Genomic DNA, 57671 nt, shown 5'->3' with positions numbered 1-57671 from the left:
CACTGTTTGCAGCCGGAATAAGTCCTGCGGCTTTATTTACAGCCATTATATGCATGTTCATCTTCAGCCGTGTTAAAACCAATATTACTACCGGCAGGGATATTGCGATACAACTTGCATCGGCTACCATGATTTCAAATATACTGCTTGCTTTGATCTTTTTTTATACAAATTCGGCAAGTATGGCCTTTTTTGGTTATACCGCCATATGTATCTCAACTGTTACTTCAATTATAATTTTGATAGTCAAACAGGTGGACGAATCCAGGAGATTCGGAAAAAACAGTATGAATATCGGCAGCACTCAGCGTAAAAACAATCGGATATTTGCCGGTATTATACTGGCAGTACTGCTTCTGGCGGGTTCCTTTGGACAGGTAACAACCCTATATAAATCCGTACTTGGCCTCATAGGGAGATTTTTTGCCCTGCTTGCCGGTTTGCTGTCGGGGGGCAGCAAGGATATGACGGTGCCCGAACAGCAGGTGCAGGACTTTATGTTCAACCAGGAGGCAAAGGACCCCTCCCTGTTCGATAAGATAATCTATATGCTCGTTAATATTATCGGAACCCTGCTGGTTATAGGTTTTATTGTATTTTGCATTTATCATGTACTGAAGCTTTTAATCAGATTGTTTATTAAACTTGTCAAGTGGTTTGGAAGCGGTGAACACACAATTGAAATGGTTACCGAGAACGGCCACACCGATGAAAAGGAGAGTTTGCTGGACAGGAACCTGAAAAATTTGGTTTCCAGGTTTCAAAACCTGGCATCGGGTATCCTTAAAAGGGAAGTCCCCTATGATAAGTTGACCGACGATACCGCTAAAGTCAGAAGGCTTATGAAATACTTTATCGGCAGGGCAAGGAAGTCGGGAGTAAAAGTGACAAATGCTTCCACTGCACAGGAGATATGCCGCGAGGCAGGCGGCATATCTCCTGTGCCAGAGCAGTTTAATGCGCTGCTGGCCGAATGTTACGACAAAGCGCGGTATGACAATACCGCGCCTTCAAAGGAGCAGCTGGGCCAGCTGGAGGAAAAGCTGTTGAAACATTAAGTAATTATACAGTCCCCTGCTGCTTGAATAGAGATGGGAGCAGCAGGAGATGCCGTAAAACTAATACAATTGAAATTTGCAGAAAAATTATAATAGTGCGCGAGTGCAACTTCAAAAAATGGTAAGCTCTATTAAAAGTACATGCCTGAAATTATTGGCGAAACACAAGTGTTTTTGCTGGCAAATCGGCAGGAAGCCGATTTGAGCAGAACCCCGAAACAGGAGGTTGAGTGTTCTGCGACAGCCAAAATACTTGTGATGAGCCGTACAAATTTCAAGCATGTACTTTGTGAGCTATCCATTTTTTGATGTTAGCACGGGAGCACTATTATCGGTACTGTATTATTTACAATTCTCTTATTTTTACATTAAACATTTTTGTGTCAAATAAGTTTCATCACTGCCATATTCCGGTTCCGGTATACGGGATCATGCTGTCTATATTCTTTCCGTTTAAAACGATATTGCCTGCTCCATAGAGCATACGCCAGTAAACATTGCAATTTGTGATGGTATTTCCCGAGATGTCAAAATTGTTGCAGCCCGCACCGGGAATAGTAACACCGTCGCTGTATACGGGTTTGTCAAATTTGCAGATGTACTGGTTTATGTTTGTAAAGCTGTTTCCTTTTATTTCACCCCAGCCGTCTCTCAGACCAATGGAATATTGATGGTCTTTAAAGGTATTATTGTTTATTCTGATTCTGCCCTGTGTTCCGGCATGGGCGTCGACGGTCACATCTGCCGTACTGTTGTCGGCATGGCCGATTGTATTCTGGTAAATGTCATAGGAGGTTTTCCAGCCTGCCTGTGATCCCTTTCCTCCTCCTGCAACAGAGTGGCGGTTATCATAAAATTCATTTTTTCTTATCATGGCGTAGGCTCCTGAAACAACCATTACGCCATAGCCAAGCCCATCTTTTGTATTGTCATGAATGGTATTGAATTCATATGTGACCGAGCTGTAGGTTCCTGCAGTATTGGCTATGGAGAAGTTTGAAATGTCACAATGATCGATCATTACATTTTTAAAGCCCGATGCGGCTATACCTTCGGTCTCCAGTCCCGGACCCTGAAGTTTCAGGTTTGTTATCCTTGCATTGTTGCCTGTTATTGAAATGGCCGGATCGGCAGCACTTTTCAGAACGGTTGTGGTTCCGGCACCCTGTAAAACAACATTTGCAGGAACCTTGATTGTTGTTGAAACGGAATATGTACCTGCAGGAAGATTCACAATGCCGGGGTTTCCATTAAGTGATGCTATGGCATTGTTGATATCTGACGCGGTAAATCCGTTTGGCACTGCTTTGGGAAGAGAAGCTGCCACATTGACTGTAGCAGTGGTTGTTGCTGTTAAATTGTTATAGTCGGTTACGGTAAGTGACACGTTATATGTTCCGGCTGAAGCATATTTATGGGTTATAGTGTTATTGAAGGCTCCCGTATCAACCTGTGAGCCGTCGCCGAAATCCCAGCTGTATGATTTTATGCCCGAGAAGTCTCCGCTGACGCCCATTGGATTGGTACCGGCAGAATTTGAGCCGTCAAGACAGATCCACATACCCTGTTCATTTTTCGAGGGAACATATATGGAAGCGGCAGGTGCCTGCACATCGGCAGTCCAGACTTCCACCTCCACATAGTGGTTGAAGGCATTTGAACTGCTTCCGTTTGAATACAGCCTTACATATCTTGCATTAATAGCAGAAAAATTAATGGTTTTTCCGCTGCTGGTTTCGGCATATTCCGTATCCGATCCGGCTCCGAAGCCTGCACTGTTGTTTGTGTCATTGTTAAAAACGGTATTTACTCCGCTGCTGAAATCTGCTGTAGTTGAAGTTCTTACAATTACGTCATGATATGTCCTGCCATCGCCGAAATAGTGCCAGAGGTTGATTTTATTGATACTGTAACCGGCTCCCAGATCAATCTGAATCCACTGCAGACCCTGATTTACTCCCAGATGATTGGCAGTGTCCTTATTGCCGTCCGTTGCTAATGCTGCCGAGCCTGTCATGGTGGTACTTGCAGTCACGGTCTTGCCTGCGGCTGCATTGGCATATGCTGCATAAACGGGCAGAGATAACTGCATGGTGACAATAACGGCCGCAGATAATAATACCGGCAGAAGCCTTGCCTTCAATAGTTTGTACACTTTCCCCTTCATTTTAAATTCCCCTTTCAATTTTGGTTAATTTATTTGGATGTGCACTTTGTGATCTGTAAAACCTAAATTTTTCTCGCCGGACAACACTTAGGTTTTAGGTGTTACAGACCACTATGTTGTTAATATTAATTTTAGTTGAATTAAATTTGGAAAAGTATGGAGCGATTTTATAACATAAATGTAAAAATTTTATTTCAATAATTACCCGGTCAGTTATTTTTACCGGTATAAAACAAATCCATAGTAAATATAAAATGAATCCATGTGAAAAGAATACTCCTTCCACTACAATGTAATCACCGGTTACATTGCTGCATGTGAATATAATGTACACCGATTTATGTTAACTTAATTAATACCTTTAACGGAGATTATATTGGAGGGACAAGTAATAATGAATAAAAAAGTCAGGGTATTGCTGATTGGTGCTGCCTTCAGTGCCGACCTGCACATGGACGGCTATGCAAGATGCACTGATATTGCCGAGGTAACAGCCATCTGTGACAAGGATGTATCAAGGGTGGAAGCTCTTGCCGAGAGGTACGGTCTTCGGAATTACAAGGTGTATGACAATTATGAAAAGGCCATAGCAGAGGCGGATTGCGATATTGCAGATATTTGTATGCCCAATTTTCTGCACTGTGATGCAGCTGTTGCAGCCTTTAAAAAGGGGTTGCATGTAATATCTGAAAAGCCGCTTTCCACAACGGTGGAAGAGGCTGCCCGAATGGTGGAAGCAGCTGAAAAAGCAGGGAAAAAGCTGTTCTATGCCGAGGATTGGCTGTTTGCACCAGCTATGAACAAGGCATTGGCTGTAATTAAGGAAGGCGGTATAGGAAAGCCGCTGTACATAAGGGCGAGGGAATGCCATTGCGGTTCGCATTCGCCGTTTGCTCAAACGCTTAAGTATTGCGGCGGCGGTTGTATGGTTCATCTGGGGATACATCCGGTTGGCTTCATGCTTGCCTTAAAGGAGGGAAGCTGGACCGAGCTGGTTGCAATGACTTCAGGAGGAGCAGAAACTAACCTGGTTCATAAACAGATGGAAGGGGAAGACTGGTCGGCCTGTATGATCAAATTCGAAGACGGAACATCGGCGCTTCTGGAGGCAAATTATGTTACAACGGGCGGTATGGAGGATGTTATAGATATATATGGTACCGAGGGGTGCATGCATATTGACCTGACCTTCTCATCGGCCATAAGCTGTTACTCCATGCCGGGGCTGAGCTATACCGTTGAAAAGGCCGAAATAACCACCGGCTGGTCAAAACCCGCCGTAGACGAGAAGTTCAACCTGGGTTATGTAGGCGAAATTAGACACTTTATGGAATGCTGCCTGAAAAATCAAGATGCAAAAACCGGTTTGAGAGGTATTGACGGGCTTGAGGCATTGAAAGTGGTCAATTTGATATATAAATCGGCCAGAGAGGGAATAAAAATCGTGAATCCTAAGTTGATCAGCAAGCAGAGGGGAAGTAGCTATTGTGAAAAATGATTTGTATTTACCTGTGGAAGTCGGAGGAATTACTTTTAAAAATCCGTTTTATGTGGCATCAGGTCCGACGACCAAATCGGTCAAACAGCTTCTCCGCATTGAGGAGACCGGATGGGCGGCAGCCAGCATCAAGCTTACCATTGATCCTGAACCTTATATAAACAGGGTGCCGAGATATGCGGTATTCGAGGACAGAAATGCACTGTGCTTTACGGCAGAAAAAAGATTAAAATTCTTTGAAGGCTTAAAGCTGGTAGAAGATGCAAAAAAGGTGCTGAAAGAACTGATATTGATGGCCAATATTACATATGCAGGTGACAGGGGTGTTGAGGGCTGGGTTAACATGGCCCGGAAATTTGAAGAGGCAGGCGCTGATATTATTGAGTTGAATATGTGCTGTCCCAACATGTCATTTAATGTTGAGCTCTCGGCAGGCGGGGACAACGGCTGCGGCATACGCACCGGAGCCAGCTTGGGACAGCAGGCCGAAGTCGTAGCGGAGGTTGTCGGAGAGATCAAAAAAAATATAAAAATACCCGTATTTGTAAAGCTTACTCCCGAAGGCGGCAGGATAGCACAAATTGCCAGGGCGGCATATGAGGCCGGAGCAGATGCGGTGGGAGGAACCTCAAACCGTCTCGGAATTCCCCCCATCAACCTGAAAGACCCTAAAAAGTCGGCTTACCATCTGCAGGAGGAGATCAGTATGTCCTGCTATTCCGGAGCCTGGCTGAAGCCCCTTGCTTTAAGGGACACATATGAAATGAGGAAAGCCCTGGGACCTGAAGGCAAAATCATGCAGGCCGGCGGAGTACGAAACTATAAGGATGCTGCCGAGATGATCATGTCGGGAGCAGATCTGGTAGGTATATGTTCCGAAACGCTCATAAGCGGGTTTGGATTTATTGAGGGGCAAATAGCTGCATTGAAAAAATTCATGCTTCAAAACGGATATAAAGCAGCGGGAGATATGCGCGATCTCATTGTACCCGAGGTAAAAAGTGCACCTGAGCTGACGCTGTATGACGGATATGCCCAAATATCAAAACCCAACCTGGCAGCACCGTGTAAAGCAGCATGTCCGCTTCATGTACCTGCACAGGCTTACATACAAAAAGTGGCACAAAGAGACTTCAGAGCGGCTTTCGACCTGATAATGGGTAAGAATCCCCTGCAATCGGTATGTGCCCACATATGCGATCATCCATGCGAAGCGGCATGTACACGGGGAGATACGGGCCAGCCGGTGCATATACGCGAAATAAAAAGATTTGTACTGGATTATGGAAAAAAAACCGGATGGGTGTCAGGAAAACCAACGGCGGATAAAAAAAATCAAAATATTGCGGTTATAGGATCCGGGCCGGCCGGACTGTCCTGTGCATATTATCTTGCTACGGCAGGATATGCTGTAACTGTGTTTGAAAAGGAGAGCTATACCGGCGGAACGTTAAGATATGGTGCGTCCGGATTTAAGATGGCCCCTGAAATTCTGGATGCTGAAATCGAAATGCTTAAAGACCTTGGAGTGGATTTTGTGACCGGAAAGGCGTTGGGCAGGGATTACACCGTGGAGTCACTTAAGAAGCAGCATTATGCAGCCATATTTTTTGGAATGGGAGCCGGAACCGGAGTAAAAGGAAATATTCCGGGCCGTGATGCCGACGGTGCTTTATCCTCCATATCCTTCATGAAAAATGTATTTGAAGGGAAGCTTCATAAGCTGAAGGGCAGAGTGGTTGTCGCCGGAAATGATTTTACTGCTCTGGATGCTGCCAGGACAGCCAAAAGACTGGGTGCAGAAGAGGTATATGTCATTTATGAATGTACCAGAGATGAAATTCCGGCTACACAGGAGGATATTGAACATGCCGAAGAGGAAGGCATAAGGCTTATGAATCTTTCGGCTCCAAAGGCTATTCAAACTATGAACGGTAAAGTAACAGGAATACATATGACTAATCTGGTATTGTGCTGCCCTGATGAAAGCGGTCGGAGAAAAACGGAGAAGGCTGCATTTGCTTCCTATGAAATCCCCTGTGAAACAGTTATTTTAACCGGTAACAGGAGGTATGACGACAATTGTACGGCTGAACTGGAATTGGATGAAAATATAACACTGATTTGCCGTAAAGAATCCAATCTAACAAATATTGAAGGAGTTTTTGCAGGCGGAAATATCAGAGGGATTGATTCGGTTATTTCTGCCATTGCAGATGGAAAACGTGCCGCATGCTCAATAGATAAATTTCTGGCAAAAGAGGCTGCGGTGCTCGAGTTTGAACCTGAATACCCCGTGATTTCCAAAAAGTATGTCTTGAAAAGAACCGGATATTTCAAGGATGAGAGCAAACTCAACACAAAAACACTCAGTGAAGAAGAAGTCGTAGCTGAGGCCGGAAAATGCCTGAACTGCGGCTGCGGTGAAGGCTGCGGCTTATGTAAATCCATTTGCGGTGAGTTTGCAATCGGTGTCGGAGAACCCGACAGGCTCCAAATCAACAGTGAAGAATGTGTAGCCTGCGGAATGTGTTTTAACCGCTGTCCCAACAAAAATATCAGAATGATCAATAAGAAAATCATTGTAAAGTAGGTGAAGATGGTGAAAAAAGTACTTATTACGCCCAGGTCGTTTCAGGAGTCGGGTATACCTGCTTGTGGGCTTTTGAAGGAACGGGGCTTTGAAACAATAATCAATGACACCGGGATGGCATTTACAGAAGAACAGATGATTGAAAAATGTGCCGGCGCTGACGGGATTATTGTAGGCATTGATCCTGTAACCGAAAAAGTCTTAAAAAGTTCACATAAACTCAGGGCGGTGTCAAAATATGGTGCAGGGCTTGACAACATTGATCTGGAGGCCGCAAGGAAGCTTGAAATATCAGTGGAAAGAGCTGCTGGAACCAATGCCACGTCTGTAGCAGAGCTGGCCATAGGTTTGATGTTTACTCTTGCCAGAGATATTCCCTATTCGGCAGGCAGCACCAGAAAAGGCGGCTGGGATAGAAAAAAAGGTGTTGAAATTACCGGTAAAACTCTGGGGATACTGGGGCTGGGCTGCATAGGCAGGGAGGTCGCAAGAATGGCTGATGGCCTTGGCATGAAAATTTCAGCATATGACCCGTTTGTGAATGCAAATGACGTAAATATTATTCGATATGGAATAGAGTTAACCGGAGTTGAGGAAATACTCCGAAACTCCGACTTTATTACTCTGCATATGCCTCTGACTGATGAAACAAAGCATATGATCAACCGGAAAGCTCTGGAGAAAATGAAGTCGGCGGCATATCTTATAAATACTTCCAGGGGAGAGCTGGTGGAGGAAAATGATTTGTATGATGCCCTGGTCAACGGGGTTATTGCAGGCGCGGCAGAGGATGTTTTTTCAAAGGAACCGCCCGGGGAACACAGGCTTTTATCCCTGGACAATTTCATACTGACTTCACATATAGGAGCATTTACAAAGGAAGCCAATGAGAAGATGGCTATGGCATCGGCCGTCAATTTGCTCAGGATACTGGAAAATGAATCATAGGGGAGGCATAAAGTTAAAATGGAGTTATTTGACTTAAAGGGGAAGAACGCCGTAATTCTCGGCGGTGGTGGAATTTTGGGCACCGACATGGCACAGGGACTGGCTTCGGCAGGGGCCTGCATTGCAGTTTGTGATTTAAGGGAGGAAATGGCCAAAAAGGTGGCTGGTACCGTACAGGTGCATAATGTAAAAGCAGAGGGTTATCAGATGGATGCCATGGACATAAATTCCATAAGGGAGGTGTGCGGCAGGATCGGGAAGGAGTTCGGCCATATAGATATTCTTGTAAATGCCGTAGGAGGAAATATGAAGGCTGCAACAACTTCCGACACCCTCTCATTTTTTGATCTTTCAGCTGATGCCTTGCAAAAGGTGGTTGACCTGAATTTAATGGCAGGAGCGGTATTGCCCTCACAGGTATTCGGACGTGTAATGGCTGAAGCAGCTGGAGGAGTGATAATAAATATTTCCTCCATGAATTATTACAGGCCTTTGACACGTACACCGGGATACGCGGCAGCAAAAGCGGCGGTCAGTAATTTTACACAATGGCTGGCTGTCTATATGGCGCAGGTGTATGGGGATAAACTCAGGGTTAACGCCATTGCTCCGGGTTTCTTTCTGACAGATCAGAACAGATTTTTAATGACTGATGCCCAAAGCGGAGAGTTGACTCCAAGAGGGCGGCAGGTGATACAGCATACACCAATGGGTAAGTTCGGAGACCCCGGTGATCTTGTAGGAACATTGATATGGCTGTCTTCAAGGGCCTCAGCCTTTGTGACGGGGATCACAGTTCCTGTGGACGGCGGTTTTTCAAGTTTTGGAGGAGTATAAGGGAGGATATTTCAATGGGAATTATAAAAACAATTCAAGCGGATAAATTGAAAGTAAATATTTATGACACAAGGAAAGCACTTGGCGAGGAGGCTGCCAAAGAATTTACAGCCAGAGTAAAGCAACTGCTGCAGACAAAAAGCGAGATAAACATAGTTTTTGCGGCAGCACCTTCACAAAATGAATTTATACATGCGCTGGCACACAATAAGGAAATAGAATGGGGCAGAATCAACGCCTGCCATATGGATGAATATATCGGATTGGATCCAGAAGCACCTCAGGGGTTTGGAAATTTTCTCAGAGACAGGCTGTTTGAGAAGCAGCAGTTTAAGTCTGTAAATTATCTTAAGGGCGACGTAAGCAATATTGATGAGGAATGTAAAAGATATGCCGGGCTGCTGAAGCAATTTCCCACTGATATTGTTTGTATGGGAATCGGCGAAAACGGACATATAGCCTTTAACGACCCTCATGTGGCATTTTTCGACGATCCCGAGCTGGTAAAGGTGGTTGAACTGGATGAAAAATGCAGGAGGCAGCAGGTGAACGACGGCTGCTTCAAAAGTCTGGAAAAGGTTCCTACTCATGCGCTGACACTTACAATACCTGCTCTTGCAGCGGCTGACTGCATATTTTGTATGGTTCCGGGAAGTACCAAAGCCCAGGCGGTATTTGATACTGTTACCGGTGACATATCTGAAAAATGCCCTGCCTCAATCTTAAAGATCCATAACAATGCAACATTATATACAGATATGGACAGTGCTGCAAAAATCATTTAAGAAGACCGGACGGAGGGTGCAGGTATGGGATATCTGTTTATGGGTGTAGATATAGGAACTTCGGGTGTAAGGGCGGCACTTTTTGATATGGACGGAAATCAGAAAAGCCTGTATCATCAGGAATATCTGATGAAATGCCATGAAGAGGGAATGGCTGAACTGGATCCCGATGAAATATTCGGTTCATTGCTCCGGGTAGTTAAAGAATGCATAGCAGAGGCCGGTGCAGATAAAAATGACATTGCAGCCATTGGTCTGTCTACCCAGCTTTTCAGCTTTTTAGCCGTGGATGGAGCCGGAAACTGTCTTACCAATCTGATTACATGGGCAGACAACCGGTCCATAAGGCATGCTGAAAAAATAAGGGAGAATTTTGACTGCAGGGAAATATACAACCGCACCGGCTGCAGGGTTCAGCACCCCATGTATCCCATCAGCAAAATTTTATGGCTGAAAGATACGCAGCCCGAAATTTTCAAAAAGGTCAAAAAATTTATAACAATAAAGCAGTATATTGTGCACAGGCTTTTCAATGAGTATGTAATTGATATTACCGATGCATCTTCCATGGGATATTTCAATATTCACCGGATGGAATGGGATGAATCGGTATTAAAAGATGTATTGGGGCTTGATTCCGGATATTTTGGAACACCTGTGGAGTGCACTCATGTACTGAGGAACATCAAAGAGGAATACGCCGTGCTCATGGGAATAAATGCCGGTACACCGGTAGTTGTGGCTTCTGGGGACGGAATGCTGGCAAATGTGGGCTGCGGAGTATTTGACGACAGCTCAATGTCAAGTACCATAGGTACCAGCGGGGCCTTGAGGATTGCCTCGGAGAAACCGCTACTGGATTCGGAGCAAAGGACCTGGTGTTACTGTTTTACAAAAGATACCTGGGTTGCAGGCGGTGCCATCAACAATGGCGGTATTGTTTTAAAATGGCTCAGGGATGACTATAAAAGCCAATATGAAAAAGAGATGCTGGATCAGGGTATGGACAGTATTTACAAGCTGTTCGACAGATATGCCTCACAGATTGCACCTGGATGTCAGGGCTTGATCTTCCTTCCGTTCCTGACGGGGGAGAGGTCCCCCAACTGGAATGCATTGGCAGCCGGCACCATCCACGGCCTGCGGCTTATGCATGGTAAAAGGCACTTCATACGTGCTACCATGGAGGGGATTATGTTCAGGATGTTTTCAGTCTATGAAGTAATTACGCAGATAACTTCAAACGTAAAGCAGATAAGGGCTAACGGAGGTTATGCCAACTCAGAGGTTTGGCTGCAGATACAGGCCGATATTTTCAACAAGGAAATCGCCGTGGCAGGGGTAAGTGAAGCCGCCGCCTTTGGAGCGGCTTATGTTGCAATGGCTGCAGTCGGTGCCGTTAACAGCCTGAAGCAGCCGCTGAAATGTATGAACCCTCAGAAAATTATCAGACCCATAACAGAAAACAATAGGGTGTATATGGATGCATATGGGGATTTTAAAAACCTGTATGCAAAAATATATGGAAGCAGGTAAAGGAGTCAAATTATGCTCTCATATCAAATGACAAAGGATCAGATAAATGCAATAAATCCAGATATTGCGGTTATACCTGTGGCGTCATTGGAACAGCATGGCCCTCATCTTCCCGTAAATACCGATATTATAATTGCCGAAGCATATGCAAACGGGATTTCAATGGAACTGAATGCTTTTCAAATCCCTGCCGTCCCTATAAGCACCTGCAGAGAGCACATGGGATATAAAGGAACCGTGTGGATAAACCCGGATACCTTTTACAGGATGATGATAGAGATATGTATGTGCCTTGAAGAACAGGGTTTTAAAAAAATAGTAATTGTCCAGGGCCATGGTGGTATATTTATGTTAACACCTGTAATCCGTGAACTGAATGCCACGCGGAATCCGGAGTTGCAGGTATGCAGGATTGACCCGGGAAATTATCTGGAGCAGTTTAAAAATGCAGGTGTTATATCAAGCAGTGCAGGCCTGCATGCCGATGAATTCGAAACATCCATAGTACAGTACTTACATTGCGATTTGGTGCATGACGAATTAATTCAGGACTTTGTACCGGAGGTGACCAGGGATTATTTGAATTACGGAAGCATATACTGTGCATCGCCCTCGGGTGTTTGGGGACAGCCGTCAAGGGCAACGGCGGAGAAAGGTGGAAAATTGCTTGAGCTTGGCCGTAAATTGATGGCAGAGGATATCAGGAAAATTTTTGCTTATATGAACAAAAATCCTCAGGGCTACAGCAGCTTTTAATCAACTGATAAAAAAGACAGAAGGCCGTTATATTCAGCCTTCTGTTTTTTAGTTTAAAGAATTGCATATGCATGCAGTGTCAGCCCATACCGGTCCATATTCAGGATTTCCGGAATTGTCCCGGTGTCACACCGGTTGCCTTTTTGAAAACCCTTATGAAGTAAAAGTAATCGGAGTAGCCGCATTTATTTGCAATATCCTCGATAGTGTATTTGGTGCTATGAAGTAAACTGCAGGCATATTCAACTCTCAATTTTGTAATATAATCCGTGAAGGTCATGGATACTTCTTTTCTGAAAAGCTGGCTGATGTAACTGGGGTTGATTGAAAAGATCTTACCCAGGCTTTGTATTGAAATCTCACTGTGAAAATTTAAATTTACATAATCAAGTATTTTGAGAAAATACTTATTTTTTATTTCGTCCTTCATATCTCTCCGTTTTTTACTGGAAGCGTCCAGCAGCATTGATTCCAGCTGCGTTATCATAGCATTTACATCTTTGAAGGAGGTGCACAGCTCTTCGATGCTGTAGATATATTCTCCGTAATATTCACAGTCCAGGTTGTTTGAGAGGCTGATAAAATAATTGTATATTTTCATGGCCTGTTTGACATTAAGCCGTCCGTTGGCCACAATAGTCCTAACCTCTGTAAGAGTCTTGTTGACTTCAAAAATATCGGGATTTGATATGTTTTTTTCAAGCTTTCTCAGCAGGCCGTCAATATGGGAATTGTCTGTTTGGGGCCTGAAATACAGACTGTGTTTTCCGGTGATAAAGTACTGGTATCCCAGACTTGTCGCTTCCTCAATACTGTTCTTTATACCGCCGATAGTATTAAATGTACCGGAGATGCCGATGCCTTTGATGCCGTCATGCAATTTTTCTGAAAATAACTGCCGGATATCGGCTTCTCCCATGTATTGGAAAAAGTATAGGTGCTTTGCATTTCCGGTTTTTATGTGCACATGCTTTACATTCTTTTCAAAGGCCAGCTGTTTGTAGCCGATTGAAGCAGCTATTACCACTTTCTTTGAAATATCTATACCATTATCTGCAAAGTATTGGTTGATAACCGGACCGCTTCTATCGTTGGGTTCTTCAATCAGAGAAATCAGGTCGGGTCCTTCCGGCTGGGAGTTTGACATGTCCAGCATACCTTTTGCCTTTTTCAGTAAATCGGTTATTTCAGAATCATCAAAAGGTTTGAGGCAGTAGCCGATAGCTCCATAGTTCATTGCTTTTTGAGCATATACAAATTCTGCATATCCGCTTATTACAATAAAGATGGTACCGGGCAGCACCTCTTTAACGCTTTTTATCAATTCCAAACCGTTCATACCCGGCATTCTGATATCCGTAAAAACCAGGTCGGGCATTGTCTTAAGTATGGCATCATGTGCATTTATACTGTTATTTGAGGTATACACTACTTCAAAACCGCTCTGTATTTTTTGAATACTTTTTATAAGGCTTTTTATAACATATTCCTCATCGTCAACTATAAATATCTTATACATTTTGCTACCTCCTTAAAGGGATAGTAATGTTAACCTCAGTACCGGCATCCGGCATACTGCTGATGGAAAGACCGTACTCATTACCATACGTGAGTTTTATCCTGTTATTTACATTGCACAGACCGATTCCTGATTTTTTGCTTGTCCCGGGCTGTTCCAGGGCAGATGGATTTTTAAACTGCAGCTGCATTTTTTGAAGCTGTTCCGCATCAATACCCATTCCGTCATCTTTAACCCATATAATAACTTTTCCTTCGGAAATCCTGCTTCCGATCCACAGCCTTCCCTTGACCATTTTGGGTTCCAGCCCGTGAAATATGGCATTTTCAACTATGGGTTGAAGAATCATTTTCAAAACGGTGACATTCAGGGTTTCTCCGGAAAATTCATAAAAAACGTCAATTCTTTCACTGAAACGTATTTTATTTATCTGCACGTAAGCTTGAATAATTTTGATTTCTTCATCCAGAAGTACTTCATTTGACCCGTTTACACTGTATCTGAATATCATTGCCAAAGCTCTGGTCATTTCATAGATTGTCTCGTTGTTCTCTTCCGAAGCTATACCTTTGATTACCTCGAAGGTATTATAAAGAAAATGGGGATTGATCTGGCTTCTGAGAAAGGCAAGTTCGGCCTTTTCCTTTACGATTTCGGCTTCATAAAGCTTGGAGCTTGTCTCCAGCAGTCTGTGGGTCAGATTTGATATTTCCCCCATCATTTCGTTGAATTCATGGGACAGGACATGTATTTCGGAGTAGCCCTCCAGCTGTACCTTGTTTTTCATGTTCCTTATGTTGCCTGATTTAACACTGTTCATAAAGTTTACCAGCTTTTTAACAGGCTGTGTGATATTCCTTATAATGAGTAAAAACAGGACGGCAAGCAGGGCATTGGCAATAACCAGAAAAAAGATGACTTTTTTCCTGACTTCGGATACCTCTGAAAACAATTCCTTTTCCGGAACAAAGCTGATTATTTTTGATTCTATTTCCGGAATGTCATATACCAGCACGAGATTTTTGGAGCCATTTATATCTGTAACCTTATTACCGTTTACAATATTATTTTTATTATTGATAACGTCCTTGAATATATAAGGTTTATCACTGATGTTTAACGGGTCATTTTCGGAATAGATTCCGCCGGCTTTATCAATAAGGTAGTACTTGATTTCGGTATTTGAGGAAAATTTGTTTATTTCCTTAAAAATAGGCTTCATATCAACCAGTACGGCTATATAACCAATTTTCTGCCGGTAATTTTTTGAGCTTGATGCAGAATAGACATTCATTCCGAACTGAATGAATATGGGGTCATAAGAGCTGGGGGTTTGCAGTGTCTGCAGACTGGTTACGTGGACTTTCCCATCATCAAATGACGTATTTCTGAGACTTTTGGCAACTTCGCTCCTCCCTCTCAGGCTGAAGTACTTTCCGTTATCACTTAACAGTACCACATCTATTATTTCCTGTTTTACGGTTATGGCATTGTTGCAAATGGTGGTAAGGTCTTTATTCGCCAGATAAAGCTCATAGGGATCAGCTTCCATTATGTAATTTTGAATCATGGGATCGTATGCCAGGTTGTTCATCATACTTTTTATCTCACCATAATATGTAGTCATATTTTGTTTGATATTAGAGGTGATTTCTATGGTATAGTTCCTGTTTTTCTTTATAATAATATTGTTGATCTGAGAATAAGTCAGCAGGATCATAGATACAAAAATCAAGATTGTCAGCAGACCGTTAATAACTAATTGTGTAGTTATGGAGAATTTCTTGAAAAAATTCATACAACCCCCATTTTTAATACTTGTATTATTTGTGCATATTATGTCGAAAAAATGATTTATGTAATCAATTATATTACATTCCTTTTTTAGCGTAAACTTATCAGGATACAATGCTTAATTATATTATTAATACTAAAGTAAACATTGAACATGTAAAATTTTTATATTGTGTATGGATTAATTTTAGGTTTGGTTTTTGTACGGCTTGTCAAAAGTTATCCGGTGCACCTGAAATCCCTATCTTCTAAAAATATTCTATTTTTATCATAAAACCTATTTATTTGAATGAAGTGCGATATTTGCTAAACTCTTACCATGGAACGAAGCGTTATGTTATTCACACCATTGGGAATTGCATACACAATAAATAAACGAGGAGAGAACGTAATGTTGGATAAAGCAGCTATTACTGCAAACAGAAAGTACCTTAAGTCCAAAAAGAGGGAATCCCTTCTTAAAGCAATTCTGAATTACAAATATTTTTACATAATGTTGATACCCATATTGGTCTGGTATATAGTTTTTTGCTACGCACCCATGTATGGGACCACACTTGCATTTAAAACCTATAATTACAGCAAGGGGATCATCGGGAGCCCCTGGATAGGCTTTGCACATTTTAAAGAAATCCTGTCGGATTTTCAATATATCTCTGCTGTTAAAAACACTCTTATTATAAGCTTCGGCAAGCTGATCCTGCATTTCCCAATACCCATAATACTTGCAATACTGCTGAACGAGATTACCAAACAAAGGGCCAAAAGATTCTTCCAGACAACACTGACTTTTCCCCATTTTGTTTCCTGGGTGGTATTGGCGGGAATAATCACAAATATTTTGGGCCAGAACGGAGTAGTCAATCAAATTATTACTCATCTCGGAATGGAAAATGTAAACTTCTTATCCAATCCCGATACCTTCAGACCCGTAATATATATCACACATATCTGGAAGGAGATGGGCTGGGATTCCATCATCTACATGGCGGCCCTGGCGGGAATAAACCCGGATCTGTATGAGGCTGCGGATATTGACGGTGCAAACCGCTGGCAGAAAATCTGTAATGTGACCTGGCCTGGAATAAGGCCGACCGTGGCAATTATGCTGATTCTGTATGTGGGAAACATGCTAAATATAGGAGGAAGCTTCGACCAGATTTTAAACCTTTACAGCTCACCGGTATATAGCGTTGCAGACACCATAGATACTTTTATCTACCGTACAACCTTTACTACAGGAGCCGATTTCGGCTATATGACGGCCCTTGGACTGTTGAAATCAAGTGTAAATCTTGTAATGATTTATACGGCAAATACCATAGTAAAAAAATCAGGCGAGCAGGGTTTGTTTTAGAATATTGGATTTATAACCTTGAAAACCAGTTTAACTGGAGCAGAAAGAAAGGATGAAATACATGGAAAATACCGTTAAAATAAAAAAATCGCACAGTATAAGTGATATATTGATAATTATGTTTGTGGGAGTGTTGGCAGTTATCACAATTTTCCCTTTTTACAATGTGGTGATTGTGTCCTTTGCAAGTATGAATTCCCTGGCGGAACACAGTCTGTACCTTTTACCGTATGCCTTTGATCTGACCGGATATGTCAACCTCATAAAGGAAGAAAGCTTTTACCGGTCGTTTTTGATTTCGGTTATTGTTACAGTGGTGGGAGTCAGCTTTAACATGCTGCTTTCAGTTTCCGGAGCCTACGCCCTGTCAAAGAAGGGCATGCCGGGAAGGAATATCTTTCTGGGGGCCATACTTTTTACCATGTTTTTCAACGGAGGCTTGATACCGTATTACCTGGTAGTTCAATCCCTGGGATTGGTCAACAGTATTTGGGCAATGATAATACCGACAGGAGTATCAACCACCTATCTTATCATAATGAAAAACTACTTTAATACATTGCCCGAAAGTATTGAAGAATCGGCCAAAATTGATGGGGCAAATGATCTGATGATACTTATAAAAATAATACTGCCCATATCCAAGCCTTTCATTGCTACATTTCTCCTGTTTTATGCGGTGGACCGCTGGAATGACTGGTGGTATGCCCTCATATTCATCAGTGACACGGCCAAGGCTCCGTTACAGATATTTTTGAGAGAAATGCTGATCAATTTCAATACCCAGCTCAATTCTTCGGCACAGGCGGTTATTGACCAATCACGAAGTATTTTTGTTCAGACCACGCAGATGGCTACTATTGTAATTTCGGCAATTCCGATGCTCTGCATCTATCCATTCCTTCAGAAGCACTTTGCAAAAGGTATTATGATAGGGTCGATAAAGGAATAAAGCTTATGGCTTTTTTCTTTATTACATAATCAATTAAACAAAATAAGGGAGGAATAACATGAAAAAAGTAAAACAACTGATGGCTGTCTTGTTAACGGCGGCAGTACTGATGACTGCGGTGACAGCATGCGGCAGCGGCAGTGAAGGTTCAAAGCAGACAAATACTTCGGCAAGTACTGCAGCAGGTAATGCCCAGCAACAGGATACTTCAAAAGAAGAAAGCGGATCAATACCTAAAGAGCCTATGACATTGACGGTGGCCTTCTGGGATATAGACCAGGCACTTGCCAATGCAGAGAAGGATCAATTTATTCAAAAGGTACAAAAGGATTTAAATGTAACTTTAAAGCCCATAAACATAACCTGGGATGACTATTCACAAAAAATCCAGATGTGGGCGGCATCCAGTCAGCTCCCCGACATATTCTCCATAGATGCCATAGGAACCCAGTATTACAGGAACTGGACCCAGCAGGGTGTTGTAAAGCCCCTGCCGGAGGATCTTTCAAAATACCCGACTCTGGAAAAATACATGAGCAATCCAGATATCCAGGCTCTGAAACAGGATGGCAAATTATACTGTGTTCCCCGTGGTCTTTATGATTCCCTTGATTATTGTGCTCACGACAGGAATGTCTGGTACCGTTGGGATCTGGCACAAAAAGCAGGTATAACCAAAGAGCCTGAAACCTGGGAGGAATTCAAAAGCATGCTGACTGCCATTGTAAAGGCAGATCCTGAAAAGAAAAAAATCGGCGGTATGACAGCTGTAAATGTTAAACAACTGGGCGGTTTCTTCTGGCTTTACAGCAATCCGGCAGCAATGAGCGACGGAAGCGGAAGCGATTTCAAGTGGATAAAGGAAGACGGAAAGTATATTCCGGCAGCATTTTCAAAAAATACACTTCCCTCCCTGGAAAATGCCAGAGATATGTATGAAAAGGGCCTGATCGACAAGGATATCGCACTTGTAAAAGGGCAGGAAGGCTATGACAAGTTTGCATCGGGTAAAGTGGCTGCTCTTCTTGAGGTGGGATATGACAATGTAAGCACAAAGATGAATGAGAGATGGAAGAAACTGTATCCTGATACACATATGCTGGATTCGGTAAAGAGAGTCAAATACTTCCCTGCAACCGATGGAACCAAGTACCATGCAGTATTCAGGACATTCTGGTCCGAAAGCTATTTCAGCGGCAAAATCGATGACAAAAAGCTGGATAGAATACTGATGCTGTATGATTATTTCCTTAAACCGGAAACCAAGGAGTCCTACAGGTTTGGCGTCAAGGATGTGGATTATGCAAAGGAAGGCGATAAGATCAAGACTTTGATCAGTCTTGATGAACTAAAAAAGAAGCAGCCAAGCCTGGAGGTAATACAGGGATTGGTCGAATTTGACAACCAGTTCCAGTATGACCCGAATAACTTCACTCTGGACCCGAGAGTTGTTGAAATAGGAAGAGAGGATATGGAAGTTGTGAGAAAAGAGACTAAAATTCCTGAGTACCAGCCCCAACTCACATATGTTTCAACACCTACCAAAGACAAGTTTACAATAATGGATCATGACTTTTTGCTCAACATAATGATGGGCAACAAGCCTGTAGGCCAAATGTGGGAAAATGTGAAAAAGGAATACGAGGCAAAAGGCTTGAGCAGGATGATAGATGAAGTAAATGCAAAAGCAAAGGAAGCAGGAATTAACTAAGAATATATTCAGTATGTTACTCAGGGAGATCCGGTTTAACCGCATCTCCCTGAGTGATAATTGATGGGGTGAGTTTGTGAAGGAAATTATTTTGAAGGAATCGGAAGTGACGGGGATAACTGATAATGAACTATTTTTAGCAATAAAAGAATCTCTTGGAAATTGCAGCAGCTATAAAAAGGTACTGATAATACCGCCCGATTTTACAAGATCCCATTCGGGTGCGGGAAAAATAACAGCTATGTATTACGCATTGCTGAAAGATAGCTGCCAGGTTGATATTATGCCTGCTCTGGGTACCCATGAACCCATGAGTCGTCAGGAATGTGCCGCTATGTTCGGTGATTCCGTTCCGGGGGACTGCATTATAAATCATAACTGGAAGACAGATGTCAAAAAAATCGGTGAAGTTCCCCGTGAATTTGTCAGGGAGATTTCGGAAGGGCTGGTGGACAACTCTATAGATGTTGAGCTGAATAAACGCCTGCTTGACAAAAGTTATGACCTTATAATTTCGGTGGGACAGGTGGTTCCCCATGAAGTAGCGGGAATGGCCAATTACAGCAAAAACATATTTGTGGGCTGCGGAGGAAAGAGCATGATCAATCAGACCCACATGCTTGGGGCATTTTATGGAATGGAAAAAATCATGGGAAGAGATTACTCGCCGGTACGAAAGGTCTTTGACTATGCCGAAAATAAATACCTGAAGAATATCCCTCTTTTATACGTTCTGACAGTGACCTCCCAGGAGGAGGAACGGACGGTGATGCACGGGGTGTTCATAGGACGGGGCAGAAGCATTTTTGAGGAAGCAGTTGCTTTAAGTCAGGAGCTGAATATCAGCTTTGTTGACAGACCTCTGAAAAAAGTGGTTGTGTATCTGGAGGAAAAGGAATTTAAAAGCACCTGGCTGGGGAATAAGGCTGTTTATAGGACGAAAATGGCCATGGCCGACGGTGGGGAGTTAATAATAATAGCACCGGGAGTACGAAAATTCGGTGAATACCATGAAAACGACCGCGTCATCAGGAAATACGGATATGCGGGAAGAGAACGCATACTGGAATTATGCCGGGAATGTGAGGATTTAAAAAACAATTTGTCGGTTGCAGCCCATTTGATCCATGGGTCCTCGGATGACAGGTATCATATAGTATATGCCTGTGAAAAACTTTCAAAGGAAGAAATCGAGCAGGTCAATTATAAATACATGCCTTTAAGTGAAGCATGTGATAAATACCGTCCTGACCGCCTTATAGAGGGCTTTAATATCCTGGAGGACGGTGAGGAGATTTTCTACATAAGTAATCCGGCCCTTGGATTATGGGCTGAAACAGGCAGATTTTTTAAATAATACAATTTGTTGAAAGGGTGGTAAGATGCTGGGGAATATTTCATTTGACTCATACTGGAAGTTTATTACCGATAAAGACAACGAAGGAATGGAAAACAAATGGTTTGATCACGTACCAGACAATACCGAAAATATCTGGGTACCTTCCTGCTGGAACGAGCTCAGGGAGGAATTGCTCTATTATGACGGAACAGCCTGGTACTACAAGACTTTTTATTACCGGGTGAACCCTGAATGGAAAAGGCAGGTGTTATTTTTCCAGGGAGTAAATTACAGATGCGAGGTTTGGCTCAACGGGCGGAAAGCAGGCCGGCATACAGGCGGTTCCACACCCTTTGAACTGGATGTGACGGATTATCTGAATGTTAACGGGGAAAATCTTATTGCGGTACGCGTTGACAGTACCATCGACAATATGACCTCACCTCCCAAAGGCGTGGATTGGTTCAATTACGGGGGAATATACAGGGAGGTATCACTGGTTGGCACAGGTGATACCTGGCTGGACGATGTCACAATAACAACAAAGCTCAGCGGCGAAATAGGAGTCAAACTTGATATAGGAAATTATTCTGCTGATCGGGGAGCTGCTTTGGAAATAAAAATATCGGAAAAGGAAGGTGCAGAGCCCATACTTGTTTCTTCCCACAATATCCTGACCAACGGTGAACTGCTGAAGCTTTTTATACCCGATGTAAAGCTATGGTCTCCGGAGGACCCGTATTTGTATGATTTTGAGCTGATATTGAAAAAGAAGGACGGCGAAATAGCGGATATATGGAAACACAGAATAGGTGTCCGTGAGTTTTCAATCAAGGACAGAAAAGTACAGCTGAACGGCAAACCTGTCTTTCTCAGGGGATACTCAAAGCATGAGGACTATCCGCTTATGGGCAGGACCTTTTCACCCGATATCCTCAGAAAAGATTATGAGATGTGCAAACAGGGCAATGCCAACTTTTTAAGGCTGTGCCATTATCCACACCATATCAGGGAGTACGGAATTGCAAGTGAGATGGGAATGCTGGTAATAGCCGAAGTACCTAATGTAAATTTCAGGAAGGAGCAGTTTTCAAATCCTGAACTGATGGAACTGGCCGTAAATCAATTGAAGGAAACCATAAAGTACTATAAAAATGAGACCTGCATAATGTTCTGGAGCCTGTTTATCGAGTGTAAAACCTATGAGGATTCGGCTGTAGATTTTGTACCGAAATACATAAAGCTTGCAAAGGAACTGGATTCTACAAGATTTACCGTACACGCCTCGGACATTCCCACCGAGGACAGAACTTATGAGTTTTTTGACATTATAGGAGTCAACTATTGGCTGGGATGGTATATAAGCCAGTCTGTCGAGGAAGGGAGCAGGCTTATGGATACTATTGCAGCAAGGTATCCTGATAAGCCGGTGCTTATAACTTCGGGAGGCTGGGAAGGAATGTTCGGCTTCCACTCATATGCTGCCAAAACCAAGTGGTCCGAGGAGTCACAGGCGGACTATCTTGACGATCTGACCGACATGTATATATCAAAGGATTATATTGTGGGACAGATTGTCTGGACCTTCAACGACTTCAGAGTCAGTCCGTGGGTACTTGAGAGCGGTAATTATGCCCGCTTCAGGCCTATGGGAATAAACCACAAAGGTGTGACGGACTATTTCAGAAGACCCAAACTGGCTTATTACCGCTTGCAGGAGACCTTTAAAAAATGGTCCGGCAAATTATGAGTTGGGGAGTGATTCCATGAACATTTTAATCACCATGCAAAAAGGCAGTGAAAGAGATATTTATTTTCCGGATGAAGTTATCCATGAAATTAAAAAATTGGGAAACGTCATACTTAATGAAGAAAACAGACCGTTTACAGAAAAGGAACTCTGCGAGCGCATAAGGGATATTGATGTATGTATAACCCATTGGGCATGCCCTTCCTTTACGGGAGCAGTTCTGAAAAATGCCGGCAGGTTGAAAATGCTTGCACATGCGGCGGGAAGTGTTGCAGATGTTGCCACCGACATGGTCTTTGAAAAGGGCATAAAAGTATGCAGTGCCAACAGATTAATGGCCAGGTATGTAGCCGAAGGCGTTCTGACATACATGCTTTCAGCCCTGAGGCTTGTCACGGAATACGACAGGGATATGAAAAACGGAGTGGAATGGTCCAGACGTGTTGTGGAAAACCGGACACTTATAGGCGAAAGGATAGGTCTGATAGGGTTGGGAACCATAGGCAGGTATCTCCTGGATTTTCTTAAACCCTTTGATGTGCGGATAAAGCTGTTTGATCCGTATATTTCAAGGGACAGCCTGGCGGGTTATTCAAATGTGGAGCTCTGTCCCCTTGATGAGGTGCTGTCCTGGGGAAATATCATTTCAATACATGCTTCACTGACACAGGAGACAAAAAATTTAATTACTGAAGAAAAATTAAAGCTCATAAGAAACGGCACTCTATTTGTCAATACCGCAAGAGGACAGATCGTTGATGAAGCTGCACTTGTAAAGGAACTGGAGAACGGAAGGATCAGGGCAGTACTGGATGTCTACAATAATGAACCTCTGGATGTGAACAGTCCCTTAAGGCGGCTGGAGAATGTCATACTGTTTCCTCATGTGGCAGGAGCACCTGTAAAGGAACAGATGACCTATACCGTTATAGAGGAAATAAAACGGCTGATTCAGAATATTCCTCTGGAGCATGAAATTACCTTTGAAAGGTATAAAATGATGACCAGGGAGAAGGAACAGCAAATATAGGGGGATTCATATGAAAACAGGATTGGCATCGGTTGCATTTCGGCAGCTGAAACCTGCTGAGATAGTGAAGATGGTTGGTAAGGCGGGTTTGGATGGAATCGAATGGGGCGGGGACATACATGTGCCTTCCGGGGACATCAAACAGGCAAATGAGGTGCTTAAGATGACCATGGACGAAGGTCTGGAAGTGTCTTCCTACGGATCATACTACAGGCTGGGCTGCGGCCGGGAAAACAAGACCGGTTTTGACAGGATACTTGCAACTGCAGGCCAACTCAAGGCTCCGGTTATCAGGGTTTGGGCAGGGAACAGGGCATCTGCCGAAGCAGATGAAGCCTATTGGAATGCGGTTGCGGAAGATGCGTTCAATATTGCCGGACTTGCTCAAAAGTCAGGTGTACAGGTTGCCCTGGAGTACCACGAGGATACACTGACAGATACACCCGAATCTGCATGCAGGCTGTTAAAGGAAGTCAACCACAGCAATTTGCGCAGCTATTGGCAGACACATATGGAAACAAGCCCGGCTGAAAGGCTGGAAGAGTTAAGGGACATAGCACCGTGGCTTGTAAATGTCCATATCTTCAGCATGGTAAACAATCAAAGGACAGAGCTTGCAGAAATAGCCGGTGAATGGAAAAAATATATGGAAGTAATACGTAAAATTGATACAGTCAGGTATTGTATGCTTGAGTTTGTTAAAGATAACAGCCCCCAACAGTTTTTTAGAGACGCAGAAACATTAAAATATCTTATTGGAACACCGGAAAGCATCAGTCAAATTATATAGCAAAAAGGGGAACGGAGTTATGATCAAATTTGGAACAGGCGGCTGGAGAGCATTAATCGGTGAGGAATTCACCAGGGAAAATGTACAGCTCCTCTCTCAGGCAATGGCAAATATCATAAAAGATCAAAATTGCCAAAACAAAGGGTTTGTTGTTGGCTATGACAGGAGATTTCTGTCGGACAAGGCTGCCAGGTGGATTGCAGAGGTTTTGGCAGGGAATGGGGTAAAGGTGCTGTTTGTAAATGAAATTGCCCCTACACCTTTAATAATGTTTACGGTAAACAGGGCAGAAGCCGAATATGGAGCTGCTGTCACAGCCAGCCATAATCCGGCCGACTACAATGGGATCAAGATATTTACCGGAGGTGGCAGAGATGCAACCGAGGACACTACAAAAGTTATTGAAGACTATATTGCGCGGGTAATAAAAGAGGACATACAGAGTATTGAATTCGGTCAGGGTGTCGACAACGGCAGGATTCAGATTGTAGATCCCTTTAATACATATATCGATACGGTTCTAGGTATGCTTGACATCGAGGCAATCAAAAAAAGAAGGCTGAAAATCCTGCTGGACCCCATGTATGGCGTTTCAAGAACCTGTTTGCAGGCCGTACTTGTAACGGCAAGATGTGAGCTGGATATTATAAATGACAGGCACGACACCCTGTTCGGCGGCAGACTGCCTTCACCCAATACACAGACACTGCAGCGCTTAAGGGATATGGTAGTGGAAAAAGGCTATGACATAGGCATAGGCACAGATGGTGATGCCGACCGTCTGGGTATTATAGACAAAAACGGTGATTTCATTCACCCCAATAACATTCTTGCCCTGCTGTACTACTACCTTTTAAAGTATAAGGGTTGGAAGGGCGGGGCAGTAAGAAATCTGGCCACAACCCATCTTTTGGATAAGATAGCCCGTGATTTCGGTGAAGAATGCTATGAGGTTCCTGTGGGCTTCAAGCATATAAGCTCCATGATGGAAGCACGGAATGCCCTGATCGGAGGAGAAAGCAGCGGGGGACTGACCATTCGGGGACATATAAAAGGCAAGGATGGGATTTTTGCAGCCGGTCTGCTGGTTGAGATGCTGAGCGTTACCGAGAAAAGTTTATCGGATTTGCTAAAAGAAATACACGAAAAATACGGATATTTTCATATGGTGGAAAATGATTTCAGATTCAGCCAGGATAAAAAAACGGAGTTGATGAAAACCCTGTTTACAGACAAACTGCTGCCGGATTTCGGATATGAAGCTGAAATGGTAAGTTATTCCGACGGGGTAAAGGTATATTTTAAAGACGGAGGGTGGATCATTGTCCGCTTTTCAGGAACAGAAAGCCTGCTCAGGGTATTTGCAGAGATGGATAGTGAAGAGAAGGCAAGTATCATCTGTGAAAAAATGAAAGAGTTTTTTAATATATAATTAAGCGGTGGTAAAATGGATTTATTTCAGGGAACAATAGATTACTTTTCCGAACAATATTTTAAGTTGAAAACCAATTCTTCATATGCCCAAAAATATAAAATGCCCGGAGATGTATATGCAATCGGCGATTATATTATCAGTATTCCCCGTGACGACGGAGACAGCAGGTATCCGTACGGAAAAGGCGGCTTTAATTTCTGGGCGTATACCTCGGGTTATATGCACTGCAATGAAGGGCTGTTTTCTCCGTTTTTAAAGGCAAATGAGGGAAAAGAACCCAAAATAGCCTTTTTTGCCGGTTTTCCGGATGACAGTGAAAACTATCAGGTCATTTCTCTGCTGCCGGTACCTTTCATAGAAAACAATTCCGGGAAAAAAGTTGAGAGATATACGGTTTTTACCAGGAGCTGCACTTATTATGTCACTGAAACGGATGATATGAAGTTTGCAGTCAGGGTATTTGTGGATGAAGCCAACAGGATGTTTTTTTCAGTACTTATCCGCAACTCGACCGCACAAAACAGGCAGCTGTTTGTATCGGCATATCTCAACCCCTTTCTTTCGCACAATATCAACGAGAATGACGAAAACAAATGGTTCCGGGAGATCAGGTATATCGAAGACTGCAATGAATATGAAAAAGATGGTTATGAAAAAGACCGGCTGGGAAGCTTTATAATAAAGGTGAATGAAGATCTGGACAGAACTACGTCGGTATCCAATATAGGTGTGGTCCTTAGAAATATCCAGCCGGATCAAAACAGCCGGCTGACACGGCACCAGGAGACAACTTCACGCTACCAGTATGTGGGTGGCAGCAGAAGCAGCCTGCATACTCCTGTTGCGCTCAAGTCGGGCAGCTTTGGAACTCCCAGACATATATGCACCTTCACCGAAACAGGGATTATAGGGGATATACTTCATCTTGATACAGGCAGACACGGACAGGTAAGATATGAGCTGTCGCTTGACTTTTTAAAGCATTGCAGCGATGATACCGGAGCTGCGGAACTGCTTGAAAAAAGAATACCCGGAGAAAAGCTGGACACAAAAATTGAACAAAGTGAAATGCAGGAGAAGGAAAACGGAGGACTGTTGAGCTGCAGGGTTGGAGAAACAGTGGAGGGCCCTGTAAAGGATACTGTTTTCAACACTTTTTTTGAGCACCTGAAAAAGCAGGTTGAATTTTGTTCTCTGATAAAAGGATATGTGCAGCTGTTTGAAGGCTCCTTGATAGGGATACGGGATGTTTTCCAGGCAATTGAAGGCTTGATTTTCTGGAAACCAGCAGCTGCAAGGGAAAAAATGCTTGAGGCCCTTGGCTTTATTTCCCCTGACGGCAGATGCCCAAGACAATATACACTTCCAGTCAGAGAGGGCACTGCTCCCAAAATGGACCTGAGGCCGTTTATTGATCAGGGGGTATGGGTCATATCCACCATTACAACCTACCTGAAATTCACAAATGATTTTGAATTTCTTAATGAAAAGTGCGGATATTATGAAATAGTTGATGAGAAAAAGTCCCTTGTGAAAAAAAGCAGTATTCAAGACAGTGTATTGGAGCATCTTCTGAAAATAATGAATTACCTGCTGTCCAACAGGGACTTTGAAGGAACAGGCTGTATCAGAGCCTTGTACGGAGATTGGAATGATGCTCTGGATGGTTTGGGTGTCAGCAGTGATCCGGAAAAGGAATATGGAACAGGGGTAAGCGTGATGGCCTCCCTGCAGGTATATCAAAATCTGCAGGAGATGCTTGAAATGCTGGATAAAATCGATTCCAGCAGGTATTCCTCACAAATTACTTCCTATAAAGCCGCTCTCCGGGCACTTGAAAATGTATTGCAGAAATATGCAATTGTCACTGGGGATAATGGAGAAAAGCGTATAGTGCACGGGTGGGGGGACAAGAGATCATATATTGTGGGAGGATTTAATGATCCCGATGGTAAATCCAGAGTGGGATTAACCTCAAATGCTTTCTGGATATTAAGTAAAATGTACGAGCTTGATCCGGGCATTAAGGATACAATACTGGATGCATTTAATAAATTGGACAGCAAATACGGTTATAAAACCTTTGACCCATTTTTCGGTTCCGATGCCCAGGGGGTGGGGCGTATCAAAAAGCTTCCTCCCGGTACTGCCGAAAACGGGGCTGCCTACATACATGCATCCGCCTTTGCAGTAATGGCTCTTTTCCGCATAGGCTGCTCGGGGGAGGCATGGCAGCAATTGTTTAAATTACTTCCGTTTACCCATGAAAAGATATCCTGTTCACCCTTTGTAATGCCCAATTCCTACGGATATAATGCAGAAAAACAGATTGACGGCCAATCAATGCAGGACTGGCAGACTGGCAGTTCAAATGTAGTTCTTAAGACCTTGATCAAATATGTTTTTGGGCTTGAACCCCAATTTGGCGGAGTATGGATCCAGCCTGCAAAAGGCCTTCCTTTTGAAGAGTTTAACTTTCAGATAACAGTTAAAGGCTGCAGGGTAAATATTTTATATAGAAAAAGCGGCAGCGGAAATAGAAAATATGCTGTGAACGGAAATAACAGGGAAGGAATCCATGACGAAATTATGATGTTGAAAAAGCTATGGATTTCCGACTCCGAATTGGAGACAAAATCTCTTAAAATATACGTGGAAGACTAACTTTGATAAGTTAACGCGTTGTGCAAATTAATTTAATTTATACTTTACCTGTGTAATTCTTTTATATCAACTGGTAACTTCCGTACTAACTTCATAAAATACGAACGCACCCAAAACAATTGCGAAAATTGTATCGCCTCATTTAAAGCGGTGTTACCGTCGCTCAAACTCGACCTCCTGTCTCGATTTGAAGCTCAAAGCAACGTCCTGTTGCTTTGCCGGCAAAACCACTTTACCTTCGTCGACAATTTACCGCAATTGTTTTTAACTGTGCATTTTATTTCATGAAGTTGTACTCGCGTACCAGTTGATTCTGATTAAATCTATCTGTAAAGCAAAAACAAAATTTCAATTAGCACAACGCGTTAAGTTAAGCCCGGAATAGGTAATTAACATGTTGTACTGGTTGATCGACTAGTTAAAGACGTTATACTGATTATGCCGGTACGCGAGTACAACTTCAAGCAATGGTGAACATGATTAAAAGCGCTTACTGAAATTTGTAGGTGAAAAACAAGTATTTTAGCCGGCAAAGTGACAGGAGGTCACTTTGAGCAGCACGCGAGACCCGGATGGTCGAGTCGCTGCGACGGCAAAAAAATACTTGTTTTGAACCGTACTTTTTCAAGTAAGCGCTTTGTGTGTCACCATTGCTTGAAGTTAGTACGGAAGTACCGGTATGAGCAGCAGCTATTTTACTTGCAGATCGATAATCAACTTGCACAACGTGTTAAATTCATTTTGTTGACAGTAAATTAATATTAGTATATAGTGGTTTTATATAGAACCACTATTATTTTTGCCAATTGGGAGGTGCGTTTGTGGATATAATCGATGCCTTGATGCAAGCCGGTTTCACCAGACATGAGTCCATGCTTTATGTGACACTGTGCAGAGAAGGTGAGCTTACAGGATATGAAGCCTCCAAATTAACAGGTATTCCAAGATCAAACGCATATCTCGGACTTGCAGGTCTCTCCGATAAGGGCGGTGCTTACAGGATCAACGGCGAAGCAGCCAGATATACTGCTGTAGACCCTGAAGAACTGGTTCGGAATTTAAAAAGAAAATTTGACGGGGTAATGAAGGTTATTCACGAGGAAATCCCTCAGATTAATGCTTCGGGCGACAGTTTTGTCACAATAAAAGGTACCCGGCAGATACTTGATAAAATGAAAAACCTGATACTTCAGGCAAAAAAAAGGGTATATATCTCCACATCGAGAGAGCAGCTTGAGTTTGTTATGGATGAACTTTCCGATGCCCGGGACAGAGGACTGAAGGTGGTAATAATAACTTCCGAGCAGTCCGGGACCGAAGGCATGATTTGTTATATCTCCAATAAGCAGTCCGGAAGTGTACGGCTCATTACCGACTCGGAAAATGTCCTGACGGGTCAGCTTAACGGAACAAATCCTACAAGCCTGTTTTCAAGGAACTCAAACATGGTGGACCTGATCAAAGATTCCCTTACTAATGAGATAAAGCTTATAAATATAAATACTAAATAATAAATAATAACGGAGGCATGTTATGACTGAATACTATTCAACTAAAATGAAATTTTTCGGGAACTCGGACCCTGAGAAGCTGATAAAGGAATTTGGAAGTCCTTTATATGTGTATAATGAAAAAATATTGAGGCAAAAGTGCAGAGACATGAAAAATTTAGTGGATTACCCTCACTTTGTCCCCAATTATTCCATTAAGGCAAATTCCAATCTGCACATTATAAAAATCATAAGGGAAGAGGGCTTGAGAGCCGATGCCATGTCGGCCGGTGAAATCAGGCTTTTGCTCCATGCAGGCTACAAGCCTGAAGAGTTGTTCTTTGTGCCGAACAATGTTTCGAAGGACGAACTTAAGTATGCAGTTGACAATGGAGTCCTGGTAAGTGTGGATTCACTCTCGCAGCTGGAGCTGCTGGGTAAAATAAATCCGGGAGGAAAGGCCGCCGTAAGATTTAATCCGGGCGTGGGCGCAGGACACCATGAAAAGGTTGTAACCGCCGGCAAGAAAACCAAATTCGGGGTTAATATTGACTGTGTACCACAGGTTAAGGAGATTGCAAATAAATATAATCTTAAAATTTCAGGAATTAACCAGCATATAGGCTCACTGTTCATGGAGGGTGATTCATATATTGAAGGTGTGAAATCGATACTCTCGGTAGCTGAGCAGTTTGAGGACATAGATTTTGTGGATATGGGCGGAGGTTTCGGAATACCCTACAGGAAGCAGGAGGGGCAGGCTGCGCTCGACCTGTCAGGCTTCAGGGAAAAACTGTCCGCTGTTCTTGTACAGTGGACTGAAAAATATGGGAAGAAAATATTATTCAAGTCAGAACCCGGCCGGTATATCGTAGCTGAAAGCGGAATACTGCTTGGTACGGTATATGCAACCAAGAGCAACTACGGGAACAGATATGTAGGGACAGATTTAGGATTTAACGTACTTGCAAGACCCGTTATGTATGATTCCCATCATGACATTGAGGTATATAGGAACGGACAGCCACGGAATCAGGGTGCCACCGGGGAGGTAACCGTTGTAGGCAATATATGTGAAACCGGAGATATTATCGCAAAGCACAGGAAGCTCCCCGAGATAGAAGAAGGGGATATATTGGGAATCATGGATGCGGGTGCCTACGGTTTTGCCATGAGTTCAAACTACAATATGAGGCTGCGTCCTGCCGAAGTCATGATAAAGGAGAACGGGGAGGCAATGCTGATCAGACGAAGGGATACCTTTGAAGATCTTATTGCACCATTTAATGTTTAAAGCATAGTAGAGGAGATTTTTACATGAGTAAGATAAGAATTGGAATAGCAGGATACGGAAACGTAGGCAGAGGAGTTGAGGCTGCCATAAAGCAAAATCCGGACACTGAACTTGCAGCTGTTTTTACAAGAAGAGCTGCCGATAGCTTTTCATTAAACACGCCTGGTGCAAAGGTAGTTAATATAAGTATGGCAAAGGATTATGCAAATGACATCGATGTGATGATCCTCTGCGGAGGTTCTGCAACAGACCTGCCTGAGCAGGGACCGGAATTTGCTTCAATGTTCAATATTGTTGACAGCTTTGATACACATGCCAAAATACCTGAATATTTTGAAAAGGTAAACAAGGCAGCTGCCATTTCCAAAAAGACCTGTATAATTTCTGTGGGCTGGGATCCCGGTTTGTTCTCAATGATCAGAATGCTTTCAGGCGCCATACTGCCTGTGGGAAATGACTATACTTTCTGGGGCAGGGGTGTAAGCCAGGGTCATTCAGATGCAATCAGAAGAGTGGCGGGAGTTAAAAACGGTATTCAATATACTATCCCGATTGATAAAGCTGTTGAAAGTGTAAGAAATGGCAGCAATCCTGAATTGACAACAAGACAGAAGCATTTGAGAGAGTGCTTTGTTGTTGCTGAAGAAGGTGCAAATAAGGCCGGGATTGAGGCTGACATAAAGAACATGCCAAACTATTTCTCTGATTATGAAACGACAGTTCACTTTATTACCGGGGAAGAGCTAAAGAAAAACCATTCAAAAATGCCTCACGGCGGATTTGTATTCAGAAGCGGTAAAACAGGTAACGACGACTCCAATAATCAGATCATCGAATTTTCGTTAAAGCTTGACAGTAACCCTGAGTTTACGGCAAATGTGCTGGTGGCATTTGCCAGAGCGGCTGTAAGAATGAACAGGGAAGCAAACACAGGGGCAAAAACAGTATTTGATGTTCCGCTGTCATATTTGTCACCGGTCAGCAACCTGGAATTAATAAAAAAACTGCTGTAAGCGGGATAAAAATTTAACCAATACGTGAACAAAATCCATATCATTGCCATAGTATATAATGATATCCTATAAACTTACTTGTAAAATTTAGGAGGCAATATATGAGAGGTTCTGTTCTGGAGAATTTAACCTGGGAGGGCAACAGCAAAAAAATGTTTGCTCTGGTTATGGATGCTGTTCCTTCAATTTTTTCAGGTTTGGTTAAGCATGAAATTGAAGATTGGATAGTTAAAAATAATGTCAATGTAGTAACTGAGGACTTATGCTTGAAAATGTTTAAAGAGAAAGCTCCTAAGGGAATGATAGAAAAATTAACTCCAAAACTTGAGAGCTTAAAAACCAAATAAAAAAGGAGTGGCGCAACACTCCTTTTTTTTATTTTGGTACAAAAAGACACTTTATATCGATACGGCTGATACTACCCGGGTAGTGCCTGTTTCTGTCATATGACTCTGACTGTTTTCACTCCGTCGATAGCCTTTATCTTTTCTATGACTTCCTCATTCAGGTCGCCTTCTATATCAATTACGTTATAGCCGATGGTATCCTTGTGACGTGTCAGCATATCTGCAATATTGATCTTATATGCGGCAAGGATGGTGGTCATCTGACCTATCATGTTGGGGATGTTGCGGTGAACTGTAATTATCCTGGTCTTGTCAGTGGGTGTCATGTCACAGTCGGGGAAGTTCACAGAGTTTTTGATCATACCTGTCTCCAGATAGTCCCTCATCTGATTGACAGCCATAACTGCGCAGTTTTCCTCCGATTCGGGAGTAGAAGCTCCAAGATGCGGTATTGCTATTATTTCATCAATACCAAGCAGTTCATCCTCCGGGAAGTCGGTTACATAGCAGGCAACAGTTCCGTTGTCTATGGCCTCCAGCAAATCCTTATTGCATATAAGTCCGCCTCTGGCAAGGTTTATGATTCTTATACCCTTCTTCATGATCTCAAATTTTTCTTTATTCAGAGTATTTTTGGTTTCATTGGTCAGAGGCACATGAATTGTTATATAGTCACAGGTGGACAGGAGATGGTCCAGACTGGTAGCCCTGATAACCGAGCTTGACAGTCCCCATGCGGCCTTTACCGAGATATACGGATCGTATCCCATAACCTCCATGCCAAGGGATATACAGTCATTGGCAACCATTACGCCTATGGCGCCAAGGCCTATTACGCCTATTTTCTTATTCATGAGCTCGGGTCCTTCAAACTGGGACTTTCCCTTTTCAACCAGCTTTGGAACTTCATCACCCTTACCCTTCAGGGTTTGAGCCCATTCTATACCCTTTGTGATTTTTCTTGAAGCAAGCAGGAGGGAGGCAATGACCAGTTCTTTAACTCCGGTGGAGTTTGCACCCGGAGTGTTGAAAACTACTATGCCCCTCTCGGTGCATTTTTCAATGGGAATATTGTTCACTCCCGCACCTGCTCTGGCAATAGCCTTGAGATTTTTGGGGAGTTCCATTTCCAGCATATTTGCACTTCTTACAAGTATACCGTCGGGATTGACTTCCTCGTTACATATTTCGTAATTTTCGGCCGGCAGCAGCTCCAATCCGCAATTGGCGATTTTATTCAACATTTGTATCTTGTACATAGTGATCCATCCTTCCATGCAATTACATGCAATTATTTGTTTTCCAGCTCAAATTTCTTCATGAACTCAACCAGCTTTATAACACCTTCAACAGGCATGGCATTGTAGATGCTTGCCCTCATACCGCCTATGAGACGGTGGCCGCGAAGAGTGCTGAGACCTGCCTGTTCAGCCTCCTTTATGAACTTTTCATTCAGTTCGTCTGTCGGAGCTGCAAAAGGAATGTTCATTAATGATCTGTCCTTCTTGTTTACCTTGTTTGCAAACATCTCCGACTCATCAAGGAAATTATAGAGGATAGCCGCTTTTTCATTATTGATTTTCTCAATGGTCTTAACACCACCCATGTCGTCCAGCCATTTGAACACCAGGCCGGCAACATAGATACTGTAGCAGGGAGGAGTATTGTAAAGGGATTTTTCTTTGGAATGTGTTTCATATCTCAGCATGGTAGGCGTAATGTTCAGATGCTTGCCTATCAAGTCATTTTTTATTATGACTATGGTAAGTCCGGCCGGACCGAGGTTTTTCTGGGCGCCGGCATAAATAAGGCCAAACCTGCTGACATCAATTTCCCTGGACATTATTTCACTTGACATATCGGCAACAAGAGGAATATTGCCGGTTTCAGGGAAGCTCATAAAGCGCGTGCCTTCAAGTGTGTTGTTGCTGGTTATGTGAACATAGTCCACATCTTCTGAAAGCTTGTAGTCTTCCGGGATATATGTGAATTTTGCTTCTTCGGAAGAGGCAATAACATTTGCCGTACCGTAAAGTTTTGCTTCGGAGATAGCCTTCTTGGACCAGTTTCCGGTATTGATAAAATCAGCCTTCCTATATTTACTGAAAAGGTTCAGCGGTATCATGGAAAACTGTGTTGAAGCTCCGCCCTGCAAAAATAATACCGAATAGGAATCGTCTATTTTCATCAGCTTGCGAAGGAGACTTTCAGCATTTTCAATTATGGAAGTGTACACTTTTGACCTGTGGCTCATTTCCATCACAGACATGCCTGTACCATTGTAATCTAACATTTCTTCGGCAGCTTTGACCAAAACAGGTTCCGGCAGCATTGAGGGGCCCGCAGAAAAATTATAAACTCTGTTCATAAAAACACTCCTTTATTTATTATAAAAATATTTAAAGGCCAAATCTGTGTGATTTGACCTCCGAATTGCAAAGAAAAGCAAAATAAAACTATTATAAAAATAGCTATGATGCATACTCTGTCCTTTTGCCTGAGAGATTGACGGAATTATCCGTACTGCCCCTTCGGCGCCAACGTTGGTCTCTCCAGAGATCCGTCCTGATGAAGTCCTCTTTTACCTGAGAGTGCTACTCCTTCGGTGTCCTTTGCCATGCAAAAGGAACTCTCCTCCATCAATCATCCGACACTATTAAATTAATTTATTACCATATATTATAGTTCTTGTTATAAGGAGAGTCAAGAAAAATAATTACTTTATCTTTCCAAGGATCTTGATCAACGGCGGAATTGTGGCCATTAATAACTCAATATCCTCATCGCTGAGAGACGAAAGTTTTTCAGAGACTAGTTCAACGGTTTCCTGCTTTTTCTGCTTCAGAGTGTTAAAGGCTTTTTCAGTGGCTTTGATATTGATAATACGCCTGTCGTTGGGATCGTCGTATCTGACAGCATAACCTTCGGCAATCAGGTTGTCTATAATAGGTGTCATATTGGGCTTTGATATTTCAAGATCATTGGCAATTTTCGATACGGGACTGGGGCCGTTGGTGGTCAGGTAAAAAATTACTTTCATATGAGAAGGCGGTACCGACAGCCCTTTTAACATAATGCTCCGGTTTATCATTTTATGATTTAATGACAGAAACAAAAAAAACATGTTATTTGATATTTCAAGCAAAGCTTCCTTGGTAAACATCTCTAAAACTCCCTTTCCGTTGATAACAAAAATTATATAATTTTAATAAGACTTAGTAACAAGTTAAGCGTATATTATAGTTAGTCTTTAGCTTGTTAATTAAGTGGCAATACTTTTTGTATGTATTATAAATTGCTGAACCTGATACAGGAAAAATATTTGACATCATTATTATAATACAATATTATAATACACTATTTATAATAATTATACAATCAAAATTGTTATTGACATATAATAGTTATGTATTTATAATTAAATAGGTTCTGAAAATTAATGGTCTTTGACTTGAATTGATATGTTACAGACTACTACTAAATTTGCTGCTTTTTAAAGAAGGAAGGAGTAATTCATGGGTAAGATATTGAAACATTTGAAGCCGCATGTTGCAGCCATTATTGGAATAATAGCCTTTTTACTTTTGCAGGCGGTGTGTGACCTGTCACTCCCCGACTATATGTCCAATATTGTTAATGTGGGTATTCAACAGAATGGTATTGAAAATGCAGTTCCCGATATGATCAGAAAAAGTGAAATGGATAAACTGACCTTTTTCATGAACGATGCGGATAAAAAATTGGTACTCGACAATTATACATTGGTCGAAAAGTCTAATATCTCTCAGGAGGATTTAGACAAGTACTCAAAAAAATATCCTGAAATAAAAAATAACGATGTATATAAGCTTAATGACATTGAAAAAGAAACTACCGATAAGTTGATTGAAGCCTTTAGCAAGCCGGAATTAATGGCTTACACGCTGGAAACGAAGGGTATTGCAGCCTTCCAGGAGGCCGGCAATGAAGGTGATGACCAGTTTTCAAAAAGTCTGGCACAGCTTCCGAAGGACACAGATCCATTTGCGCTTTTGGCAAAATTGCCTCCGGAGCAGCTTAAGGCCATGCAAAGTGCCATTGATAAGAAATTTGAAGCAATGCCGGGCAGTATCATAAGCCAGGGTGCCGTAGTCTATGTAAAGGGTGAATACGAAGCTCTCGGCAGGGATACGGGAAAAATGCAGTCCAACTTTATACTGCTTGCCGGATTAAAAATGCTGGGTGTTGCACTTGCAGGCATGATTGCCGCAGTACTTGTGGGACTGCTGGCAGCCAGAGTGTCGGCTGGTCTTGGCAGAAGCCTGAGAAAGAATGTATTTGAAAATGTTGTTAATTTTTCAAATACCGAATTTGACAAGTTCTCAACTTCATCGCTTATAACCAGATGCACCAACGATATTCAACAGGTGCAGATGTTCATGGTAATGTTCCTGAGACTGGTATTTTACGCTCCCATCCTTGGGATAGGAGGCTTCCTGAAAGCAATGCACACAGACACTTCCATGTCCTGGGTAATAGGTGTCTCAGTTCTTGCCATACTCAGCCTGGTGCTTGTAATGTTTGCAGTGGCAATTCCAAAGTTCAGGAGCATCCAGAAGCTTATCGACAAACTGAACCTGGTTACGCGTGAGTCCCTGACAGGTATGCTGGTAATCAGAGCCTTCGGCACACAGAAGAAGGAAGAGGAGAAATTTGAGAAGGCCAATTCAGACCTGACAAATACAAATCTCTTTGTAAGCAGGATCATGACAGCAATGTTTCCGTTAATGATGCTCATACTCAACGGTGTAACGCTGTTGATAGTCTGGGTGGGTTCACACCAGGTGGATATGGGAAATATGCAGGTCGGTAATATGATGGCCTTCATGCAGTATGCAATGCAGATCATATTTGCTTTCCTTATGATTTCAATGGTTTCCATTACACTGCCCCGTGCGTCGGTTTCAATCAACCGTATAGCAGAAGTAATCAATACAAAGGGCTCCATACTGGATCCAAAGAGCAAAAAAGAATTCAACAAGAGCTTAAAGGGCAAGGTTGAGTTCAGGGATGTGGCATTTAAATATCCCGGAGCTGAAGATGAAGTACTTTCAGATATAAGCTTTACGGCAAATCCGGGTGAAACAGTTGCATTCATAGGCAGTACCGGAAGCGGCAAATCCACGCTTATAAACCTTATACCGCGTTTCTACGATGTTACGGCAGGTCAGATACTGGTTGACGGTGTTGATATAAGAGAAGTACCGCAGAAGGAACTGAGAGAAAGAATCGGTTATGTTCCTCAAAAGGGAATTCTTTTCTCAGGTACAATTGAAAGCAACCTGAAATATGGTTTGGAATCGGCAGATGAAGAAGATCTGAAGCTAGCGGCCGATATTGCTCAGGCGACGGAATTTATAAGCGAAAAAGAAGACGGCTATAAAACAGAAATAGCACAGGGCGGTACAAATGTATCTGGAGGTCAGAAACAGAGATTGTCAATTGCAAGAGCTTTAGTCAAAAAGCCGGAGATATTCATATTCGACGACAGCTTCTCGGCACTTGACTATAAAACCGATGCGTCTCTTAGAAAGGCCTTGAAGGCTAAAACCCAAGGGGTTACAGCAATGATAGTCGCTCAGAGAATCAGTACCGTTATGAATGCTGATAAAATCCTGGTTCTGGACGAAGGCAAGGTTGTTGGTATGGGTACACACAGGGAACTCCTTGCAAACTGCGAGGTTTACCAGCAGATAGCTCTATCACAGCTGTCAAAGGAGGAATTGGCATGAGCAAAAATGAAAATGTAAAACAACATGCTTCCAGAAGAGGAGGCCGTGGTCCCATGGGCGGCGGTCAAATGGGTATGAAGGTTGAGAAGCCTAAAGACTTCAAGGGGACTATGAAAAAGCTGTTAACATATATTAAGCCGTTCATACCCCGTATAATAATTGTATTTATATTTGCCATTGGAAGCGTAATAGTGGGAATAAGAGGTCCAAAGATCCTTGGAGATGCAATATCAAAACTTTATGAAGGTTTGGTCGGCAAGGCTGCCGGCAGTTCAATAGACTTTGACTTTATTGGAAGAACATTAATATATTTGATTGTATTATATGCTGCAAGCTCTTTGTTTTCCTTTATCGGCGGTTATATAATGTCGGGTGTTGCTCAAAAAATATCCTACAACCTCAGAAGAGAGATTGCCGAGAAAATAAACCGTATGCCTCTCAAATACTTTGACAGGATGACACACGGAGAGGTATTGTCAAGGGTTACCAACGATGTTGATACTGTGAGCCAGACCCTGAATCAGAGCCTGTTCCAGATGATAACCTCCTTTACAACACTCATAGCAGTGCTTGTAATGATGCTGACAATCAGCTGGATGATGACTCTGGTATCAGTGACAATCGTTCCTCTGTCAATAATATTCATAGGTATAATTGTCAAGCAGTCACAGAAATATTTCAAAACCCAGCAGGAATCTCTTGGACAGGTGAATGGGCATGTCGAGGAGATTTTCAGCGGACACAACATAATGAAGGCCTTTAACGGAGAGAAAAGAGCGGTAGAAAAGTTTGACAGCATTAACGACCAGCTTCATAAATCGGCATGGAAGTCACAGTTCCTCTCAGGTATGATGTTCCCTATCATGGGTTTCATAGGCAATATCGGCTATGTGCTTGTGACCATTCTTGGCGGCTGGCTGACAATAAAGGGTACTATAAAGGTTGGTGATATTGTTTCTTTTGTTCAGTATGTAAGAAACTTCCAGCAACCTATAGGGCAGGCGGCTCAGGTTGCAAATATTCTGCAGTCAACGGCTGCGGCGGCGGAGAGAGTGTTTGCGTTCCTTGGTGAAGAGGAAGAGCCAAAAGATGCCCAAAACCCAGCAAGTACTGAAAATGTAAAGGGTGAGGTTGAATTTAAAAACGTCCATTTCGGATATAACCCTGAAAGTATAATAATCAATGATTTTTCGGCCAGCATCAAGCCGGGTCAGAGGGTAGCCATTGTCGGGCCGACGGGTGCAGGGAAAACAACAATTGTAAAATTGCTGATGCGTTTCTATGACCTCAACAGCGGGGACATATTTATTGATGGTGTAAATTCAAAGGACTTCAGGAGAAATGATTTAAGAGATATGTTCGGCATGGTGCTCCAGGACACCTGGCTGTTTAACGGTACAATAATGGAAAACATCCGTTACGGAAGACTGGATGCCACTGACGAAGAGGTAATAAAGGCTGCAAAGGCCGCACATGCCCACCACTTCATCAAGACACAGCCCGATGGATATAATATGGTTCTCAATGAAGAGGCCAGCAATGTGTCCCAGGGTCAGAAGCAGCTTTTGACCATCGCACGCGCCATACTGTCAGACCCGAAGATCCTGATACTGGACGAAGCAACCAGCTCGGTCGATACCAGAACCGAGGTTCTTATACAGAAGGCTATGGAAAATCTGATGAAAGACAGAACAAGCTTTATAATAGCACACAGGCTTTCAACCATAAGAGATGCGGATTTGATACTTGTAATGAAAAACGGAGATATTGTTGAGCAGGGTACACATGGAGAATTGCTGTCTTCAGGCGGTTTCTATGCTTCACTGTACAACAGCCAGTTTGAAGAGGCAGAGGCTTCGTAAAAGAGAAAGATAAACAGGATTGCCAAACAAATTGTTAAAAGGAAGGCGCCAGGTCATAAACGACTTGTGCGCCTTTTGGTTATTATAGTTGCCAAAGGAGCTTACTTATTGTTTTTAGGAAAACTGAAGTAGAAGGAAGCTCCATTGTCTGTTTCACCTGTCATCCAGGCCTTTCCTTTATGCCGTTTTAATATCTTCTGGCATATGGACAGCCCAACGCCCGAGCCTTCAAACTCTTTTGAGGAATGCAGCCTCTGAAATACCTGAAAGAGTCTTGCGGAGTATTTCATATCGAAGCCGGCTCCGTTATCTCTTATGCAAAATATATAATCATACTGGTGCCCGGTATATTCAACGGATATCTCGGCCCGCTGCCGCCCGGCAGTGTATTTAAGTGAATTTGACAATATGTTGGTTACAAGTATTCTGAGCATGATGCCGTCACCTGTTATTTCGGGAAGCCGGGGCATATCCAGTACTGCTGTCCGTTCAGGCTGTGCCAGCATAAGTTCATCAAAAACACTTTGTATCAAATTATTCAGATTTATTGGTTCCAATTTCATATCCATTTCACACATGCGGGAGAATTCCAGAAGATGGTTTATGATTGCCGTAAGTTCGGTGGACTTTTTTTGTATGTTTTTTATCAGGCTGTTTCCGTCATCTCCCAATTTATCATAGTAATCAAGGGAAAGATATTCTATGAGTTTGCTGATTGACAGGAGAGGTGCCTTAAGGTCGTGGGCTATGGAATAGCAAAAACTGTCAAGCTCCCTGTTGGCAAGATATAGAGATTCGGTTTGTTCCTTAAGTTTGATATGAGTGTTCACTCTGGCAAGCAGCTCGGTCGCGTTGAAGGGTTTTGTTACGTAATCCTGTGCGCCTGATTCAAAACCTTTCTTTATACTCTGTTCATCATCACTTGAAGTGAGAAATATGACCGGTATATTTTTAAACTCATCATTTTGCTTTATAATTCTGCACAGTTCAAAACCGTCTATTTCAGGCATAAAAATATCCAGAAGGATCAAATCCGGCTTTTGCCGTTCCAGCAGTTTGAGTGCTGCTTCACCCTTTGTAGAAACTCGAACCTTGTAATTGTTGTTTTTTAATACCAGCATGGCCATTTCAATCTGTTCGGGAGTATCGTCAACTATCAGGATTTCGTATTTATCAATTGCGCTGCCTCTGTTCATTTAATACAGTCTCCTCAGTAATATAATCGGTTTCGGTAGATGCAAGAAATAAAACCATGTAAAACATTTTATAATAATTAATTAAAGTAGTCGACAGGAAATTCTGAAGCTTGTATAATTAATATAAATTAAAAATCAGAACGGCAACGGCGCTAGGTTATTGCACATTTGCATTGACTTGAGCGCTTTTTTCGTTTTTATCCGATAGGATGTATACGGCAGGAGGTGATACGCTTGAAATCCCGGATAGCAATAAAACAATCGACAATAAGCAGTCTTATACTTGGAATCTTTTTTTTAATATCTGTTTTACTCATCGGAAGCATTGTTTATATGCGCTCCAGCATAGAGTCGGAGCAGGAGGCCGAACGGCGGAGGATGGAATTTAAACAGCTGGGCATGGATCTGGCAGACGCTTCCGATTATCTGACAGATGAGGCGCGTAAATATGCCATCACTACCGATATATTGCACCTCCAGAGATATTGGGAGGAGATCAATGATACACAGACAAGGGACAAGGTAATATTAAAGGTAAAAGAATTGGAATCTCCCGAAGAAGAACTGGAACTGCTGGCAAATGCAAAGCAGCATTCCGATGCTCTTGTAAATACCGAAAGAAGGTCCATGAGGCTGGTGCTTGAGGCCTTGAAGGTACCAGAGAAGGATATGGTGCCCGAGGTGGCATCCTTCGGGCTTGAGCCGGAGGACAGTAAACTTGGAGATGCAGAAAAACTGAATAAGGCCAGAGAGATAATGTTTGATTCCCAATATGACGCCGATAAAAAAGACATCATGGATCCCATAGCCAAATTTCAGGAGGTCATGAATGCACGCCTGGAAAACGAACTGGAAGCAGCAAGGGATGCCACCTCCACAGCTGCTGCGGTGCAGATAGTGCTGGCCCTGATAATAATCGGCGCCATAGCCGTACTGATCAGCATTCTTTTCAAATACGTTACCAACCCCATAAACAGCTATACCAAGCTGCTAAGAAAATTTTCCTTTGAGGATGACGGGTTCAGCCTCAATCCTGAAGGGACACTGGAGCTGCAGCAGCTGGCAAATACATTTAATGAACTGTATTTTTCCTTTCATGATGAGCTTCAGAAGAGAATGGAAGCCGAAAAAACCATGAGAGCAGCAAAAGAAGAGGCCGAACTTGCAAATAATGCAAAAAGCGAATTTCTGGCCGGCATGTCCCATGAGATAAGGACCCCGTTGAATACCATAATAGGCTATCAGTTTCTGCTGAACGATACATATCTTGAAACAAGGCAAAAAGAGTACAGTGATAAAATCGGGATGGTTGCCAATAATTTATTGGGCCTGATCAACGGTATATTGGATTTTTCAAAAATTGAGGCAGGCAGAATGTTTCTGGAGGAAGTAGAATTTGACATAGTAAAGGCAGTTCAGGATATATACGGTATGGTGGGTGTGGAAGCCGCAAGAAAGGGACTTGAACTAAGTTTAAATATAAATGACCATATTCCCGGGGTGCTGTCAGGTGATGTCACAAGGGTAAAGCAGGTAATATTGAACCTGCTGTCAAATGCCATAAAATTTACCGAAAAGGGTTCAATAACCATCAGTCTGGATTATATACCCATTGAAGATGACCGGATAATTGCCTCTATAAGTGTAAAAGACACCGGCATAGGGATATCGGAAGCACAGCAAAAAATTATTTTTGATCATTTTACACAGGGAGATGCTTCTATAACAAGAAAATATGGAGGTACCGGTCTCGGTCTGGCAATCAGCAGAAGCATAGCCGAATTGATGAATGGGGCAATAGGTGTTGAAAGCGAAAAGGGAAAGGGCTCCTGTTTTGTATTTACAGCGCAGCTTGCGGTAGTTACAGGCAAGGCGCTTCTCCGGGAGGAAATGGAGAAGAATCTTTCCGACAGGGCTTTTGAAGGCAAAAAGATACTTTTGGTGGAGGATAATGCTATCAACCTTCAGATGACGGGAGAAATATTGAAGGTTCTGGGTTTCCGGACTTATACGGCTGCCGGCGGACATGCCGCAATACAACTTGTAAAAGAGAATTTGTTTGATGTTATACTTATGGATATACGTATGCCAGATATGGACGGATATGAAACCACAAAAAACATAAGGGAGCTTGAAACAGGAAGAAATACCGTCATAATTGCTCTTACCGCAGACGCAGTTGACGGTGTCGAGGAAAAGGCAAAGCTGGCAGGAATGAACGGCTTCCTGACCAAACCCTTTTACCCCGCAGAGCTTTCAAGAATGATAAAAAAGTTTACAGGTACCGGTGGCGACGGGGCGGAAGATTCCGGCTATACATATGATACTGGCTATAAGGAGATTTACAGTTATGAACCGGCATATTCCGTTTTTGAAAAGGGAGCGGCAAGACTTGGGGGAAACAGGAAAAAATATGCCGGGATCCTCAAACAGTTTATCGATGGGCACAAATGGGACGGAGAGCAAATACAAGATTTGTTTAAAGCAAAAAATTTTACTGCAATGGGAGATATGGTTCACAAGCTCAAGGGTTTGACAGGAAATCTTGGTGCAACAGGATTGTTCGGGCTTTGCAGGGATCTGGAAAAAATCATAAAAGGAGACAGGCTTGACCAGCAGATTGAGAACCTGATAATTGGTATCATGGAAGGGCTGCACAGGTTGTGTGATGAGGCTGCCGGGTATACGGGCAGTCAAGCAGAAGGAATTAAAGAAGATTCATTAGAAACTGCAGGCAGTTTCCATGAAATTATAACTACTCTTCATAATTACGTGGTCATTGCTGACTCCGATGCAAAAGATTATTTTGAGGAAAACCACAGGGTTTTAATGAAAAACATTGACGAAGGTACTTATCTGGAGCTCAGGAAGTCCATAGTGGCGTTTGATTTTGAACAGGCTGAAATTTATCTGAACATGATAACTGCAAACGTTTAGTTTTGTTTGCAGTTATCATTGATTGGGAGGTTAAATGGGAATGTACAGGGTATTGATTGTTGACGACGATATTGCAACTTTATATATGCTTAAAAGGTTTAAAAACTGGGGGCAATACGGTTTTTTTATTGCGGGAGAGGCCTGTGACGGAAAAGAGGCCTTGCAGAAGCTTGCAGAAACCAGGTATGAACTTATAATAACCGATATCAAGATGCCCGGTATGGACGGGATAGAATTTATTCAGGAGTTGAGAGCACAAAACCTTGATATCTGCGTAATCTTATTAAGCACACACAGTGATTTTCAGTTCGCAAAACAGGGTATCAGATTCGGGGTATTTGAATATATGACAAAACCACTGGAGGAATCAGCCTTGTCGGATATTTTAACAAGGGCAAAAAGGTTTATTGATGCCAAAAAAGAACAGGAAGAGAGAATTAATAATCTGGAGAAGGTCTATGAGGAGGATAACAAGGCGTATTACCCCGGGGAGCATGAAAAACTGATTATTTTACAAATCATAAATGCCGACACAGAGCTTGAGAATACTGCAAATGAAGCGTTTGCTGAAATTTGCACCCTGTATGACTATGATGCCGCAAAAGTACGGGTTCTGGCAAACACACTGCTATTCAATATCCGGACAAAAATTGATGAAAGGTTTCCCTGGCTTGCAAAAATTGAAGGAACAGCTGCCTTTTCACATATAAAGGAATTGACCGGAACAGAAGCCATCCGACTGGAATTTATGGCACGGCTCGGGGAAATGCTGGAGAAAGTCCGGAAATATCAGCTCAATCATCCTGACAGCATAATCAGAAAGATATGCCAGTGTGTAATTGATAATATAGAAAAGGAGATCAATCTTGAAGTTATCGCCAATGAGGTGCACATAAGCAGGGATTACGTCGGTAAGCTTTTCAAGCAGAAGGTGGAGTGCAATTTCAATGATTACGTGACAAAAATAAAGATGGAACATGCAAAATATTTAATTGTATCAGGGGACTACAAAAATTATGAAATAAGTGAAAAACTTGGATATAAAAAGACTGATTATTTTTCACAGCTATTTAAAAACTATACGGGACTTACACCCATGGAATATAAGAAAAGCAATATTTGAATTTCAGAATTGCAGATTTGAGGGGTAAAATTACTTTTTTTTGGTGTTTTTTAATTTTACATATGGCTGTATTATTAATGTGTAAGGAACACGACGGTATATAAAACCGGAGTTCATTAAATTTAACAAGGTTAAGTAGCTAGGGCGCTATAAGAAATGAGATCTTGCGCGCAGACCTGATGTCTGCCGTAAATCCATAACTTATAGCGTTTTTTGTTTAATCCGTCCAATAAAATCGATAACACTGTTCATTGGGGATAAACGACAGCTGCGGCAAAGAGTTTATACGTTTATGGCCATAAATTGTATGTATTTGTATTAATTATTCCTACACTTAATACCAGTTATTATTTAAAATATCCAATTCGGAAAGGTGGTCAAAATTATGAAAAAGACATGGCTGGCAATTGGCTTAAGCATATCAATAGCATTATCCGCACTGCTGGGAGGCTGCGGCAGCGGCACTGCAACCGGATCAAGCGCATCCTCGGCATCGGCTGCGGTTTCATCCGAAGCAGCGGCCTCATCAGCCGAAACAGTTTCGGAAGATCCCATCAAGGTGGGAATACTTCATTCTCTGAGCGGCACAATGGCTATAAGTGAAGTATCGGTTAAGGATGCGGAAATTATGGCAATAGAAGAGATTAACGCGGCAGGCGGAGTATTGGGCAGGAAGATCGAGCCTGTAGTGGAAGACGGTGCATCCGACTGGCCGAAGTTTGCTGAAAAGGCAAAGAAACTTTTACAGAATGACAAGGTGGCAACTGTGTTCGGCTGCTGGACTTCGGCAAGCAGAAAAGCCGTCCTGCCGGTATTTGAGGAAAATAACGGGCTTCTGTGGTATCCGGTCCAATATGAAGGAATGGAATCCTCGCCGAATATTTTCTATTCGGGAGCTGCACCAAATCAACAGATCGTGCCGGCTGTAGAATGGCTCCTGCAAAACAAGGGCAAAAAATTCTTCCTGCTGGGCTCGGATTACGTGTTCCCGAGAACGGCAAATAAAATCATTAAGGCGCAGCTGGCTGCCCAGGGCGGTGAATTGATTGCAGAGGAATACACTCCGCTTGGACATACGGATTACAGCACAATTGTAAACAAAATCAAGGCAGCCAAACCCGACGTTGTGTTCAATACCCTCAACGGTGACAGCAATGTAGCATTCTTCAAGGAATTAAAGGCTTCGGGCATAACTTCAAAGGACCTTACAACCTGCTCGGTTAGCGTTGCCGAAGAAGAAATCAGAGGTATAGGTGCAGATAATATGGCAGGCCACCTTGTATCCTGGAACTATTATCAAACAACAGATACACCTGAGAACAAGGCTTTCGTTGAAAAGTACAGGGCTAAATACGGTGCCGACAGAGTAACTGATGACCCCATAGAAGCCGCATACATAAATGTATATCTGTGGGCGGAGGCTGTTAAAAAGGCCGGATCAACAGACGTAGCAAAAGTTAAGGAAGCTGCGAAAGGGCTTGAATTCAAAGCTCCAGAAGGAACAGTAAAAATCGAAGGTGAAAATCAGCACCTCTGGAAGCCTGTCAGGATAGGTGAAGTTCAGCCCGACGGACTTATCAAGGAAATCTGGAGTACTGCCGAAAGCGTAAAGCCTGATCCATACCTGAAATCCTATGATTGGGCAAAAGGACTAAGTAATTAGTGTTATTGTACATCGGCGCAAACTTACCTAAATGGGTTGCTTACAAGTTATTTGATGATTTTGTAACGTTTAATCATAGATTATTTTACCGTCGCTCACATTCAGCATCCATGCTTCAGCGTTTCGCTAAAACCTACGTCGTGTAGGTTTTCCGGTAAAAACCTCTATGCTTAACCGACAAACTCAAACAAATAACTTTAACAAAGCTTCCCATTTACGTAAGTTGCACTTTTATACAATAACAATAAAAAGGAGGGAAGCTGTTCAATGAGCACATATCTACTGCAGATTTTTAACGGTGTAAGCGTAAGTTCCATTTTAATGCTGGCCGCGCTGGGTCTTGCCATAACCTTCGGGCTTATGAAAATCATTAACATGGCACATGGCGAACTGATCATGATAGGAGCTTACGTAACATATGTTATTCAGAATATATTCATACAGTTTTTTGATAAGAGTATTTTCAGCTTATATTATATTATCGCTCTTCCGGGTGCTTTTCTGGTAGCAGCGCTTGTGGGATATCTGCTTGAAATATCCATTATAAAAAGGTTGTACGGAAGGCCGTTGGACAGCCTGCTTGCCACATGGGGAGTAAGTCTCATACTGCAGCAGCTGGCCAGAAGTATTTTCGGAGCACCCAATGTGGACGTCAAAAGTCCAGGCTGGCTGGAAGGCGGTTTGGTGCTGGGAGGAACGCAGCTGCCCTACAAAAGACTGTTTATAATCGGATTGGTAATAGCTTGTATCGCAGGTGTATATATCTTTCTCTACCGCACTGCCTACGGGAGAAAAATAAGAGCTGTTATGCAAAACAGACCCATGGCTCAAAGCCTTGGAATAAATACAAGAAAAGTGGACAGTATTACCTTTGCCATAGGGGCAGGTCTTGCGGGTATAGCCGGGTGTGCTCTGACCCTGCTGGGCTCCATAGGCCCCACTCTTGGAACGAACTATATTGTTGATACCTTTATGGTCGTAGTACTGGGCGGAGTTGGAAGAATAGTGGGAACAGTGACGGGCTCGGCTGCTATAGGAGTGGGAAATACGACTTTTGAATTCTTCACCAATGCATCCCTGGGCAAGGTGCTTGTTTTTTTAATGGTTATAATATTTCTCCAGTGGAAACCGCAGGGATTTTTTACTATCAACAGCAGAGCACTTGATGAATGAAGGCTGCACAAGTGCTTTATGACTATTTGTTTTGCTGGACAACAGCAGAATAGGGGGTAACATGAAGCAAATCGGCAATTTAAATAAAGCAGGAAAAAATAATATTACTATAATAATTATTATGTTTCTTTTATGTATTGCCCCGGTTTTCCTGTCAGATTTCAGAACCAACCTTCTCGGAAAATTTGTGGCATTTGCGATTCTGGCATTGGGAATAGACCTGATTTGGGGATATACAGGTATATTAAGTCTTGGGCATGGTGTTTATTTCGGTATAGGTGCGTACTGTATGGCAATGTATCTGAAGCTGGAGGCCGATGGCGGAAAACTTCCGGATTTCATGTCCTGGAGCGGACGGGAGACACTGCCCTGGTTTTGGAAGCCCTTTGAAATAGCTCCGGTTGCTGTTTTGATGGCCTTGGTACTGCCAACCCTGATCGCTTTGATTATAGGATACCTGACATTTAAAAACAGAATCAAAGGTGTTTATTTTTCAATTTTAACACAGGCATTGTCAATTATATTTGTTGTACTTTTTGTAGGACAGCAGGAATTTACCGGAGGTACCAACGGTATAACAAATTTTAAAACAATATTCCATTTTTCTTTGGCAAGCGGCAGCACAAAACTTTGGTTGTACTATATTTCGGTTGTTTTGCTGCTTTTAGCATTTTTCTTCTGTAAATTCATCATTAACAGAAGAGTAGGAAAGGTTTTGATCGCAATACGGGACGGAGAGAACAGAGCCAGGTTTTCGGGCTATAATCCAACCATTTACAAGGTTTTTGTATATTGCATCTCGGCAGCGCTGGCAGGTCTGGCAGGTGCCGTATATGTTCCCCAGGTGGGCATAATATCACCGGCTGAAATGGGAATAGTTCCGTCCATAGAAATGGTGATATGGGTAGCCATCGGAGGAAGGGGCAGTCTGAACGGAGCAATAATCGGTGCCATACTTGTAAATCTCATGAAAAGCGGTGTCAGTGAAAAGTTTCCGGCGGTTTGGTCATATTTTATAGGTATTGCCTTTGTAGTTGTGGTTATATTTATGCCGTCCGGGCTGGTGGGAGCTTTCAATAAATTAAAGAGCAAACTGAAAAGTATCAAAATAAATAAATCGGCCAAACCGGCTGAGGACAAAATACTGATGGAATGAAGCGGCATAAGGGGTGATAGCTATGAGTCCGGTTCTTGAAATAAATGATTTAACCGTCAGCTTTGATGGATTTAAAGCTGTTAATAATTTAAGCACGGCGGTAAAAAAAGGGGATATCCATTTTTTTATAGGTCCAAACGGCGCTGGAAAAACAACACTTCTGGATGCAATATGCGGAAGAGTCAAACCGGCTGCCGGCAATATAATTTTCCGGGATGGAAGCGATGTTACAAAGCTTTCAGAGCATGAGATAGTCGAATTGGGTATAGGAAGGAAATTTCAGGTACCGTCGGTTTTTAACGGCATTACCATATACGAAAATATGGAACTGGCCGCAGTAAAAGTCAGGTCCCTGTATTCTTCGCTTTTTACAAGGCTTACCAAAGAACAGAATGAGAGAATAAAAGCCGTATTGAACACAATCGGTTTATATGAGGATAGATATAATTTCCCCGCAAAGCTTTCACACGGACAGAAGCAATGGCTGGAAATAGGCATGCTGCTGGTCCAGCAGCCCGAAATAATGCTTTTGGATGAACCGGTGGCAGGCATGGGAAGAAAAGAGACCGAAAAGACAGGCGAACTTCTCAGACAGATCTCCAGGCAGTGTTCGGTGGTGGTTGTAGAGCATGATATGGAATTCGTAAGGGAATGTGCCAACACGGTAACAGTGCTCCATGAAGGAGCGCTGCTGGACGAGGGGGATATGGAATCTGTCCAGAAAAATCCAAAGGTAATAGAAGTATATCTCGGCCGAGGAGAACGGGAAAGGCTTGAAGAATAAGACTGGTATGGGAGGTTCATATGCTGGAATTGACAAATGTGAGCAGTTATTACGGTGAGAGCGTTATTTTAAGAAACATGAGTATGAAGATAGAAGAAGGAAAGGTGGTTTGCCTGCTTGGCAGGAACGGAGTAGGCAAAACCACCTTCATGAAAAGTATAATGGGACTGGTTAAAACTCCGGAGGGCAGCATTAAACTGGAGGGTGAAGAGATCATAAAAATGCCTGCATACAGCAGGGCTAAAAAAGGAATAGGCTACGTTCCGCAGGGAAGAGATATTTTCCCTCAATTGAGCGTTTATGAAAATCTGCTGCTAGGTCTGGAACGCAGCCCGGATAAAGGAGGTATTGATGACAGCATTTATGAACTATTCCCCATAGTAAAGACAATGCTGAGCAGAAAAGGGGGGGATCTGAGCGGTGGTCAGCAGCAGCAGCTGGCAATAGCCAGGGCACTTGTATCAAAACCAAGGCTGCTGCTGCTGGATGAGCCCACGGAGGGAATTCAGCCCTCCATTATTCAGGATATAGCAAGGGTTATCAAGCAGCTGAAAAGTCAGGGCGATATGACTATGATCATAGTCGAACAGTATCTGGAGTTTGTGCTGGAGGTGGCTGACTATTTCTATCTCATTGACAAGGGCAGGATAATAATGGAGGGGAACACAGCCGGTACAGACCCAAATGAGATTCAGGAAAAGATGGCCATTTAGTGAGGCCTGATCAATATTGTGTGTCAACTATGTGGATTGGGAGGATCATATGCATTTAACACCAAAGGAAACAGAAAAACTTATGCTGCATTTTGCCGGGGAGCTGGCAGGAAAAAGAAAGGACAGGGGCTTGAAACTGAATTATCCTGAGGCTATAGCCTATATCAGTGCTGAGCTTATGGAAGCCGCCAGAGACGGTAAGACGGTGACGGAACTTATGCGGTTGGGGACTCACCTGTTAACTGCGGAGGATGTTATGGAGGGAGTGGAATCCATGATTCATGAAATTCAGATCGAGGCAACCTTTCCCGACGGAACAAAACTGGTAACGGTGCACAATCCCATAAGATAGGAGGTAATTCACTATGAAGCCCGGAGAATATATTGTACGGAATGAAACCATTACTTTGAACCGCGGGAGACCGACAATTACAGTCAGAGTTTCCAATACGGGAGACAGGCCGGTTCAGGTAGGCTCCCACTTTCACTTTTTTGAGGTAAACAGGTGCCTGGATTTTGACAGGGAGCAATGCTATGGGAAAAGGCTGGATATTCCTTCCGGAACTGCCGTCAGGTTTGAGCCCGGTGAAGAAAAAACCGTTACCTTGACTGAATTTGCCGGAAATAAAGCCGTATTCGGCTTAAATGGACTTACTTCAGGCAGACTTGAAAATAAGGGTGTCTTTGAAAGCGCTTTGTCCAAAGCGGCCGATTTTGGATTCAAAGGGGTGAAATACAAATGAGTTACAGCATGAAGGGCAAGGATTATGCCGACATGTACGGTCCCACCACAGGTGACAGAGTACGGCTGGCAGATACCGGGCTGATTTTGGAAATAGAACAGGACTATACGGTTTACGGTGATGAAAGCAAGTTCGGCGGAGGAAAATCCATCAGGGACGGTATGGGTCAGAGCTCGTCGGTCTCAAGGGACGGCGGGGCGCTGGACATGCTGATAACAAATGCGGTAATAGTAGATTCCTGGGGCATAGTCAAGGGAGATATCGGTATAAAGGACGGCAGGATCGTGGCGGTAGGCAAGTCGGGGAATCCGGATATCATGGAAGGGGTGACTCCCGGACTTGTAATAGGAGCATCCACCGAGGTCATTGCCGGAGAGGGACTTATAGCAACTGCAGGGGGAATAGATACACATATACATTTCATATGCCCCCAGCAGATTGAAACTGCGCTGTACAGCGGAATCACAACAATGATAGGAGGCGGCACCGGCCCGGCCGACGGAACCAATGCCACAACCTGCACACCCGGAAAATACAACATGTTCAGAATGCTGGAAGCTGCCGAGGCCTTTCCTATGAATCTGGGTTTTCTGGGAAAGGGCAATGCCTCCTTCCCCGAACCTCTGATAGAGCAGATCCAGGCCGGTGCCATAGGGTTAAAGCTCCATGAGGACTGGGGCACTACTCCAAAAGCCATAGATACCTGTCTGAGCGTGGCCGATATGTATGATGTCCAGGTCGCAATACATACAGATACACTGAATGAGGCCGGCTTTGTGGAGGATACGGTCAGGGCCGTAAACGGCAGGACCATTCATACCTTCCACACTGAGGGCGCCGGAGGCGGCCACGCTCCGGATATCATCAAAATAGCTGCATTTCAAAATGTTCTGCCGTCATCAACAAACCCTACGATGCCGTTTACAGTGAATACAATTGACGAGCATCTTGACATGCTCATGGTTTGCCATCACCTGGACAGCAAGATCAGGGAGGATGTGGCTTTTGCAGATTCCAGGATCAGGCCTGAAACCATTGCGGCAGAGGATATCCTCCATGATATGGGAGTTTTCAGCATGATGAGTTCCGACTCACAGGCAATGGGAAGAGTAGGTGAGGTTATAATCAGGACCTGGCAGACGGCAGATAAAATGAAAAAGCAGAGAGGCCCGTTGAAACCCGACAGCAGCGGAAATGACAACAACCGGATTAAAAGATACATTGCAAAATATACCATAAATCCGGCAATAACCCATGGAATATCACAATATGTGGGCTCTCTGGAACGGGGAAAACTGGCTGACATAGTTTTATGGAAACCTGCCATGTTTGGCGTCAAGCCCGAAATGGTATTAAAGGGCGGGTTTATCATGGCAAGTAAAATGGGAGATGCCAACGCATCTATTCCCACTCCGCAGCCTGTTATTTATAAGAACATGTTTGGAGCTTTCGGAAGTGCCGTAAGAGCTACATGTATGACCTTTGTATCAAAGCTGTCGCTTGATTCGGGAATGCTTGAGGGCCTTAAGCTCCAAAAGCAGCTGGTGCCTGTGGTCAACTGCAGAAATATTACCAAAAAAGATATGGTAATGAATGATGCAACACCTGTAATCGGGGTGGATCCCGAGACCTATGAGGTAAGGGTGGATGGTGAGCATATAACCTGCCGGCCTGTGAAAGAGCTTTCACTTGCTCAGCGATATTTTCTTTTTTAGAGTATAGGAGGTTAGCCATGCTGATTGACAGTATTATTTGCAGTAAACCTGAAAAGATTGACTTGACGGGTTTTGATATGGATTATGTTGAAGTGGAATGGTATGAGGTATCAAAAAAAATTCTTCATAAAACAAGTAAGAAAGGCAGGGAGGTCGGAATAAAGCTGAATATTGACCGTGCCCTCAGACATGGGGATATTCTGCACCTGGAGGGGAACAGTGCTGTCATTGTTGAAATTCCGGAGTGTGAATGTATTGCCCTGGAGCCACAAACTTTGGCTGCCATGGGCAAGGCCTGCTATGAAATCGGCAACAGACATTCCCCTCTGTTTTATCAGGAGGAGAGGCTGCTGATGCCATATGATCCGCCTCTGCTGGAAGCTTTGAAAAAATGCGGATTTGTGGCATACAAATGTTCCGCCAGGCTGATAAGGCCTTTGGGCGGCGGGACCGGCGGACATTCCCATGGACATGAACACACGCATGAGACTGTTTCCAAACACCAACACCACATACATGAACAGGGGCAATCATATGAGCTCTCAAATTCCACCCGGTAAAAGCAGGGCCAGGCTGCGGTCATGTCTGCATCTGCTGCACCTGAGCGATCCGCTTCTTCCCATAGGGGGCTTCACACACTCCTATGGTCTTGAAACATATGTGCAGAAGGAACTGGTGAATAGCAGCACCCAGGTGAAAAAATATCTGGAAGCCTATTTGAGGCATAATTTTCTGTATAATGAGCTGCTTGCCATGCGGTTGGCCTGGGAATATGCAGATGAAAGCAATATTGAGGTAATTGTTGAATTAAACAATATATTATGTGCCGCCAAAGGGCCGCGGGAATTGCGCAATGCTGGTACAAAGCTGGGATTGCGGCTGATAAAAATTATTGAAACTCAATTAAACGGAGAGGCTTTGTTTAATGAGTATCTTGAGGCAGTCAAAGCCGGTAAATGTGAAAGCAATTACTGTGTTATATACGGAATGGCGGCATATTTGTTCGGTATCGGTAAAGAGGATTCTATGATTGCCATTTCATATAATACGGCTTCAACAATAATAAACAATTGTGCAAAACTGATACCCATCAGCCAGATGGACGGTCAAAAAATACTGTTTGAGGCACAGGCGTTTATTGAAGAGCTGGTTGAAAAAGCCGGTAAACTGAAGCCGGAGGATACGGGCATGTGCAGCATAGGCTTTGATATCAGATCCATGCAGCATGAGAGACTATATACCAGAATTTATATCTCTTGAAAGGAACAGTATATTATGGGATACGTTAAAATAGGAATCGGAGGGCCTGTAGGCTCGGGAAAGACGGCGATGATAGAGAGACTTACAAGAAAATTGTCGGGACAGTACAGTATTGGGGTTGTTACAAATGATATCTATACCAAGGAGGATGCGGAATTCCTTATAAAAAACAGTGCTTTGCCGGCAGAGAGAATTGTCGGTGTTGAAACGGGAGGCTGCCCGCATACCGCCATAAGGGAGGATGCCTCTATGAATCTGGAAGCCGTTGAGGAACTTACAAATAAATTCAAGGATATAGAGATAGTTTTTATTGAAAGCGGAGGAGACAACCTGTCGGCAACCTTCAGTCCAGAACTGGCGGATGCCACGATATATGTCATTGATGTGGCTGAAGGGGATAAAATACCCAGAAAAGGCGGCCCGGGCATAACCAGGTCCGATCTGCTCGTAATCAATAAAATCGACCTTGCACCATATGTAGGGGCAAGCCTGGAGATAATGGGCAGGGATTCCAGGAAGATGAGAGGCAGCAAGCCCTTTGTTTTTACCAATCTGAATACCAATGAGGGTTTGGAGAATGTTATCGGCTGGATAAGGCGCAGTGTACTTCTGGAGGGGATTCCTTGATTAACATGTTCGGGTCCGAGAGCAGACTTTATATTAAAACCGTACTCTCAAACAACAGAACAGTAGTTGAAGACTCCTACTTTACAGCCCCCTTCAAGATTGTGAAGCCCTTTTACAATAATGACCGCAATATGGCGGAAATCATGGTTATGAGTGCATCGGCCGGTGTAATGGAAGGTGACTGCTACAGCACTGAAATTGAAGTTGGAAGAGCTTGTGCATTGTCGCTGCAGGGACAATCCTACACCAAGATACATAAAATGGCGGAAGGTTATGCAAAACAGGAAAATATATTCAGAGTTATGGAAGATGGGTTTTTCGACTATGATCCCAAGCCGGTCATACCCTTCGGAGCTTCGGACTTTGTTTCGGGGAGCACCTGTTATTTGTATAAGGGAGCCAAATACCTTTATTCCGAAATATTATCCTGCGGAAGGGAAAAAAGCGGAGAACAGTTTCATTTCAGAAGATACAAAAATTATAACAGGGTATTTTACTGCGATCAGTTGATTTTCCTTGACAATCACGAATTGACGCCCGAAACTCAAGCGTTAAGCAGCCTTGGCTTTTTTGAAGGCTATACTCATCAGGCTACTCTGGCATATTTTTATGATGCTCTGGACAGGGAAGCCGCTGTGGAAAAGCTTTTTACGGTAATTGAAACATATGACGGTATTGAAGCCGGAATATCTGCAACATATAAATACGGTATAATAATAAGAATACTGGCCTGTGGAAGTGATTATCTGGAAGGTATAATCAAAAATATCAGAAATGAAATTTACAATATGCAGTCCCATACTGCTGTTTATGGATAGTTGCCGATTAAGGAATGGATAAACGGAATTTATCCATTCCTTAATCCTGTCAGAGTGTCATTTTATTTTTCTGCATTCCAGATAAAAGCGCTTTTCTTCGGCTTCTCCCATGGAGAAAGTCTTTCTGGGCAGGGCTCCGTCCAGTATAACCGTTTTGAAAAGGTCGGTCTTATTCATGGGCGGGAGATAGAAACCCATATTTCCTGCTTGTGAGCCAAGCTTTGTTACTACATCCTCACCGTGTATATAGTCTATTTTGACCTGCGGGTGCTCCTTGATATAGCTGTCCAGAAATGCCTGCAGAGTTCCGACTTCCAGATTGCTGGCAGGGTTTTCTATGGACACCGTTCCCTTACCGGCAGCTGTTACATAGTTGAAGGTATGGACGGTGCCGCCCGAACATGTTGAACCCTGGCAGGCCGTTTTGCCGGAGAAGGCTCTGAACTCCCTTAACAGATCATCTGCGCCTACATTGAAAAGAACTCTGTGAATGGGTTCGAATACAAGGCCTGCGTCATGTACATTGACCAGTTCCACAAGGGCATATCTTGCAGGATGATTTTCCAGCTGCTCAGGTGTCAGACATTTCTTCAGGTTTTCCCAATGTCCCTTTGCAGAGGCAAGGGAATGGTTGCCGTCGCCAACGGCGAACAGGAGCAGGTCTTTGTCTGCATCAACTCCGTACTTGCCGGAGAACACATCTTTTTGTGCAAGTTTTGAAAGAGCGTCTGCTATTGAATTCATATCCTTTTCATCGGAAATCTTGTAGCCTTTTATGTGCCCGCCGTTCATCATCAATTCAAAATCATACAGCTTTTCCAGCTGGGCGGATTTTTGGAACAGGGGCTCGATCACTGTCTTCCCGGGGTCATCTATAAGCACCATTATGTGAGGGAGCTCTATGGGAGCATCCTGCCTAACCTTAATCCTGGGAGGAAGCCTGTCCAGTACGGTTCCCTCTGTAGCGCGTATCAATGCCTTCGAACCTTTGTTATAATCGTAGCATTCCAGGTCCAGGGCAATTATCAGGCCCTTCCTTGATTGTGCATGGGAGGTCCTTCTGTCTGTGAGGATAAAGCACTTGTCAAGTTCGGACAATACTCTGTCGTCGATGTATTGTTTCATGGTGGCATTGATGTCTGAGATTCTGCTGCTGCTGTCGCCGCCTTCCAAATATACCTCGGGAAAAATAATATTAAAAGTCGAAGGGCTGCCCTTTGTCAGTTTTTCAACCTCTTTCCAGTATTCGGGTTCGGAAGTGTACTGATCACAGGCTACAACAGCCCATTTATTCAAAGCTTCATTTTTTTGCAGGGAGCATTATATGGGGTATATGTACACCTAATTTTGACAAAGTATTAATGAGCTTACTCATTTTAACCTCCCAAATATTAATTTCAATACTTTCTTTATGTATTCACTATTCAACAATTTTACATTAATCTCTGTTTTTAGTCAATTTTCATT

Annotated in this window: 45 protein-coding genes and 1 riboswitch (1 of these 46 only partly in view); of the genes, 37 read left to right on the top strand and 8 right to left on the bottom strand. The window is 43.1% G+C overall.

Annotation, left to right across the window (positions count from 1 at the left end):
• A protein-coding gene (locus CTER_RS25910) for a DUF4129 domain-containing protein (RefSeq protein ID WP_004630809.1) crosses the window boundary here: on the top strand, positions 1-1058 show its 3' portion. It extends 217 nt beyond the left edge of the window; the window shows 1058 of its 1275 coding nt (coding positions 218-1275); its start codon lies off the left edge, out of view; it ends in the stop codon at positions 1056-1058.
• Between the two features lie 397 nt (positions 1059-1455).
• On the opposite strand, the gene CTER_RS27330 is transcribed toward CTER_RS25910, so the two are convergent.
• Positions 1456-3225, bottom strand: a complete 1770-nt coding sequence (locus CTER_RS27330; protein WP_004630884.1) for a PKD domain-containing protein — start codon at positions 3223-3225, stop codon at positions 1456-1458.
• A 394-nt stretch (positions 3226-3619) separates the two neighbouring features.
• Between CTER_RS27330 and CTER_RS25900 the strand changes: the two genes are divergently transcribed.
• From CTER_RS25900 to CTER_RS25870, 7 genes are read left to right on the top strand one after another with little or no spacing between them, the layout of a single operon-like run.
• Complete coding sequence (locus CTER_RS25900) at positions 3620-4723, top strand: Gfo/Idh/MocA family protein (protein ID WP_004630983.1); 1104 nt, start codon at positions 3620-3622, stop codon at positions 4721-4723.
• Positions 4713-7316, top strand: coding sequence for an FAD-dependent oxidoreductase (locus tag CTER_RS25895; protein ID WP_004630831.1), 2604 nt, complete (start codon positions 4713-4715; stop codon positions 7314-7316). The genes CTER_RS25900 and CTER_RS25895 overlap by 11 nt, the downstream gene beginning before the upstream one ends.
• Before the next feature lie 6 nt (positions 7317-7322).
• Positions 7323-8264: a phosphoglycerate dehydrogenase gene (locus tag CTER_RS25890; protein WP_004630856.1), complete on the top strand. Its 942-nt coding sequence runs from the start codon at positions 7323-7325 to the stop codon at positions 8262-8264.
• An 18-nt stretch (positions 8265-8282) separates the two neighbouring features.
• Positions 8283-9101 (top strand): SDR family oxidoreductase, encoded by an 819-nt coding sequence (locus CTER_RS25885; RefSeq protein ID WP_004630784.1) that lies wholly within the window; start codon positions 8283-8285, stop codon positions 9099-9101.
• Between the two features lie 14 nt (positions 9102-9115).
• Positions 9116-9886 carry a glucosamine-6-phosphate deaminase gene (locus CTER_RS25880; RefSeq protein ID WP_004630971.1) on the top strand — a complete coding sequence of 257 codons (771 nt, stop codon included), beginning with the start codon at positions 9116-9118 and terminating at the stop codon, positions 9884-9886.
• A 24-nt stretch (positions 9887-9910) separates the two neighbouring features.
• Positions 9911-11422 (top strand): gluconokinase, encoded by a 1512-nt coding sequence (locus tag CTER_RS25875; protein WP_004630979.1) that lies wholly within the window; start codon positions 9911-9913, stop codon positions 11420-11422.
• A 12-nt stretch (positions 11423-11434) separates the two neighbouring features.
• Positions 11435-12178 (top strand): creatininase family protein, encoded by a 744-nt coding sequence (locus tag CTER_RS25870; protein WP_004630993.1) that lies wholly within the window; start codon positions 11435-11437, stop codon positions 12176-12178.
• A gap of 100 nt (positions 12179-12278) precedes the next feature.
• Here CTER_RS25870 and CTER_RS25865 read toward each other — a convergent pair whose 3' ends face one another.
• Together CTER_RS25865 and CTER_RS25860 are read right to left on the bottom strand one after the other, a co-directional pair.
• Positions 12279-13697, bottom strand: coding sequence for a response regulator transcription factor (locus tag CTER_RS25865; protein ID WP_004630999.1), 1419 nt, complete (start codon positions 13695-13697; stop codon positions 12279-12281).
• 4 nt (positions 13698-13701) lie between these two features.
• Entirely contained in the window at positions 13702-15495 is a 1794-nt protein-coding gene (locus CTER_RS25860) for a cache domain-containing sensor histidine kinase (RefSeq protein ID WP_004630908.1), read from the bottom strand.
• A 387-nt stretch (positions 15496-15882) separates the two neighbouring features.
• Between CTER_RS25860 and CTER_RS25855 the strand changes: the two genes are divergently transcribed.
• From CTER_RS25855 to CTER_RS25795, 13 genes are all read left to right on the top strand, one after another.
• On the top strand, positions 15883-16848 hold the full coding sequence (locus CTER_RS25855) for an ABC transporter permease (protein ID WP_004630900.1): 966 nt from the start codon (positions 15883-15885) through the stop codon (positions 16846-16848).
• 61 nt (positions 16849-16909) lie between these two features.
• Positions 16910-17800, top strand: a complete 891-nt coding sequence (locus tag CTER_RS25850; protein WP_004630863.1) for a carbohydrate ABC transporter permease — start codon at positions 16910-16912, stop codon at positions 17798-17800.
• A 58-nt stretch (positions 17801-17858) separates the two neighbouring features.
• Positions 17859-19511 (top strand): extracellular solute-binding protein, encoded by a 1653-nt coding sequence (locus CTER_RS25845; protein ID WP_004630792.1) that lies wholly within the window; start codon positions 17859-17861, stop codon positions 19509-19511.
• A gap of 76 nt (positions 19512-19587) precedes the next feature.
• Positions 19588-20868 (top strand): nickel-dependent putative hexonate epimerase, encoded by a 1281-nt coding sequence (locus CTER_RS25840; RefSeq protein ID WP_200859499.1) that lies wholly within the window; start codon positions 19588-19590, stop codon positions 20866-20868.
• A gap of 25 nt (positions 20869-20893) precedes the next feature.
• Positions 20894-22600: a glycoside hydrolase family 2 protein gene (locus CTER_RS25835; protein WP_004630910.1), complete on the top strand. Its 1707-nt coding sequence runs from the start codon at positions 20894-20896 to the stop codon at positions 22598-22600.
• A 16-nt stretch (positions 22601-22616) separates the two neighbouring features.
• On the top strand, positions 22617-23630 hold the full coding sequence (locus CTER_RS25830; RefSeq protein ID WP_004630800.1) for a hydroxyacid dehydrogenase: 1014 nt from the start codon (positions 22617-22619) through the stop codon (positions 23628-23630).
• 10 nt (positions 23631-23640) lie between these two features.
• A complete protein-coding gene (locus CTER_RS25825; RefSeq protein ID WP_004630805.1) occupies positions 23641-24420 on the top strand; it encodes a sugar phosphate isomerase/epimerase family protein in 780 nt (259 codons plus the stop codon).
• 19 nt (positions 24421-24439) lie between these two features.
• Positions 24440-25852 (top strand): phosphoglucomutase/phosphomannomutase family protein, encoded by a 1413-nt coding sequence (locus CTER_RS25820; RefSeq protein ID WP_004630879.1) that lies wholly within the window; start codon positions 24440-24442, stop codon positions 25850-25852.
• 15 nt (positions 25853-25867) lie between these two features.
• Positions 25868-28519 (top strand): GH36-type glycosyl hydrolase domain-containing protein, encoded by a 2652-nt coding sequence (locus CTER_RS25815; RefSeq protein ID WP_004630964.1) that lies wholly within the window; start codon positions 25868-25870, stop codon positions 28517-28519.
• A gap of 821 nt (positions 28520-29340) precedes the next feature.
• Complete coding sequence (locus CTER_RS25810; RefSeq protein ID WP_004630961.1) at positions 29341-30030, top strand: TrmB family transcriptional regulator; 690 nt, start codon at positions 29341-29343, stop codon at positions 30028-30030.
• A 22-nt stretch (positions 30031-30052) separates the two neighbouring features.
• Positions 30053-31303 (top strand): diaminopimelate decarboxylase, encoded by a 1251-nt coding sequence (gene lysA / locus CTER_RS25805; RefSeq protein WP_004630918.1) that lies wholly within the window; start codon positions 30053-30055, stop codon positions 31301-31303.
• A gap of 23 nt (positions 31304-31326) precedes the next feature.
• A complete protein-coding gene (locus tag CTER_RS25800; protein WP_004630943.1) occupies positions 31327-32316 on the top strand; it encodes a diaminopimelate dehydrogenase in 990 nt (329 codons plus the stop codon).
• Positions 32317-32417: 101 nt separating this feature from the next.
• Entirely contained in the window at positions 32418-32663 is a 246-nt protein-coding gene (locus tag CTER_RS25795) for a hypothetical protein (protein WP_004630838.1), read from the top strand.
• Between the two features lie 95 nt (positions 32664-32758).
• Here CTER_RS25795 and CTER_RS25790 read toward each other — a convergent pair whose 3' ends face one another.
• The 3 genes from CTER_RS25790 to CTER_RS25780 all read right to left on the bottom strand — a co-directional run bounded on the left by CTER_RS25790 (position 32759) and on the right by CTER_RS25780 (position 35826).
• Positions 32759-33922 carry a phosphoglycerate dehydrogenase gene (locus tag CTER_RS25790; protein WP_004630833.1) on the bottom strand — a complete coding sequence of 388 codons (1164 nt, stop codon included), beginning with the start codon at positions 33920-33922 and terminating at the stop codon, positions 32759-32761.
• Positions 33923-33954: 32 nt separating this feature from the next.
• Entirely contained in the window at positions 33955-35031 is a 1077-nt protein-coding gene (gene serC, locus CTER_RS25785) for a 3-phosphoserine/phosphohydroxythreonine transaminase (protein ID WP_004630886.1), read from the bottom strand.
• 107 nt (positions 35032-35138) lie between these two features.
• Positions 35139-35229, bottom strand: a riboswitch (glycine riboswitch).
• Between the two features lie 150 nt (positions 35230-35379).
• A complete protein-coding gene (locus CTER_RS25780; RefSeq protein WP_004630911.1) occupies positions 35380-35826 on the bottom strand; it encodes a MarR family winged helix-turn-helix transcriptional regulator in 447 nt (148 codons plus the stop codon).
• A 352-nt stretch (positions 35827-36178) separates the two neighbouring features.
• Between CTER_RS25780 and CTER_RS25775 the strand changes: the two genes are divergently transcribed.
• Positions 36179-38434 carry an ABC transporter ATP-binding protein gene (locus CTER_RS25775; RefSeq protein WP_004630928.1) on the top strand — a complete coding sequence of 752 codons (2256 nt, stop codon included), beginning with the start codon at positions 36179-36181 and terminating at the stop codon, positions 38432-38434.
• A complete protein-coding gene (locus CTER_RS25770) occupies positions 38431-40296 on the top strand; it encodes an ABC transporter ATP-binding protein (protein WP_004630977.1) in 1866 nt (621 codons plus the stop codon). Before CTER_RS25775 ends, CTER_RS25770 begins: the two co-directional genes overlap by 4 nt.
• A gap of 101 nt (positions 40297-40397) precedes the next feature.
• Here CTER_RS25770 and CTER_RS25765 read toward each other — a convergent pair whose 3' ends face one another.
• A complete protein-coding gene (locus CTER_RS25765) occupies positions 40398-41492 on the bottom strand; it encodes a response regulator (RefSeq protein WP_004630985.1) in 1095 nt (364 codons plus the stop codon).
• A 234-nt stretch (positions 41493-41726) separates the two neighbouring features.
• Here CTER_RS25765 and CTER_RS25760 point away from each other — a divergent pair, with 234 nt between their 5' ends.
• From CTER_RS25760 to CTER_RS25695, 14 genes are all read left to right on the top strand, one after another.
• A complete protein-coding gene (locus CTER_RS25760; protein WP_004630997.1) occupies positions 41727-44429 on the top strand; it encodes an ATP-binding protein in 2703 nt (900 codons plus the stop codon).
• A gap of 40 nt (positions 44430-44469) precedes the next feature.
• Positions 44470-45552, top strand: coding sequence for a response regulator transcription factor (locus tag CTER_RS25755; protein ID WP_004630973.1), 1083 nt, complete (start codon positions 44470-44472; stop codon positions 45550-45552).
• Positions 45553-45937: 385 nt separating this feature from the next.
• Positions 45938-47215, top strand: a complete 1278-nt coding sequence (gene urtA, locus CTER_RS25750; protein WP_004630901.1) for an urea ABC transporter substrate-binding protein — start codon at positions 45938-45940, stop codon at positions 47213-47215.
• 267 nt (positions 47216-47482) lie between these two features.
• Positions 47483-48388 (top strand): urea ABC transporter permease subunit UrtB, encoded by a 906-nt coding sequence (gene urtB / locus CTER_RS25745; protein ID WP_004630845.1) that lies wholly within the window; start codon positions 47483-47485, stop codon positions 48386-48388.
• A gap of 61 nt (positions 48389-48449) precedes the next feature.
• Positions 48450-49544 (top strand): urea ABC transporter permease subunit UrtC, encoded by a 1095-nt coding sequence (urtC, locus tag CTER_RS25740; RefSeq protein WP_004630865.1) that lies wholly within the window; start codon positions 48450-48452, stop codon positions 49542-49544.
• Between the two features lie 22 nt (positions 49545-49566).
• Positions 49567-50328: an urea ABC transporter ATP-binding protein UrtD gene (urtD, locus tag CTER_RS25735; RefSeq protein ID WP_004630821.1), complete on the top strand. Its 762-nt coding sequence runs from the start codon at positions 49567-49569 to the stop codon at positions 50326-50328.
• A gap of 20 nt (positions 50329-50348) precedes the next feature.
• Positions 50349-51041 carry an urea ABC transporter ATP-binding subunit UrtE gene (gene urtE, locus CTER_RS25730; protein WP_004630937.1) on the top strand — a complete coding sequence of 231 codons (693 nt, stop codon included), beginning with the start codon at positions 50349-50351 and terminating at the stop codon, positions 51039-51041.
• A gap of 49 nt (positions 51042-51090) precedes the next feature.
• Positions 51091-51393, top strand: a complete 303-nt coding sequence (ureA, locus tag CTER_RS25725) for an urease subunit gamma (protein WP_004630932.1) — start codon at positions 51091-51093, stop codon at positions 51391-51393.
• 13 nt (positions 51394-51406) lie between these two features.
• Positions 51407-51784, top strand: a complete 378-nt coding sequence (gene ureB / locus CTER_RS25720; RefSeq protein WP_004630995.1) for an urease subunit beta — start codon at positions 51407-51409, stop codon at positions 51782-51784.
• Positions 51781-53499, top strand: a complete 1719-nt coding sequence (ureC, locus tag CTER_RS25715) for an urease subunit alpha (RefSeq protein WP_004630907.1) — start codon at positions 51781-51783, stop codon at positions 53497-53499. The genes ureB and ureC overlap by 4 nt, the downstream gene beginning before the upstream one ends.
• Before the next feature lie 17 nt (positions 53500-53516).
• The gene (locus CTER_RS25710) at positions 53517-54059 is read left to right on the top strand and encodes an urease accessory protein UreE (protein WP_004630914.1); all 543 of its coding nucleotides are present in this window, start codon (positions 53517-53519) and stop codon (positions 54057-54059) included.
• The gene (locus CTER_RS25705; protein WP_004630915.1) at positions 54034-54759 is read left to right on the top strand and encodes an urease accessory protein UreF; all 726 of its coding nucleotides are present in this window, start codon (positions 54034-54036) and stop codon (positions 54757-54759) included. The genes CTER_RS25710 and CTER_RS25705 overlap by 26 nt, the downstream gene beginning before the upstream one ends.
• Before the next feature lie 15 nt (positions 54760-54774).
• On the top strand, positions 54775-55386 hold the full coding sequence (ureG, locus tag CTER_RS25700) for an urease accessory protein UreG (RefSeq protein WP_004630896.1): 612 nt from the start codon (positions 54775-54777) through the stop codon (positions 55384-55386).
• A gap of 5 nt (positions 55387-55391) precedes the next feature.
• The gene (locus CTER_RS25695; protein WP_242835097.1) at positions 55392-56204 is read left to right on the top strand and encodes an urease accessory protein UreD; all 813 of its coding nucleotides are present in this window, start codon (positions 55392-55394) and stop codon (positions 56202-56204) included.
• 57 nt (positions 56205-56261) lie between these two features.
• On the opposite strand, the gene CTER_RS25690 is transcribed toward CTER_RS25695, so the two are convergent.
• The gene (locus CTER_RS25690; RefSeq protein ID WP_004630765.1) at positions 56262-57500 is read right to left on the bottom strand and encodes a DUF1015 domain-containing protein; all 1239 of its coding nucleotides are present in this window, start codon (positions 57498-57500) and stop codon (positions 56262-56264) included.
• Positions 57501-57671 lie beyond the last annotated feature (171 nt).

This window comes from Ruminiclostridium cellobioparum subsp. termitidis CT1112, from assembly GCF_000350485.1.
GTDB classification, from domain to species: domain Bacteria; phylum Bacillota; class Clostridia; order Acetivibrionales; family DSM-1351; genus Ruminiclostridium; species Ruminiclostridium termitidis.
This window is presented reverse-complemented; position numbering and strand designations above follow the sequence as displayed.

Coding starts and splice junctions, on each gene's coding strand:
- CTER_RS25835 (WP_004630910.1), top strand. CDS start 20,894: ATGCTGGGGAATATTTCATTTGACTCATACTGGAAGTTTATTACCGAT.
- ureB (WP_004630995.1), top strand. CDS start 51,407: ATGAAGCCCGGAGAATATATTGTACGGAATGAAACCATTACTTTGAAC.
- CTER_RS25795 (WP_004630838.1), top strand. CDS start 32,418: ATGAGAGGTTCTGTTCTGGAGAATTTAACCTGGGAGGGCAACAGCAAA.
- urtC (WP_004630865.1), top strand. CDS start 48,450: ATGAAGCAAATCGGCAATTTAAATAAAGCAGGAAAAAATAATATTACT.
- CTER_RS25885 (WP_004630784.1), top strand. CDS start 8,283: ATGGAGTTATTTGACTTAAAGGGGAAGAACGCCGTAATTCTCGGCGGT.
- CTER_RS25900 (WP_004630983.1), top strand. CDS start 3,620: ATGAATAAAAAAGTCAGGGTATTGCTGATTGGTGCTGCCTTCAGTGCC.
- CTER_RS25790 (WP_004630833.1), bottom strand. CDS start 33,922: ATGTACAAGATACAAATGTTGAATAAAATCGCCAATTGCGGATTGGAG.
- ureG (WP_004630896.1), top strand. CDS start 54,775: ATGGGATACGTTAAAATAGGAATCGGAGGGCCTGTAGGCTCGGGAAAG.
- ureA (WP_004630932.1), top strand. CDS start 51,091: ATGCATTTAACACCAAAGGAAACAGAAAAACTTATGCTGCATTTTGCC.
- CTER_RS25890 (WP_004630856.1), top strand. CDS start 7,323: ATGGTGAAAAAAGTACTTATTACGCCCAGGTCGTTTCAGGAGTCGGGT.
- CTER_RS25755 (WP_004630973.1), top strand. CDS start 44,470: ATGTACAGGGTATTGATTGTTGACGACGATATTGCAACTTTATATATG.
- CTER_RS25870 (WP_004630993.1), top strand. CDS start 11,435: ATGCTCTCATATCAAATGACAAAGGATCAGATAAATGCAATAAATCCA.
- CTER_RS25860 (WP_004630908.1), bottom strand. CDS start 15,495: ATGAATTTTTTCAAGAAATTCTCCATAACTACACAATTAGTTATTAAC.
- CTER_RS25880 (WP_004630971.1), top strand. CDS start 9,116: ATGGGAATTATAAAAACAATTCAAGCGGATAAATTGAAAGTAAATATT.
- lysA (WP_004630918.1), top strand. CDS start 30,053: ATGACTGAATACTATTCAACTAAAATGAAATTTTTCGGGAACTCGGAC.
- CTER_RS25865 (WP_004630999.1), bottom strand. CDS start 13,697: ATGTATAAGATATTTATAGTTGACGATGAGGAATATGTTATAAAAAGC.
- CTER_RS25820 (WP_004630879.1), top strand. CDS start 24,440: ATGATCAAATTTGGAACAGGCGGCTGGAGAGCATTAATCGGTGAGGAA.
- serC (WP_004630886.1), bottom strand. CDS start 35,031: ATGAACAGAGTTTATAATTTTTCTGCGGGCCCCTCAATGCTGCCGGAA.
- CTER_RS25825 (WP_004630805.1), top strand. CDS start 23,641: ATGAAAACAGGATTGGCATCGGTTGCATTTCGGCAGCTGAAACCTGCT.
- CTER_RS25875 (WP_004630979.1), top strand. CDS start 9,911: ATGGGATATCTGTTTATGGGTGTAGATATAGGAACTTCGGGTGTAAGG.
- ureC (WP_004630907.1), top strand. CDS start 51,781: ATGAGTTACAGCATGAAGGGCAAGGATTATGCCGACATGTACGGTCCC.
- CTER_RS25830 (WP_004630800.1), top strand. CDS start 22,617: ATGAACATTTTAATCACCATGCAAAAAGGCAGTGAAAGAGATATTTAT.
- CTER_RS25695 (WP_242835097.1), top strand. CDS start 55,392: ATGTTCGGGTCCGAGAGCAGACTTTATATTAAAACCGTACTCTCAAAC.
- CTER_RS25800 (WP_004630943.1), top strand. CDS start 31,327: ATGAGTAAGATAAGAATTGGAATAGCAGGATACGGAAACGTAGGCAGA.
- urtD (WP_004630821.1), top strand. CDS start 49,567: ATGAGTCCGGTTCTTGAAATAAATGATTTAACCGTCAGCTTTGATGGA.
- CTER_RS25710 (WP_004630914.1), top strand. CDS start 53,517: ATGCTGATTGACAGTATTATTTGCAGTAAACCTGAAAAGATTGACTTG.
- CTER_RS25780 (WP_004630911.1), bottom strand. CDS start 35,826: ATGTTTACCAAGGAAGCTTTGCTTGAAATATCAAATAACATGTTTTTT.
- CTER_RS25705 (WP_004630915.1), top strand. CDS start 54,034: ATGAGCTCTCAAATTCCACCCGGTAAAAGCAGGGCCAGGCTGCGGTCA.
- urtB (WP_004630845.1), top strand. CDS start 47,483: ATGAGCACATATCTACTGCAGATTTTTAACGGTGTAAGCGTAAGTTCC.
- CTER_RS25765 (WP_004630985.1), bottom strand. CDS start 41,492: ATGAACAGAGGCAGCGCAATTGATAAATACGAAATCCTGATAGTTGAC.
- CTER_RS25775 (WP_004630928.1), top strand. CDS start 36,179: ATGGGTAAGATATTGAAACATTTGAAGCCGCATGTTGCAGCCATTATT.
- CTER_RS25815 (WP_004630964.1), top strand. CDS start 25,868: ATGGATTTATTTCAGGGAACAATAGATTACTTTTCCGAACAATATTTT.
- CTER_RS25845 (WP_004630792.1), top strand. CDS start 17,859: ATGAAAAAAGTAAAACAACTGATGGCTGTCTTGTTAACGGCGGCAGTA.
- CTER_RS25855 (WP_004630900.1), top strand. CDS start 15,883: ATGTTGGATAAAGCAGCTATTACTGCAAACAGAAAGTACCTTAAGTCC.
- urtA (WP_004630901.1), top strand. CDS start 45,938: ATGAAAAAGACATGGCTGGCAATTGGCTTAAGCATATCAATAGCATTA.
- CTER_RS25850 (WP_004630863.1), top strand. CDS start 16,910: ATGGAAAATACCGTTAAAATAAAAAAATCGCACAGTATAAGTGATATA.
- CTER_RS25770 (WP_004630977.1), top strand. CDS start 38,431: ATGAGCAAAAATGAAAATGTAAAACAACATGCTTCCAGAAGAGGAGGC.
- urtE (WP_004630937.1), top strand. CDS start 50,349: ATGCTGGAATTGACAAATGTGAGCAGTTATTACGGTGAGAGCGTTATT.
- CTER_RS27330 (WP_004630884.1), bottom strand. CDS start 3,225: ATGAAGGGGAAAGTGTACAAACTATTGAAGGCAAGGCTTCTGCCGGTA.